Genomic DNA, 53,763 nt, shown 5'->3' on the forward strand with positions numbered 1-53,763 from the left:
TGGTCTTGAAGCGGTCGGGCTGATAGGCCTGCTTTCGGCTATTGAAAGCCTCGTCTTTATCCGTCTTGAAAAAAGCCGACAGTCCAGCGCCAAATTGGATCTGATGGCGCCTCGGCGACCTATAGCCTTTGCCCACCATCAAACTGACATCTTGAAAGCCTACGTTTTCTTGTGGTGGACCGCCATCGTAATAGTATTGCTGGTAGAGCTGCTTCTCGGCATCCGTATTGTAGCTGAAGGCACTTACCGACTTTATTTTGAGGTAAGAACCTTCTGCCTGCAGGTATACGCCACCCTGGAACAGGTGCTGGTAGCCTTTCGTTTGCCCATACTCTGCATAGAAGTAAAGGTTGTTAAAGGTTGTTTCCTCACCGGTTTTCTGTGCTATCGCCCCATGGCACGCAAACAGGCCGGCTATTAATAACAATTTGCTTTTCATGTGTTTTAAGTTTTAATGGTTTGATCGAAATTAACACATCCAAAACTGTCAGATTAACCTTAAAAGCACCTTTCAAATCAAAAACAAATCTTTAAAAGAAATACATAACATTAAAATTCAAAATATTAATCTTAAAAATTATTTAAATCATATCAAGAGAGCCAAAAAATTATTAAATTAGTGGAGATTAACTTTATACAGGATTTTTTATGCCAGATTTTCAGGTTTCATTTTTCGAAAGACTCAGGGCGGCCATCCCCGACTACCAAAATCTGGCCCAAAGCGTAGCCGACGCCTTAAATATCAGCATGAACGAAGCCTACAAAAAGATAAGAGGCGGCAGTGCGCTCAGCCTGCAGCAGGTGGTTCAACTGTCTGATACGTTTAATGTACCCTTCATTTATAACCCCAACCAATCATCTAGCGTAACCTTCAATTTTTTGAGCGTTAACGAAGACCTCAACATGGTCAATTACCTTGGCGATTTGCTGGCCAATCTCAAGCTCATCCAGCAAAGCAAAACCAAGCATATCACCATTACCACCGACGACATCCCAATTTTCCATTTTTTCAAATACCCTGAGTTAACGGCATTCAAGCTGTTTTTCTGGGCCAATAATGCCAATAACAGCGAGTTAAAATTCGACGGCTCTACCCTTACCGACGAAATTATCGCGCTTTCGCAGGAGTTGCATCAGCTTTACCTCGAAATACCGAGCACCGAAATCTGGGCCAAAGACACTGTTCATGGCACCATCGAGCAAATCAGATATGCTTACGACGCCGGCTACATCAGCAACAAGGCACTAGCCGAAAAAGTGGTAGAACAAGTGCGTTACTGCCTAACCGACATGAATATGTATGCCATCAGCAGCAAAAAAACCATCGATCCCGACCATACTTTTAACTGGTATAATTGCGATGTACTGGGCAGCATTGCCTACTTGGTCGATTTTAAGGAAAGCATGCTTTGCTTTAACCGGTTCAATACCTTTAACTACCTCAAAACCAACGACCAGTTTTATTGCGAGCAAACCAAGCGTTGGATGCAGGGCCTCATCAATAAATCGATTGCCTTTAGCGGTCAGGGCGAAAAGCACCGCAACAAATACCTCTACGAATCTTTTGCTGCCTGCGATGCCTTGATCGGCGAAATCAACGTATAGGCCAATGGCCATTAGCCTATGGACTATCAACTATGAACTAACATACCTATATTTGTACATGCTCAAAAAAGAACGCTACCAAGAATTTGTGGCCCACTTTGCCACCAAGCAGCCGAATGCCGAAACAGAGCTGCACTACAACAACCCGTATCAGCTTTTGGTGGCCGTTATTCTTTCTGCGCAATGTACCGACAAACGCATCAATCAGGTTACACCCGCACTTTTTCAGCGTTACCCTCATCCTAAATCGCTGGCTGAGGCTACACCAGACCAGGTTTTTGATTACATCAGGAGCGTGAGCTACCCCAACAACAAAGCCAAACACCTAGTGGGCATGGCTAACATGCTGGTCAACGATTTTAACAGCCAGGTGCCGTCCGACGTGAAAGAACTACAAAAAATGCCGGGCGTTGGTCGAAAAACGGCAAATGTAATCGCTTCGGTAGTTTTCGATGCGCCGGCCATGGCCGTTGATACGCATGTTTTCAGGGTAGCCAACAGAATTGGGCTTACCCGGGGCAAAACGCCTTTGGCCGTAGAAAAAGACCTGGTGAAACACTTGCCCGAGTATACGATTGCTACTGCCCACCACTGGCTTATCCTGCACGGCCGTTATGTTTGCGTGGCCCGAAACCCAAAATGCAGCATTTGCGAAATTACGCACTTCTGCAAGTATTTTGAGCAAAATTTCAAAGCTAAATAATTTAGCTATTCGGCAATGTTGAAAAAATAAATCGAATTTTATTTGTACATATTAAATTTAAATTGATATGTTTGCTAAAGTTATTAGCATTACCGCTTTTTATTAGCCGATATTTATTTTACATTTACTTTCAGATTTACAGACATGAACCCAAACACAGAAAAACTTAAAGCGTTACAGCTTACCTTAGATAAATTAGAAAAATCGTACGGCAAAGGCTCAATCATGAAATTGGGCGACCAAGCCGTAGAAACCATGGATGCCATCTCTACCGGCTCCATCAGTTTAGACATTGCCTTGGGCATTGGTGGCGTTCCTAAAGGCCGTGTTATAGAGATTTATGGCCCGGAATCTTCAGGTAAAACCACCTTGGCCACCCACATCATTGCCGAAGCCCAAAAGAAAGGTGGCATTGCCGCTATTATCGATGCCGAACATGCCTTCGATAAATTTTATGCCAAAAAACTAGGCGTAGACACCGACAATCTATTGATTTCGCAACCAGATAATGGCGAGCAGGCTTTGGAGATTGCCGATAACCTGATCCGTTCGGGCGCTATCGATGTGATCGTCATCGACTCGGTGGCAGCCTTGGTGCCAAAAGCCGAAATTGAAGGCGAAATGGGCGACAGCAAAATGGGCTTACAGGCCCGCTTAATGAGCCAGGCCTTGCGTAAGCTAACCGGAACCATTTCAAAAACCGGATGTTGCTGTATTTTCATCAACCAATTGCGCGAAAAAATCGGCGTGATGTTCGGTAATCCGGAAACCACAACCGGTGGTAACGCCCTTAAATTCTATGCTTCGGTACGTTTAGATATCCGTAGAACTTCTCAAATCAAAGATTCTGACGAAGTATCTGGAAATCGTGTTAAGGTAAAAATCGTTAAAAATAAAGTGGCTCCTCCTTTCCGTATTGCCGAATTCGACATCATGTTTGGTGAAGGTATTTCGAAAACCGGCGAAATCATCGACCTGGGCGTCGACTTCAACATCATCAAAAAAGCAGGTTCTTGGTTCTCTTATGGCGATACCAAACTGGGACAGGGAAGAGATGCCGTGAAGCAATTGCTATTAGACAATCCGGAATTAGCCGAAGAAATTGAAACTAAAATCCGTGAAGAGGTAACCGGAGATAAGCTGGAGGACAAAGAAGCTTAGGCTTAAAATAATTTACAACCGATGCCATCAGCTCGTATGAGCGAACGAAGGGAGATCAATCTACATGTTTGCCAAGACAAGATAACTCTTTGTTCGCTCAATCGATAAGATGGCTTTTTTGTTGCCCTTGCCTTGATTAATCTCCCCGATCAATCCATGGAAGATGAAAAGCAAATAACAAGATGGGCATGTTCAACCCTTCGCTATGGCCAAGCCACCATTCATGAAGTCATCTTTTTTCCGGCGAATTTTCAGTTTTTACCCATCAACCGCCCATTGGCCAATTCAACAATCAATCAGCGAATAAGCATTCTGGCCCAACCTATTTAAAACTTGAAGACTTAGGCGCTACTTGGCCATTGTTCTCCATAAAGTTTTTATCCAGTTTGATGATGGTATAAAGGGCGATAACGATGCCGAACAAAAGAAAAAACAATCCCAAATAGTTTTTCTTTTTGTCTTGCTTAATCATCCAAATCAAAAAGACAATCAATGGAATAAGCAGCAGACCAAAAAACACATAACTCGTCGTTCCCATAATTTTATTTTTTAAAAGTTCATTCTCGCCATCGGCGAAACTTCTTGCCCAACAAATTCACCAGCCAAAAACTTATGATAACCAGCAATAGCGATCATCCCTGCATTATCTGTGCAATACTGAAACGCGGGAATGTAAACGTTCCAGCCTAACTCCTTCTGCATGTCCTGAAGTGCATTTCTTAATCCAGAATTGGCCGAAACACCTCCAGCTATGGCAATATCCTTAATTCCGTACTCCTTAGCCGCTTTTTTTAATTTATTTAACAGAATGCCGACAATACTAAATTGAACCGACGCACAGATATCGGCTAGATTTTCCTCCACAAATTGGGGGTTCTCTTTTTGCCGATCTCTAACAAAATACAAAATAGCTGTTTTAAACCCGCTAAAACTATAGTTTAATCCGGGAATTTGCGGTTCAGGAAATTTAAAGGCTAAAGGATTGCCGTTTTGGGCGTATTTATCAATCAACGGGCCACCAGGATAAGGCAGATTGAGGATTTTTGCAGTCTTGTCAAAAGCCTCTCCTGCTGCATCATCCAGGGTTTCGCCCACGATTTCCATATCAAAATAATCTTTCACCAATACAATTTGGGTGTGTCCGCCAGACACAGTCAGGCACAAAAACGGAAACGGAGGCTTCGGATCATCGATAAAATGAGCCAAAATATGTGCCTGCATGTGGTTAACCGAAATAAGCGGTAGATTGAGCGCCAATGCAAACGATTTGGCAAAAGAAACACCTACCAGCAAAGCCCCCAACAAACCGGGCCCTTGTGTAAAAGCAACCCCATCCAACTCGTTTTTGTCAACTTGAGCAATGGCCAAGGCCTGCTGTACCGCTGGCACAATGTTCTGCTGATGAACCCTTGAAGCCAATTCTGGAATTACGCCACCATAATTTTCATGAATTGTTTGGTTTGCAATAACATTGGCAGTAATTTTGCCGTTGTTACAAACGGCAACTGAAGTTTCATCACATGAGGATTCTATGGCAAGTATGATAGGCACGGTTAAAGATTATTAAGCTACAAAATTATTAAAAAACTATTAAAAATACTGCTTTGGGTTGTCGCATCAATTATATTGTTGCTTGGCGTGTTGCTATTTTCGCTTCAGTTTAAGCCCGTACAGACCTATGTAGCCCAAAAAGCAGCCGCTTATTTATCCAAAGAACTTCATACCACCGTTTCGATCGGCGGACTCTATGTAAAGCCATTTAAATCGGTAGTGCTCGAAAAACTGGTCGTACTTGACCAACAAAAAGACACTTTGGCCAATTTCCCCAAGTTTTTGGTCGACATTAACAAATTTTCTTTAAAAGAGAGAATACTGGATGTCAACACGGTTCAGGTTAACAACGGCGCTTTCTTTTTAAAGGACTATCCAAACGGCACCTCTAACCTCGATTTCATTATCGATTACTTTGACACACCTAGCCAAAAGCCAAAGCCCAAAAAGAAGAAAAAGAAATTCCAGTTCTTGTTTAACCGGGTTATCCTCAATAATGTAGCTTTTAAGTACAAGAACCTTAAAATCAACACGGTTGTGAAAGGCGTAAACTTTGAGGACATCGACCTGAAACAGCTCAATGGCATTTTCGAAAAACTGAACACCAACAACCATATTATCCAGGCCAACATCAAGAACCTGACCTTCAGGGAAAAAAGTGGCTTTTATCTCAAAAACCTGAGTGCTTTTACCACCGTCGACACCAACCAGATCGAATTGCAGAAACTATTGCTGGTAACCAACCAAAGCCGCTTAACCGATTACTACCAAATGAAGTTCAGCCGGTTTAAAGACTTCAACGATTATGTAAACAAGGTAAGGATGAAGGCCAATTTTAGGGGAAGCCACATTTCTTCGAGAGACGTAGCCTACTTTGCTCCCGAGCTGGATAAAATGAAACTCGACCTTGATATTGACGGGCAGATTACCGGTTATGTAAGCGACTTAAAAGCCAAAAAGCTTGCCCTCAAAGCGGGCCAGGCCACTTATATTAAAGGCGATTTTACCATGAAGGGTTTGCCAGATTGGGAACAGACCTTTATGGACATGAAAATAGAACTGGCCGGCACCAACAAAAAGGACCTTGAAGCCATCCTCACCGATGTAACCGGCAAACCGATGCGTGCTATTCCGCAAATCGTCAGCAAGTTCGGCAACGTAAACTTCAATGGTTCGTTTACAGGTTTCCAGAACGATTTTATTGCTTACGGCGAATTCAAGACTAACCTCGGGCGCTTCAAGTCTGACGTGAACATGAAAATCGACAAGAAAGGCACCCCATCCTACACTGGAAACGTACAGACTTTTGATTTCAACCTCGGCGATCTGCTCAATGAAAAAAATCTTGGGCGCATTACCTCTGCACTTTACGTGAAAGGCAAAGGCGATAAAGTGAAAGAACTAACCGAACAGCTGAACGGCGATGTAACTTATATCGATTTTAATGGCTATCGCTATCGTAACATTAAAATTGACGGCACTTTCGACAAAAAATATTTCGACGGCAGCCTTAAGATCAACGACAAAAACATACAGCTGACTTTTGATGGCGGTGTGAACCTCAATCCGGCATTGCCTGTATTTAATTTCAAAGCCAATATCCGCAATGCCCGTTTAAAGACTTTAAAACTGTACAAGGATTCGCTAAAAGTAGATGCCGATTTCAGCACTAACTTTTCAGGCAATAACCTCGACAACATCCAAGGCAATCTGCTTGTGCAGCACATTACGCTGAACAACAAAAAGGGAATATACCATATCGATTCCGTACAGCTGAATGCCAAAGGCATTGGCCAGGAAAGAAGTTTGGCCATTAAATCCGATATTTTCGACGCGAGCATCAAAGGCCAGTACGACCTCAACACTATTGTGTCGTACTACAAGGCCATCGCCAAAACTTATATTCCTTCACTTAAGGCCGATATTATCAACTATAAAACGCAGATTTTCGATTTTAACCTTCGGGTGAAACGATTTGAACCGATTGCCGAACTGGTGGCGCCGGGCTTGACCATCGACGACCAGGCCATTTTGATTGGCTCTTTCGATTCGAGAAACAATACGGCAACGCTTAACGGCAGCATCAGGAAGCTCACTTACAAAGGCATTACGGCCAACAACATCATCCTGGAGGAAAACACTACAGCCAAGCAGCTACAAGCCATTATCACTTCCGACCGTGTTGACCTGAACGACAGCCTGTACATTAAAAACGTGAACATCGCCAATGTGTTGCGAAACGACAGCTTGGCGCTCAACTTAAAAATGTCTAATGCCGACGACGCCAATCAACTCGATTTGAACGGATTGGTAGAGTTTGTAAATGACAGCGCGAAAATCAGCATCTTGCCTTCCATCCTCAAAATCAACAGCGAAGATTGGAACATCCAGGAAAAGGTACGCATCAATTTCAACAAAGGCAAAACGGCCATCGACAATTTCTCGCTCAGCAATGGCGAGCAGATGCTTTCGGTTGACGGTGTACTCTCTGAAGACCCCAAAGACCTTTTGCTGGTAGGCTTCGAAAACTTCAACCTCAAAACGCTCAATCCATTTGTGAAAGCCATGGGCATCAAATTGGCCGGAAAGGTAAATGGCCGAACGCGATTGTACGACATTTTGAAAACGCCGCGAATTACGGATAGCCTGAGCATCGATTCTTTGAATTTTAACGACACCTACATTGGCCGCCTAACCGACACTTCGGCCTATGATCAAGCAAAAAATGCGGTAAACGTGTATACGCAGATCATGACCGACAATAGGGAAACCTTTAAGATAACCGGTGGCGTTGACCTGAAGGAGAAAAACATAGACCTAGCCATAAAGATGGACGGCAGCAAGCTTACCGTGCTCGAACCTTTTGTGAAAAAGCTGGTTTCTAACCTTAAGGGAAATATTTCTGCCGACCTTACGGTAAAAGGCCCGCTCAGCAAGCCCCGCATTAACGGCGATGTTTCTTTTGATCGTGGCGAAGTGACTGTAAACTACCTGAAAACTCCTTACACCCTCAACGATAAGATACAGATAGACAATAGTGTAATCCAAATTAACGATTTGGTGCTGGAAGATGCCGAAGGCAATGAAGCTAAAGCCAACGGAACGGTTGACCTGAACAACCTCGACGACCCTACGATCAGGGTTCAAATCAATGCCACCAACTTTATGGCACTCAATACTACTTCAAAAGACAATTCGCTTTACTACGGCAGGGCTTATGCCACGGGCGACTTTTCTTTTAATGGTCCAACCAGTAGCATGCTGATTAACATTGATGCCAAAACAGAAAAGGGGACTATCTTTAACCTGCCGCTAAACAGTTCTGAAACCATTTCGGATAAAGACTTTATCACTTTTGTAAGCAAAGACACCACCAAAACCGTGAAGAAGCAGACGAGTTTTGATGGCTTGAAAATGAATTTCAAACTTCGGGTAGACCCTAACTCGATAGCCAATATTTATACGGTGCTCGGCAAGCTGAGCGGCAAGGGAAATGCAGAACTGGAGCTGAACATTACCAGCGGCGGCGATTTTGAAATGAAAGGAGATTATATCATTGAAAGCGGTCTTTTCGATTTTACAGCCCAGGAAGTCATCAACAAGCGTTTTGAAATTCGACAGGGCGGAACGATCCGATGGACAGGCAATCCAGCCAATGCGCAAATCAACCTCAAAGCCATTTATGCCCTGAGGGCCAGCACTGCCGATTTGTATACCGCAGCCAACCAGGATCAATCGTCGAGCACGAATGAGAGGGTACAAACCGAGGTAGAAATGGGGCTCAGCGGCCTGCTTTTGCAACCCGACATCAAACTGGATATTTTCTTTCCGGCCAATCCTGCCATCAAAGAAAAGCTACAGTCGTATTTTAACGACGGCAATAACCTGAATACGCAGGCCTTGAGCTTGATTATCCAACGCAGGTTTGCACCGGGCACGGGAAAGGAAAACCTAGGCCAACAATTGGGTTCTGTGGGCACAAGCACTGCCAGCGAGCTGATTTTTAACCAGTTCAACAACCTCCTTTCGTCTTTAAACCTCAACTTTGTCGACATTAACATCCGTTCTTTTAACGAGGCCAGTGCTTCATTTAAATTCTTTAACGACCGTATTATTGTCAATGCAGGCATCGTAGACAACACCAAAAGCTCTACCGATTATTCGGTGGGCTTGTTTAAAGACAATGTGGGCAAAGAGGTGGAGATTTTAGGCTTGATTAAAAAAGACGGAACGCTAGTGGGCAAACTGGCCAACAAGCCGCCAACGCAACAAAGCATTTTTGCCAATCCTGGGGTCGATCCTAATGCCAACGTTACTTCTTTTGGCCTGATTTACAGTCAGCAGTTTGATTCGTTTAGGGAATTCCTGCAAAAAATAACCGGCAAATACCGTAAAGAACAGAAGAAAAAGCAAGAACAGGCTCAAAAAGAAAAGGTGAACAAGGAAGCCATTTTGAACGAGAGCAAGAAAAACAATCCGAAAAGATAGTTTACGGTTCGCGGTTTTCAATAACCAGTTGGCAGTTTACAGCTGCTACTTGGCCGACCAATGAGCATAAAAAAATCCGAAGCTTAGGCTTCGGATTTTTTGTTTTATTTCATGATTTGGTGACCCATTTTATCGCGTTTGGTCCTCAAATAGGTTTCGTTATGCTTATTGCTTTCTATTTCGATGGGCACATTTTCCATGATTTCCAAACCATAGCCAATTAAGCCCGCTCTTTTGGTAGGATTATTAGACATCAAGCGCATTTTGCTTACGCCCTGCGCCCTCAAGATCTGTGCGCCCACGCCATAATCGCGTTCATCGCCTTTAAAGCCCAATTTAATATTGGCCTCAACCGTATCAAAACCTGCATCTTGAAGGTTATACGAACGCAACTTGTTGATCAAGCCAATGCCCCGGCCTTCTTGGTTCATGTACACGATGATCCCTTTTCCTTCTTGTTCAATCATCTGGAAAGCTTTGTGCAATTGCGGACCGCAGTCGCAACGGCAAGAACCGAAGATATCGCCAGTAACACAAGAGCTATGGATGCGGGCCAAAATAGGTTCGTCTTCTTTCCATTCGCCTTTGGTAATGGCCAAGTGGGTAGCATTATTACTCAATTGGGTGTAAGCGGTCATTTTAAAATCGCCCCATTCGGTTGGCAAATTTACGGTAACTTCTTCCCTGATAAGGCTTTCGGCTGCCAAACGGTAGGCAATCAAATCTTTGATCGAGATGATTTTCAGTTCGTGCTGCGCGGCGATTTTCATCAAATCGGGCAAACGTGCCATCGTACCGTCTTCGTTCATGATTTCGACCAATACGCCAGCAGGCTCAAAACCTGCCAAACGGGCAATATCAATGGTGGCTTCGGTATGCCCTGTTCTTCTCAATACCCCTTCCCTACGCGCCTTAAGCGGAAAAATATGCCCTGGCCTACCCAAATCCTCAGGTTTGGTATCCGGATTAATCAAGGCCTGTACGGTTTTGGCCCTATCGTGAGTAGAAATGCCGGTTGTACAGCCGTGGCCAATTAAATCGACCGATACGGTGAATGGCGTTTGATGCAAAACGGTATTGTTCTGTACCATAAGGTCGAGCTTCAAATCATTGCATAAATCCTCGATTAAAGGTGCACAAATGAGTCCTCTTCCATATTTAGACATGAAGTTAATTACTTCTGGCGTTACGTTTCTGGCAGCTGTGATAAAATCGCCTTCGTTTTCGCGATCCTCGTCGTCTACCACAATAATGATTTTGCCAGCCCTGATTTCTGCTAGTGCTTCGTCTATGGTATTTAATTTTATTTCCATTTTATATTTGATCAAAAAATTGGCGGGGCAGAACATTTAACCGGCTCCCGTAATACAAAGTTACAACCTTTGCCGACAATAAATCGGCTTAAAATATCATTGATAAGTAAGGAATAGCGCTGGTTTAGTCTGATTTTTTGCTTTCTTTCTTTTTAAACAGGCCCACGATCAGCTGTTTGTAATAGTCTATATCGAACAAAGCCGAGTCTACCGTTGCCTTATAAGTTAGGAAAATGCCTAAAGGCGTTAAAATGATGATGGCCACCCACATGCCAAAATTTGGATCTAGCGAGCCTTCCTTAGCCGATTTTTCGGCCACGGTAGAAAGAATATGGTAAATGAGGAAGAAGACAATGGCTATAACTACTGGCAGGCCCAAGCCGCCTTTTCTGATGATGGCACCCAAAGGAGCACCAATAAAGAACAGCAACAAACAGGAAACGGCCAAGGTGTATTTACGCTGGTATTCGATCTGCGCCCGGATAATTTCTTTCGATTTGAAATCGAAATCCAAAATACGGTTAATCACAATCTGCTTGACGGTTTCGGCCTGATCGTAGCCACTTTGCACCGCTTGTATGCGCAGGTTTTTAGGAATAGCATTTAAGATAGAGCCTTTGATGACTTTAGCCGACACCTTAACCTTGGTATAGCCTTTGGCCATTTCGTTTTGCTTAAAATAGGCAGAGGCATTTATCTTGGTGGTTTTATTCAGGCTATCGAGGCTTTTCCTGATCGAATCTTCGCGATGCAGCAGCTCTCTCCTATTCAGCATCGGGGCATTGTTTTTGAAACTGGCCTCCTGGGTACGATTAAATCCGCCAAAGCTGCCCAGGTCAAACTTCACTTCTGTTTGCTTAAAGCGCATGCGGGTTAAGGTTTGGTGCGGATTAAAGGAACCGTTACCTGTATTTTCTTCGTAGCGTACGCCATTTACCAAGCTTAGCACCAAGTATTGGTCGTCGCTGGTTTTGGCCATCCTGCCTTTTTCGGCTAGGATAATTTTAGGAATGCCGTTGGTTCCGGTATGGTCGTAGATCATGATGCCATACAAAGAATCGATTGCGCCTTCGCCTTTACGCTCTACGCGCATGGCATAATTCTGTATGCTGTTGTTAAAAACGCCAGGCTTAATCAGAAACGAAAGTTTTTTATTGCGTATATCATACAGCAACGAACCATATTTGAGGTTGGCTTTAGGCAGCATGTAATCTGAAAACAGAAAAGAGGCAAAAGAAAGGCCGATGATAAAGACAAACAGGGGCCGCATGGCCTTTTGCAGCGAAACACCGGCCGATTTGATGGCCACGAGCTCATAGTTTTCGCCCAGGCTGCCAAAGGTCATGATAGAGGAAAGCAGCACGGCCAGTGGCAAAGCCATAGCCACATTGGCGGCTGAGGCATAAAGCATAACTTCGGCAATGGTATACCACTCGAAGCCCTTTCCGATCAAATCGTCGATATACTTGAACAGGAAGAACATCAACAGGATAAACATCACAATAAAAAATGTGACGAAAAATGGCCTGATAAATGCCTTGATCAGCAGTAGGTGTATCTTTTTCAATATACAAAGATAGGCAAAGCCGACGAAAAAATTAGCCTCCGATAACGCTAACTAGGTAAGTGATCTGGTTATCCCAGATTTGTTTTTTTTCGGCAAGGGTTTCGTCGGTAGCAAAATCGGTAATGGCAAGGGCAACATCGTTGGTCAGTTCATCCTGAACGATTTCCATTTCGAAATAGCAATGCGGATCATCGTCAACCCATTTAAACTTAACAAGTTTGTTTTCTTTTACGCTTAGCAGCTTGGCTTTTTGCACTTCTCCATCCCAGGTAAAGGTATAGGTTTGGTCTCTGAAAACTACATCGTCTGCAAACCATTGCGACAGCCCATTAGGCTCGCTGATAAAGCTGAACAGTATACGTGGAGAAGACCTCAATTCATATTCTAGATTAAATTTTTTCTTTTCTGACATCCTTAAACACCGCTATCTGTAAAAATAATGGACTATTTTTTTAATTTTTGTTTCTAAAGAAAAGTAATTTATTCTATATTTGCAACTCTTTAAAAAATAGTATTCAACATTTGATATTATTTTTCCCGGCGGGGTAGCTCAGATGGTTAGAGCGCAGGATTCATAACCCTGAGGTCGGCAGTTCGATCCTGCTCCCCGCTACCAAAGCTGCAAAAGAGGCAAAGCCCAGGTTTAATTCTGGCATGCCTCTTTTGTCGCTTAAAATAAGCAGCTACAAAACAGTAGCTTTATCCTAAAACTGCTACTCCCATCCATTTTCTTGTGGCAGGTAACTTTAGGGACACCCTCTTAGCAAGTCTTACCTAGTTTTTCTTAATGTTGCATATTTCAGTTGCTTATACATTAGTCTTGAGATGAGTGAAAGCCCTAACAGGTTGTTGAACCTGAATGCGTTTTTAAATTAGTTGGCGTACAGTTGAAGGTGCTTCGTCGGTCATCAGTATAAACCGTGTTCAACGTTCCTACGAACAAAGGGTGTATGCTGGTCGATTCCGCGTCCCTGACCACCTTAGCGAATGGTCTAGTACAGGGGTCTTGTCCTTGAACGATCGACATATTCTTTAAATGTTATGTTATAGCTTATCCACCATCTGTAATACGTTGAAATATTTATGACATCTAATCATGGCATATTGTACGTTTCATCATTGCTAACCATAAATTTTCCCACGCAAAATGAATAGGTCCGAAGTACATTTTGCCACTATGGCAATGATCATAAGCAATGCACTTCACCATATCAAAATGTGCATAACTATACTGGCATCAGCATGTCCTAAAACATCCCTGATTATTGATCAAATAAGATTCTTTAACCAGATGGCTCACTTTAGCCATTCCATTGGAATATCGTGTTGATAAATGAACCTATTGGAGATTTCTTTTTTACTTAGTTTTGCCGAAACGAAAACTTCTTTGTAAAAAAGAAACGACTGGAATTAAAGTTGTATTAGTCCAGCATATTAAAATATCGCATTTAAAAATTATGCAAATGGCGGGATCGATAAGATCAGTCCAAAAATGGATTTATATATCGTGCTTTTTTAACAATACGACAACTGTTTTATAGATTTATCAGATGCTCAATAACAGCAATGTCACAAGGGCAATAATTTATATAATTGAATAAATGCTGAACTTTTGTATATGTTGCGTCATATAGGCCATAAAAGAAGTTTTACCCATAACCTGCGTTTAGCTATATTGCTCTGCCTGAACGCAGGATTTATCAATGCTGCAGGCTTTATAGCATTTGCTGTCCTGACCACTAATGTAACCGGTCATGCAGCTTTATTGGCGGTTAACCTGGCAGAAGAACACTGGCGTTCGGCACGGATGGTTGTCCTTTGGTTGTTTCTTTTTCTGGCAGGTGCATTTTGCTCAGGATGGTATATAGGCCGGAATGGACGAAATCAAGCTGCTGCATATTCTGCACCGATCATTGTAATTATGCTCATCGTAGGCTTTGTTGGGCTCTATGGGCCACATTATCAACAAACCCTTCCTGAAACCGAGTACTTCGCAGGAAGCTTATTGTTCGCAATGGGCATGCAGAATGCATTAGTTTCGATGATCTCGGGTTCGGTTGTGCGTACTACGCACCTAACAGGGATGTTCACAGACCTTGGAATTGATCTTTCCGCTTTAGCCATTTCGGGATTTAAACCGGATGCCACACTCAAGCGTCGTATCCTGTTGCGTATTTCCATTATTATATCCTTCCTGGCCGGTGCTATCGCCGGTGCACTTTGCTTCAACAACATGTCTTTCAGCGCTTTTTGCATACCAACAGGGTTGTTATTCATCGCGCTGTTCTATGATTACCTGCGGGTCAAATTACGTCGGCTATTGAGTTCCCAGCACGATAAAAAACCGTAATTTCATATCTGGCAGCCTTTAAATTCTACAAACCACCATATCAAAGCAACAACAATTAGAGTTCATCATAAGGCATATTCTTTTCGCGAAACTGGTGGGTACTGCCATAAATGTGCTTGACCAATTTGTTGTCTTTCCATATGCCTAACACGTAATTTCCGAACTTGTCGGTAACCTTACCTTCACCGTTAAGTTTGCCATTTTTAATCCCGCCTCCATATTTACTTCCTTTGACAGTTGGGCGTGCGGCGTAAGATCTTCCATCTGGTCGGCGACATTGAAAGCCGCCTTATAGCTGGCAATAATTCTAAGCCCTTACCTGTTGCTTCGGCTGTTTTGAACGGATTTTTTCCCTGAACCGATCGATCCGCCTTTTATTGTCTTGCTGCAGCAGCAAAGGATAGAGGTTCATCAGGATATTCACTAACATCATGATCAAAGCGAATAGCCAATCGCCCTTGAAGAGCTTTGCCCCTACAAACGGCAGCACAAACAGAAACCCGCACAGGTGCCCAATTTCTGCCACTGTCATCTCCTGGCGCAAGGAATCCAATTCGCTTGGTCTGATCCTCTTTTTCATGGAAAGCTTCGGGTTGAAGTATTTGAAGAACGAATTTTGGACAATCCACCTGAATGCGTCAAGCCCGATCATCCTTCCCAGCCATTCGTTCCTGATCAAAAAGAGGTTCGTTAATCGTGTTTTGTAAAATTGGGTGCTGACCAAAAGCGCGTTGGCCATAATGCCGATAATCCAAGAGATGAAGGCGATGGATAGACTGAACGTAAAATACTTGAGAACCATAGCTTATTTTAATGGAGGCAAATGTAAGGAGATTGGTCCATTTTGTTTCTAAGCACGCTTCTGATTTTTAGGTCCTGCCCTGTTGTTTATAGAAACCCTACATGACAATGATCAAAAAGACCAACCTGGGTAAAGGTTGGTCTTTTTGATTTTCAGTGAACGTCCATTATTTGATGCCGGACGTGGTCGGGCTTAAATCAAGCTCCTAGCTTTGATGTTCAGGCATGCCGTCGGGATTCATCCATACAAATTCCCAATGGTGGCCATCGAGGTCTTCAAAACTGTGCTGGTACATAAAGCCATAATCGCTGGCCGGGTTAGGCACGGTAGCTCCGGCGGCCACGGCCTTGTCTACCATTTCGTTAACAGCTTCCTTGCTGTCGGCCGAAAGTGCGATGGAACATTCTATTGCTTTATGCGCATCAACAATTTCTTTTTTGGTAAAAGTCTGGAAGAAAGGCACGGTAAGCAACATCACGTAAATGGTATCGCTGATGACCATGCAGGTCGCTTTCTCGTCGGTAAATTGCGGATTAAAAGTATAGCCCAGTTTGGTAAAAAACTCCACGGATTTGTTGAGGTCTTTAACCGATAGGTTTACAAAAATTTGAGTTGCCATAATTGCTTTGATTTAGTTTATCCAAAACTACGGCAATACCGTCTACCTTCAAGCGTGCAAAAGGGACAAGTTAAGGGGCTAATTGCGACTCGTACAACCTTTCGATTGCCTCAAGCAATAGTTGCTTGATACATGAAAAGTGAATGCCCGTTATTTTCAGCCAAAAAAAGAGATATTGAGCTAAGCAGCTTTACAAAACAAGAGCCAACCTTACAGTTCGCCTCAAGCAACAACCACATCGACAGCATCGCCTACTCTAAGCTATTGCACACCTTCAACATGCCTGGGATATTTCCCAAAATTGCTATCTTTCCATATGCAGCACCAAGAGTTTGAAGCTCCAGCAACCTTACGCGACATCATCAAGTGCTTTTGGCACAATAAAAGAACATTTGAAACGGCCGAATCGAGTTTTGAAGTAGTTCCCGACGGCTATGCCGAAATTATCTTCTACTTTGGCAACCTCTACCAAGCTTATCCTAGAAATCTGCAGCGTTTACCCTCGCCATTCGTCATGGGCTTGCTCAATCAGCCTATTATCTTTTACACGGATGGTCCTTTGGAAATTATTGGCATCCGATGTTTTCCATGGACTGTATTCGACTTGCTCGGCTTGCCATCGCGCAAACAGGGCGTACACTTGTTTGAGCATCCGATAGCCGATATCCAAGCTACATTGGCCAAACAGGTAAAAACCGGCCAAATTGATGAAGCAATTTTTACGCTGATTCAATATTGCTTAGCTATGCGGCAACAGATTGCTGTTGACCATACGCTTGCAAAAGCCGGCATGGCCATAAGGAAAGCCAATGGCGCCATGTCTGTGGGTAAGGTAGCTGCCGAAGCCCATGCCACGGTGCGTACCTTGGAAAGAAAATTTAAGCAGGCTGCCGGTCACACGGTTAAAGATGTTTCGGCGCTCATCCGTTTCGAGCAGGTGCGAAACCGTTTGTGGCACCATCCAGATTCGAATCTTGCCGGCTTGGCCCATGAGCTGGGCTACACCGACCAATCCCACCTCAGCAGGGAATTCAAACGCTTTACGGGCACTACGCCAGCGGCATTCGCCAAAAAAGCCAAACAGGGCAAACAAGCCATAAGCGGCGATTTTGTCGCGTTTGTACAAGCCTAGCCCTTAAACATTGTCGAATTTTGTGTTTCAATCATTCAACATGAAAACAACACGACAAGACCATAAATCTATAAAAAACCAAGCCATTTACGATGTCATTATTGCCGGTGCGGGGCCTGTAGGTCTTTTTTTAGCCTGCGAACTGGCCCTGGCCAAATGCTCGGTCCTGATTCTCGAAAAAACCGCAAATAACCAGTCGCCTTTAAAGCAGCTCCCTTTTGGCATCCGCGGCCTTTCGGCTCCAACCATTGAAGCCTTTTACCGTCGTGGCCTTTTTAATGCCTTGGAACTCCACAAACAACTCAAAAATCCCCACCAAAACGCCAAAGGGGGCAAGCATAGACAGGTCGGACATTTTGCGGGCATTCCATTAGCCGAAGGCAACATCCATAGCTCAAGTTGGAAATACCGCCTGCCAAGCGCTACACCAACCAGTCTAATCACCGAGATGCAGGAAATCGAAACCGTGCTGGCAAAGCGTGCAACAACTTTGGGCGTAACAATTAAACACGGTCAGGCAATTACCGGTTTCGAACAAACCGACAACGCAGTAACAGTATGTAGCAACCAACGATCTTTTAAAGGCAAATGGCTGGTAGGCTGCGATGGTAGCCGAAGCGTGGTGCGTAAAGCTGGCGGCTTCGAATTTGAGGGTACCGAGCCCGAATTTACCGGTTATTCGACCAAAATAGATCTTGTTGACCCAGAAAAACTCCAAACGGGCCGCATCATGACTGCAAGAGGGATGTACATGCAATCGCAACCTGGCTATTTGCTACTCCAAGACTTTGATGGCGGCGCGTTCCACAATTCGGGGCAAGCCCCTACCTTAGCACACATACAAACAGCGCTACGCCGGATATCGGACACCGATGTAACCATTAGCGCTTTGCATACGGCCACTACATGGACAGACCGGGCCAGACAGGCTACAACCTATCGCAACGGACGGGTATTTTTAGCTGGCGACGCGGCCCATATCCACTCGCCCTTAGGTGGGCAAGGACTTAACCTTGGGCTTGGCGATGCCATGAACCTGGGCTGGAAACTGGCTGCCACCCTTCACAATAGAGCGCCTGAAGACTTATTAGATACTTATGAGGCCGAACGGCATCCAATAGGCGCACAGGTACTGGACTGGTCGCGGGCGCAGGTGGCCATCATGAACCCAAACCCGGCTTCGCGCGCGCTGCATGCCATTATGCGCGATCTCATTGCCACACCAGATGGCGCTACTTATTTTGCCAGCAGGATTTGGGGCATTTTTACGCACTATGAACTTAATGGCAACCACCCGCTTACGGGCTACAGTGTTCCGAATTTTGAATTTGAAGACGGCACCACTATTGGCGATTTTATGCACGATGGCCAAGGCATATTGCTCGACTTTGCAGACAACACTTCGCTAAAAGCCTTGGCACTTCCATACGGCAAACAATTAAAATATATTTCACATCAAGCAAAAAACCGGCTTGGTCTAAACGCCGTATTGGTTCGTCCAGATGGTTTTATTGCCTGGGCCTGCGAGGGCGAGCCAGATGGCAATGAGCTTAAAAAGGCCATTGCCAAGTGGTTTATGAGCCATTCGGGAACCGAGCAATAAATCATTCGCGAAGTTTTTTCAGAAAAAATTGCGTAGTCAAATAACTACATTTATATTTGTAGTCAAATAGCTACATAATGAATTTACGAAGAGATGTATTCCAAGCCATAGCCGATCCGACCAGAAGAGCCATCCTGCTCTTGGTAGCCTCGCAATCGATGACTGCAGGCGCCATAGCCGCCAATTTCGATACCGCCCGGCCAACGGTTTCCAAACACCTCCAAATCTTGACCGAATGCGCCTTGCTGCAACAAACACCAAACGGCAGGGAAATCCACTATCACATCAATGCCCAAAAAATGAAAGAAGTAGCCGATTTTATCGAACCCTTCCGCCAAATGTGGGACGATCGCTTCAACAAACTGGAAAGCATCATGAAAACCTATCAAGCCAACAAATAAAAACATGGAACTCAAAACGAAAATAGATGCCCAGGAAGGCAAACAAGAGCTTACCATTACCCGCGAGTTCGACCTTCCTCTTTACTTGCTCTTTAAAGCTTATGAAGAACCCGAAATTGTAGCACAGTGGATGGGTACCAAGGTACTGCAGCTCGACAATAAAAAACATGGCAGTTACCGTTTTGAAACCAGCGACAAAAATGGAAACGTGGTATTTAGGGCCAATGGCACCATCCACGATTTTGTGCCTGACCAAAAAATTACGCGAACCTTCGAAATGGAAAATACGCCCTTTGATGTACAGCTGGAGTTTTTGGAGTTTGAAAAACTGACTGAACAAACCAGCAAGCTTACCATGCATGTAGTTTACCGATCGGTTGAACTGAGAGACAACATGCTCAAGCTACCTTTTAAACAAGGCATTAACATGGCGCACAACCGATTACAGGAGGTTGTTGGTCAACTCAACTAACCGGCCATGAAGAAAAGAAACAAAATCATTTATTGGGTGGCCACGCTTTGGTTGGCTTTAGGCATGACCTCCACTGGCATCGTACAGCTGCTCAGATCGAAAGACGAGGTTGCCAACATTAGCCATTTGGGCTATCCGCTTTATTTGCTTACTTTATTGGGCATTTGGAAAATATGGGGTGTGGTGGCTATCCTTATTCCTAAATCCCCTTTGTTGAAAGAATGGGCCTATGCTGGTTTTTTCTTTGCGATGTCGGGAGCTATATTTTCACATATTGCGGCAGGCAATCCGCTTAGCAAAATATTTCCCGCCCTGCTTTTATTGATGCTCACTTTAGTGTCGTGGTATTTCAGGCCCGCCGATAGAAGACCAGCGTTGACCTAGCTTTTAATTTTAAATTCTGTTTCTTAATTTACATCAAATGGATGCTGTTGAATACTTGAACAAATTTAAAAAAGCCACCGAACAGCTTGACCCAAAAAGGATTCACGAAAAACAGCTGGAAGTAGCAGTTGGCGAGGTCTTGGATTCGGTTTTTTTAAAATTGTATAAAAAATCGTGGGCAAGTCCGTTTCAAGAGCCATTAACAGCCCAATCGAGAATTTTCTTTTCTGTGTGGATCAACAAAGAGGCCATTGAAGAACAAAAAATCCTGTACAATATCCATGCTTTTAAACTAAGGCATTTGCAGGGTTATAAGATCCAAAGCAGAAAATTTGCAGAACTTTTTAGGACTGGCTTTACAAATTTCGAACATAAATGGCCAAATGTAAGCGTTGATTTCGGACCGCTCACCTTAATGGAGGGCTGGTTAAAATTAGCTTTAGAAAACATGGAGGGTGATATCCTGGAATTAGCCAATGGCTTTTTAGAGATTGAATATTTGATTGATGATACCTTAGCCCACTTTAAAACGAATTGACATGAATCCTAAAGTTGACTTTTATTTCAATAAGAACAAAAATTGGCAGGAAGAAGTGGAACGTCTGAGATTAATCGCGCTCGACTGTGGCTTAGTTGAAGAATTGAAATGGGGCTGTCCTTGTTATACTCATCAAGAAAACAACATTGTACTGATCCATGATTTTAAGGAGTACTGTGCATTTCTCTTTTTTAAAGGTGCCTTGCTCAGCGACCCCAATCATATCTTGATCCAACAAACCGCTAACGTACAGGCGGCGCGTCAAATCCGCTTTACCAATATTATAGAGATATTAGATCAGGAAGCTACCTTGAAAGCCTATATCCACGAAGCCATTGAGGTGGAAAAAGCCGGCCTGAAAGTGGAGCTTAAAAAGACAACCGAATTTAAGGTTGCCGCAGAATTTCAGCATAAGCTGGATTCAATTCCTGCCTTAAAAAAGGCTTTTGAGGCTTTAACGCCTGGTCGACAAAGGGCGTACCTTTTGCATTTTTCTTCGCCCAAACAATCGCAAACCCGTACATCGCGGGTAGACAAATGCATTCCGCAAATTTTGAACGGTAAGGGCTTAAACGACTAGAATGAAAAACGACAAAAATCAACCGATTAATGATATGAAAAGCAATAAAAAGAGCCTATCTCCTCAACAAAACGAAGAATTGCTCAGCCTTTTAAAAGAGCGCTTCGAGAAAAATGCAAACCGCCATAAAGGCCTCGAATGGGCCAAGGTGCAAGCCAAATTAGAAGCTGATCCAACTAAACTTTGGGTACTCGACGAAATGGAAAGCACCGGCGGTGAGCCTGATGTAGTGGATTATGACCAGAAGACCGATGAATACATTTTTTTTGATTGTTCGGCAGAAAGCCCGAAGGGACGCAGGAGCATTTGCTACGACCACGAAGCCCTGGAAGCTCGGAAAGAACACAAACCGGCCAACAGTGCCATTGAAATGGCCAAAGACATGGGCATTGAAATTTTAACAGAAACACAGTACCGGGAACTGCAGCAATTGGGCAATTTCGACACCAAAACCTCAAGCTGGATATTAACCACTCCGGAAGTGAGAAGACTGGGAGGTGCGCTTTTTTGCGACCGACGCTACAATACTGTTTTTCTATACCACAACGGTGCCGAATCTTATTATGCCGCACGTGGTTTTAGGGGCTCGCTGAGGGTTTAGTTGAGCAAAAACATGATTTAGAGGGAACCTCAAATAGCAGATTTCTTGCCTATCTGACTAATGGCATGTGCATCAATTAAGATCGAGGGCACATCCTGAGCGTCTTAGCCCTGTAGCTGTTAAAGGGTTGGCGAAGCACATCCGCTGTTAATTGGGAAATGCCTGCTCAACTGCCCTAACTGCGGATTTTTAATCCACTTCCTATTGCAAAACCGATGCTCAAGATGAGGCATCCCGACCAATTTAAATTGAAACCTACTATTTTTTCAGGTAATCGATTACCACATTGTTGGCCAAATAACCTTTAGGGCTTCGCATTAACTTGGCACCGGCTGGTACTTCCACAAGCAGCACCGAATTTTGCGCAGTGATATTGATTCCAACCTTACCGCTTACATTTCTGGCCAAGAATTTTTGGCTCACGGCATCATAAAGATCTCTTTTGCCTTTTGAGCTGATCACATAATTTATACTCCGAGCCACATTAAAAGGATTGTACACCAAATAGCTTGGATAGGCTTTATTGCGATAAAAATCTGTAGCCAATACATCGAGTTTCAAAATCCCGGCCACATTTGTAGGCTGGATAATGCTTCCAAAAATGCCTACATGTCCGCTGCCGTAAACACTAAATTGCGATACATCCGGATTTTTTCCGGGCACCCATTTTGGCCCGTCGCCTTGGGCCACCGGGGCTTTCAATTGTGTATACAAGGTATCGAAGGTAGAAGCCTTGGCCATGCCTTCGTAGGCAATTACTCCTTTGGTTAACTGGGCATATTGAGGCAAGGTTTGGTGCTGGGCCGGCATGTATTGCGGATAAAACAGCCTCGAGGCATTGGCGGCATTGAGCATCCATTTGCCAATGGCATTGGCATATTGCGGATCGTAACGCACCAAAGGCACTATGGGCCAGGCCATATCGAAAGTATTCATCAAAAAGCCATAACCACCATGGTCAACCGTACTGCCAACAATACCCGAAATATCATAGCCATTCCAATTGCCGGTTAGTACGCCCCAGCCCTCACGGCAAACCGCAGTCCCATCAAACGTCCAGCTCAGCATTTTAGCTACATCAAAATGGGTACCTACCTCGGCATTCATGCGCGCTGCCAAATAAGCGCCAAAAGGCATCAGCAACTCATAGGTTGGATTGATGGGCTGGGCTTCTAAGGCTTTCATCGCACTGATGGCCCCTTTGAGGTATTTCTTATCGCCAAATTTTTTCCAGGCACTGTACAGCACATAGGCATGGCCTGCCGCAGCATCGGGTTGCGCACAAATTTGGTTTTTCATGGGCTTGAGCTGTCCATAATCGAAGAAGGAATAATCGTAATTGCCGTTCAGTATCGAATCGGCTTTGTAAAATTTATCGGCAATGCTTTTGGCCATCCAATCGAAATCCTTTTCATGCGGATATTTTTCTACAATGGCATAAAAAAGCACATTGGGCCAAACATCGTACCACCAATCGCGACCATAACCACCACCGAGCAAAGCTACTTCGGGTACCGTGTTATTCATCATGATATTCCATTTGGTATCGCGGTTGAAATAGTTTTTCAGCATCGCCACGTAATTGTACTCCTGTTTACTTTTGTCGATACCCACCAAACTGGCCCCCAATACAGCTCCCATGTTGGCTACCGCCTCATGAAACATGCCTTTGTTGTTGGTGCCCTGCCTTACATCGGCCATTGCAGTATACATACCCAAGGTGGGCTGGTCAAAATTTTTGCGTGTATTGTCTATCCAAACCATTGGCCAATATTGTTCCTTAGCTTTAAAATCGTAAACGGTTTGGTCAAATTTGGCAGCCATGGCCTTCCAATCTATTACCTGCAAAGGCTGGGGCACATTAGCCATTTTGTTAACTCGTTTCAGTTCAATTTGTTTCACCTGTGCCCCAGCGCCGACGGCCGTAAGCAAGAAAAGGACAATAAATAGCTTAAAAGAATGTTTCATGACAGTAAAAATAAAAATTGAACGGCTTTAATTGGCTAAGGGATTGGTAATGGTTGGTTCTTCGGTGCTCAATGGCGGGGCATCGTCTATATTTTCGATCTTGCCTTGCCTTACAATATCTTTGGCCACCCAGTAAGAGGCGAGCTGCACAATGGCCACAATAATAATGGCATAACGCAAGGCGGCTTCTACCGATACCCAATAAGCAATGAGCAAGAACATGCCGGCTCCGGCTAAACGGCCAACATACAAACCCGCTTCGTGGTTCAGGATATAGGCAAATTCGCTTCTCTTTTCTTTTTTAGTGAGGATATCGATTACGCTAAACTGGATTGGAAAATAAGCTAAATCGAGCAGCGGTTTGGCCAGCAGCAGGAAAAGCATAAACAAAATCACGCCCAAACTGCTAAACAATACCCCATTGATAACCGCAGCCAAAGCAAATAGGCCTAAACCTGCACCAAATACATATAAACGATGTTTTGGTGAAGTATTTCTGCCAATAATGTACATGGCAACCGCAGCAATAACAGCCCCTACCGACTGCGCCGTGCCCAAGGCTCCTTCCTTGCCTACCAAACGCATAATAAGCATGGCCGGAGCGGTGACCAAAAATCCTTGTACCAAGCCTTTTAGCGAGGCCAAGCGTAAAAGCTTGTACCAGTAGGGATCGAATTTGAAATACACGAATTTTTTATGGGTAGGGTTGTTAAAATTACCTCTAAAACACATCAAAGAAGCAAAGATGGTTACTACAAACACAGCACCGGTTACAATTTTGTAGGCCATATGCACATTGCCGTTGCCGGCATATAGCTCAATAAACCAGCCAATAAGCACCGGTACTACCACGGCAATAATGGTATAGAAAAAGGTTTCGAGGCCATAGTAATAATTACGGTTGCTATCGTTGGTAATGGCCAGGGCCAGAAAATCGCGGTTGGCCCAATAAAAACCGAAAGACATGCCCATAATCAGGCCGGCAATGCCAATGCCTGTGTTGTCGAGCGTGGTAAGCGACATCATCACCATCATCGATACGCCGCTGAGCATCATGCCCAAAGCGTATAGGGTTTTGATCGATACCCTGCTCAGCAAGAATCCATTCAGGAAAAAAGTTATGGGAATACCCGTATAAATGGTTAGCTGATAAATAACCACCTTGGTAGGGTCGTTAGAGCTCCGCATTACATATGCGGCTACAAAAATATCAATTACGGGCAGTACAATGCTATAAATGAGGTTGGTTAACGTAAGCACCCTAAAATTATACGACTGCTTGCCAAAATGCGAAAGTTCGGCCTTAAGTTTACTCAGCATGGTTATACGTTAAAGTGGATAAGATTTCTTGAATTGAAAATTGGGCAGCGCATACAAATTCGTCGGCCGCGCCATAATAAACCGTAAGCTCATCGTCTTTTACTATGTGGCCGTTGGTAAAAACCACATGCCCGAAAAAACCTTTCAGTTCGTATTCTTCCAAAGGCCTCATTATGGGTTCGGCACTTTGGGCAATAACTTGATAGGGATTATGAAGGTCCATTAAAAAGGCACCCAAACAGTATTGGTGTTTTTCATTGGCGCCGTGGTAGATTTCGAGCCAGCCTTTTTCGGTTTTGATCGGGGCAGCCCCTGCGCCGACCCTAGCGCTATCCCAACTGCCTTTGCGGGTTTTGATCAGGCATTTATGTTTACCCCAATGCGTACCGTTTTCAGATTCGGCAATCCAAATGTAATTGCCCCCCAGGTCAACGCTACTCGGACGGTGCAAAGCATAATATTTGCCATTGATTTTTTCTTCGAAAATGGCACAGTCTTTATTGTGCGGTGGCAAAATCAGTCCGTGCTTTTCGAAGGTTTTCCAATCTTTGGTAGTCCGCATGCCCACGGCCACCCCATGCCCCGATACGGAAGTAAAAGTGAGGTAATAGGTATCGCCAATTTTTGCCACCCGACAGTCTTCTATGCCGAAAACCTCATCTTCGCCTTCGCCCTGCAGCAAGGGATAGCCTTCGGGTTCGTAAAAATTAATACCATCGTCGCTGCAAAGCAGGCGCAGGTGCGAAAGCGTGGTTAAATAGTCGGCCAATTGGTAGTTGATTACCCTTGGATCGGTGGCAATGAGTTCGGGGTGGTTTTCTTCGATTTCTATGATTTCTATTCCCGTACCCGTAAGCACCGGAAAGGAAATCATTCCCGCTTGTTGCGCCGGTCTTTCGGCTACGCGCACAATGAGCCAGGTTTTGCCTTCGAAGGTAAATACACCCGGATTGAGCAAACAGGTAATTTCCAGGCCTGCTGTACTGGGCTTTAAATCGGCTGGTGCCAATAATGGATTTTGAGCAAAACGTTGGGCAAGATCTTTCATGATTTTGGGTTTTAGATTAACGATTTTTAGCCTGGAATGCTTAAAAGCCCCCAATGCCTTGACCGTTATTTTAGTGACGATTTAGATTGACGAGTTACGATTGAATGAATGCGCATCAATCTGAGACCGTAACCCGTCAATCGTCCATTTAATAGCCTGGGTTTTGCGTAATGGTGCCCCCCGACTTATCGATATCTCCCTGAGGAATTGGATAAACATAATTTTTATCCTGGAAATTCTTACCCAAGGCTGTCAGCACAGACTTAGCCAATTTCCATCGTTTCAAATCATTAAAACGATGGCCTTCCATACCCAATTCTACCCTGCGCTCCTGTACAATCCAATTCTTAATGGTAGCTTTGTCTGTAGAGGCCGGACGATCGGGCAAAGTACCCGCTGGTGCGTTTCCGCCCGAAATGGTGGTACTGGTTCTGGCCCTGGCTCTAATTTGATTAATAATGGCAATAGCGCCTGCATAATCGTTGGTTTCGTTCAGAGCTTCGGCTTTCCACAACAGCACATCGGCCATACGGATATAGATTTTGTTGCTGCCCGCATCGTCATTGCCTTTGTTGGCTCCGGTTTTATCGCCCAACAGCTTAAATATATTTTGGTTTGGCACATCAACGGTTAGCCCCAAGCGTGGGTCGTTGGCTTCGAAAGCGTTGATAAAGTTGGTTGTAGGCGCAAAGAAACCCCAACCTAGTGGTGCGCAGATGCCATTGCCATTTTGTGGGGTCTTGCCCGATTGATGATCGTAAACAAAAATGTCTTCGTTCTCGGCAAACTCCTTGGTTTGATCAAAAGCATCGAAATAGTTGGGGTTCAGGCTGTAAAAATTCAGCGTCTGCAAAGCATTGACGTGGGTAATAACATCGGTCCATTTTTGGTTGTACAGCGCCGACTTGGCTTGTAAGGCAATAACTGCGCCTAAAGAAACACGCCATTTGTCGGTGGTACTGCTAAACTTGGCACTTGGCAACAAGGTTCTGGCTTTGGCCAAATCGCTATTGATCTGGTCCCACACTTGCGCAGCAGGTACGCGCTTGGCCACTTCGTAAGCTTCAGCAAAGCTTTTTAAAGGTTTGAGCAATACAGGCACATCGCCAAAATTGGTTACCAGGTCGAAATAATAGAAGGCGCGCAAAAAATAAACCTCGCCCAAAGAGCGGTTGCGCAAATCGCTGGCCAGGCCAACTTTGGCAATCAGGGCATCGTCGGTAAGGTAGTTGATGGCCATGTTTGTTCTCGATATGCCTTCATAATCGTACACCCAAATTCCGTTGAAAGCCTGATTGGTGGCAATAAAGCTGAAATTGTCTATCTGATCCATCCAAGCTTGGTCGCCATCCGGGTTCCATTTCTTTTGGGCATCGTCAGAAGCAACATCTTGTACAATGAGGTCGTTTCTAAAAACTGTACCGCCATCCCAATTCCAAGTACCCATGATATTGAGCGTGTTTGACAACAATTGGTACGAAGTGGTAACCGACGAAGTTACGGTATTGGCCGTTGGATCGGTATTCACCTGATCGGGCGTAATCAATCCGATCGGGTCTTTGTATAATTCTTTTTTACATCCAGCAACAAGGATCAAGCCTGCCACTAAAGCTGATGCATATCTCTTTTTCATCTTTTTATTTTTTTAATGGTGATGAAGCCCGCCTACAGTAGGCAGGTTCCATAATTCAAGCAATTAAAACTTAACATTTACGCCAAACAAGAAGGCTTTCGATTGTGGATAGGTACCATAGTCGATTGCATCAACCGTTTCCGGATCCAGGCCGGTATATTTGGTTTTGGTCCACAGGTTTTGGCCCGAAACGTACAGGCGGATGTTTTGTACGCCGATGTTCCATTTTTTAACCAGCGCACCAAACGAGTAGCCCAACTCTACGTTTTTTAAGCGCAGGTAAGATGCATCTTCCACAAAAATGCTCGATACTTTGCTGCTGCCATTGTCTGATTGGCTTACACGAGGCATGGTATTGGTGCTGCCTGGGCCGCTCCAACTGCCCAGCGCGGCCGTAGTTTGGTTAAACGGACGGCTGTCGTAATCTATAATCTGTTTCAACTGGTTGTATTTATCAATTCCCTGTACGCCTTGAAACAATACCGAAAGGTCGAAACCTTTGTACGATCCGTTCAGGTTCAGGCCATAGGTCAACTTCGGAATGTTGCTGCCTATATAGGTCCTGTCGTTGTCGTTAATTACGCCATCGCCATTCAAATCGGCAAATTTGATGTCGCCAGGTTTTTCTGTAGGGCTGTTGGTGCCGTGCAGGTAGCTGTTAATTTCGGCCTGGGTTTGGTAAATGCCTACCATTTTGTAACCGTAAAACTCGTTTAGCGAATGGCCCACCTCCGTACGGCTTACCGAACCGATGATGCTAGGCAAATTCGGATGCAGTTTTTTCACTTCGTTGGTTAGCGTGGCCAGGTTGCCGTTAATGGCATATTTGAAGGCCTTGCTGTTGTTGGTGTAGTTAATGCCCAACTCAAAGCCCTTGTTCTGTACTTCGCCGGCATTTACATAGGTTGGTTTTACGTTGCCCACAAAACCCGGCAACGAAATCGGCAACAAGATGCCCGAGGTATTTTTGATAAAGTAATCGACCGAAACATACAAGCTGTTTTTAAGCATGCCCATATCCAATCCGATGTTGGTTTGCGTGGTGGTTTCCCATTTCAGGTCTGGGTTGCCATAACGGTCGGTTACATAACGGTCGCCGTTTTTACGAATGAGGGTGAGGTAGGCATAATTATCTATTTCCTGGTTGCCCAATTTACCGTAGCTGGCGCGAAGCTTCAAATCAGATAGCCATTTCACGTTTTGCATAAACTCTTCTGAAGTAATTTTCCAGCCTGCAGAAACTGATGGAAAATAACCCCAACGATTGTTTTCGGCAAAGCGCGACGAGGCATCGGCCCTTAAATTTCCGGTTACAAAATATTTATTGGCATAGTTGTAGGTGGCCGATCCAAACAGCGAAAACAGGCTCCACTCCGCTCCCGAACCGCCATTGTACAAATCGTTGGCTGTACCACCAAAATCGATGTATTGGAAGCTGCCCGAAGTATAGTCATATCTTCTGCGCGATGCAGAAATCGCATCGGCTTTATTGCTGATGAACTCTGAACCTACCAAGGCACTTAAATTATGCTGACCAAATGCCTTGTTGTAGTTTAGGGTATTGTTCCAGGTTACATTCAGTTCCTGTCCACGCTCTTCATTTAAGCCATTTGGCCTGTTGATACGCCCCTGACCTGCATCCAGTGCCGAACCGCCGCCGTCATCGTCGCCAAAATTTTGCAAGAAGGCTTTGTTGTGCCTGAACAATAAATCAACTCCTACATTGGTGCGGAACTTAAGCGATTGATCTTCCAAAAAGCCATACTCGGCAAAAACATTTCCAAATGTTCTGAATTGGTTACGCTTGTCGTTGCTGAAATAGGCCAGTGCAATGGGATTTTGCGAGCGCTCAAAGTTCATGTCCCAACCATTGGTGGTATTGTTGTTTTTATAGAATGGCAAATCGGTAAACGGATTTGACGGACCATAAGTTGGATCGCTTGGCGATTTATACACCGGAATAACAGGCGGCCTTAAAAAAGCATGGCGGATGATCCCCGGCGCATCGCCTTTGGAAGAAAGCGCATCCTGCAGTTCGTTAGACAATTGCAGGTTGGTGCCCACTTTTAGGCGCTCGGTTAAATTGGCGGTAATATTGGCCCTAAAATTCAGGCGCTTGTATTGGTCGTTGTTAAAAATAACGATACCGTTTTGTTGATAATAGCCTCCCGACAAAAGGTAAGAAACCTTGTCGCCACCACCACTGGCGGTTAGCTGGATGCTTTGCGAGTGGCCGGTTTCAAACAGCTCCTTCAGCCAGTCGGTATTGGCCAAATCGGTTCTGGCTTTTTCGGCCGTGTACGGATTGGTGCCACTATAGCCCGCGTTCTTCCAGGCTTCTTCCTCTTTGGCCAAGTATTGCTGGGTATTGAGCATGGTGGGCAAATTACTCACCTTTTGGATGCCGTTAAAATAATTGATATCGATGGCCGATTTGCCTTTGGTACCCTGCTTCGTGGTAATTACAACCACACCTGCCGAAGCCCTCGAGCCATAAATGGCAGCTGCCGAAGCATCTTTCAACACACTCATCGATTCGATATCGTTGGTATTGAGAAAGGAAATATCGCGAGAAGGTACACCATCTACAATAAACAGCGGACTGTTGTTGCCAATGGTTCCTTCGCCACGAATGCGGATATTGATCGGATCGCCTGGTGCGCCTGTGCTTTGGGTTACGGCCACACCCGCCACCTGACCTTGCAAAATCTGCGCTACATCGGGCACGCGGCGTTTTTCGGCATCGGCCATATTTACCGTACCTACCGCACCGGTAAGGCTCGATTTCCTTTGCGAGGTATAGCCCAACACCACTACTTGGTTTAGCGATTGCGCCGAAGGCTTAAGCGAAACATCTACCTTGCCCGAACCCGAATAATCGATGGTTTGCGTGGCGTAGCCGATAAAAGTAAAAGTTAAGGATTTGGGGCTGCCCTCTTGCAGGGTCAACACATAGGTTCCGTTTGCATCGGTAGCCGTTTTGTTCTGTGTATTGGCTTGCGTTACCACTACGCCCGGCAAAGGCAGGCTGGTTTCGTCGGTTACCCGGCCTGTAACCTTTGTTTGTGCATAGGCGCTTGCGCCAGCAAAGGTAAAGCCAAGACAAACCAATAGAAATTGTAAAAGTTTGCTCATTTTCATCAGATTAATATTTGGTTTTTCGGGAATTAACCAGGGCCACATTGCCATGGCCAGCATTAAAACCCTTTTTTGATTGATTTTGATTGTAACAAATATAGACGGGCCGGTAGCACAAAACAGTGCACTATAGTTTCATTTTAGTTCACTATAGTTGCAAAACACAGGTTTTTAAACCTGCTAGGCTATATTTTCAGGTGTGCCACTGGCGGTATGCTGCGCCGCCCTGTAATCATTAGGAGCTTGGCCATAGATCTTTTTAAACTCCCTAAAAAAGTAAGACCTGTTGTTGAAACCGGTTTGGTAAAAGATTTCGGAAACGGTAAGCTTTGAGTTCCGTAGCAATACCGCTGCATATTTTAGCCTGATGCGTTTGATAAACTCCGAAGGTGTCATACCAGCCAGTGATTTGAGTTTGCGGTACAGCTGCATTTTGGAAATGCAAAGGATATCTTCGAGCTTAGCTGCATCCAAATCGGGTTCGGCCAAGTTGTCTTCTACCGCTTTAACCAAAGCGTTTAAAAATTCGCGGTCGCCCTGCTCCATGTCTACTTCGCTAAACTGGTTGTTGATGTGCTTATCCTTGAGCAGTTCGTTCATGCGTTTTTGGTATTCGAGCAGTTTTCTTACACGCAGCAGCAGGTAATCGATGTGGAAGGGTTTGGGAATATAGGCATCGGCACCCAGCTCATAGCCTTCGGTTTTGTTTTCCTCTGTGCTTTTGGCCGAAAGCATGATCAAAGGAATATGCATGGTTGCCGGCGTGGTTTTTACCAATCGGCAAAGTTCGAGGCCATCCATATCGGGCATCATCACATCGCTGATAATGAGGTCGGGCTGTGCTTTTTCGAGCAGCTCCATTGCTACCTGGCCGTTTTCCGCTTCATAAACCACATAGGTATCGTCGAGCACGTTTTTAAGCAGGAACCGCAGCGAAACATCATCTTCCACAATCAGTATTTTATGTTGCTTTGGTCCTTGCAAGTCGTTCAATAATGCATTTTTATTGATTTCGGCCACCGGCTCGGCTACTTTTTTATCATAAGGCCTTAAAATCGATTCGTACAGGTAAGATGGCGCCGAGGTTACCACTTCGTCTTTTTTGCCCACTACATTGGTGTTCAGCTTGAACCTAACCTTAAAATAAATCCAATCGGCTTTGAGCTCGGCCGTAAGCTCTCCTGCTAAAAGCGCTACCAGTTCTTTGGTAAAAGCCAGGCCAATACCGGTGCTGAACCTTTCAAAATGGCGGTCGTGCGCCACATGGTACTTGCTAAAAATAAGATCCAGGTCATTAGCCGTTAAAGTACAGCCCGAATTGGCAATAGTGGTTTCCAAACTGTGGCTATCGGCATCATAACTAACCTGAAACGTAATTTCTGCATGGCGACCAGCGTGCTTAAAAGCATTAGACAAGAGGTTAAACAATATTTTTTCGTACTTGTCTTTATCTATAAAGCCCGCTATGTTTTCTTGGATGTAGCTGTTAAAATACTGTTGCCCTTCAACGGCTACCGGCTCGAACAGTTTTTTCAGGCTGTTCAGCATCTTGGAAATGTCTACGTAGTCGTCGTTTCTGGTTAAATAACCCGCCTCTGCCCTTCTAAATTCCAAAAGCTGCTGTACCAGATAGGTTAAACGCGCCGTATGTTGGTGGATGAGCGACAAAAAGTAATTTTTGCCCTGGTTTTTGTCCTCTTTTTGGATGGTATGCTCAACCGAACCCATAATCAGCGTGAGCGGGGTTTGGATTTCGTGGGCAATATTGGTAAAGAAATTAATGCGTTGCTGGTGTATTTCTTCATCTTTTTGCCTAAACAAGGTTTCTCTTTCCAATTTGAATTTCATCTCTACCTTGTTTTTACGATAGCGGTGAAAGGCATAAGCCGAGCCCGCCACAATGAGCAGATAAACCATGTAGGCCGGCCAAGTAAGCCACCAAAACTGCCTGATGGTAATGTGCAAAGCCTCTACGTCTTTGGTCCACACGCCCTCGCCGTTAGACCAGCGCACCATAAGCGTATATTTGCCTGCCGGAATATTGTAATAGGCAATTTTGCCATCGGTTCCGGTATAATGCCAGTCTTTTTCCAGTCCGTTTAGCTTATAGGCAAATTCGTTTTTAGAAGCATTGAAATAATTAAGGGCCGTTAACGCAAACTGGAAGAAATTGTTTTTCCTTTCTATTTCCAGCCCGCGAACATCGGTGTTGATGGGCTTTACGGTAAAAAACTGGTTATTGAGCAACGATTGCCCCCCAAACTGCAGATCTGAAATGAGCAGATTGGGCTGAATGGTGTTTTCGGCCACATTTTTAGGCAAGAAATAATTAAACCCGTAAATACCGCCGAAAAGCAACTGGCCGTTGCCTGCTTTGTATACGGCACCATCGCTAAACTCGTTGCTTTGCAAACCATCCGTTTCCTGATAATTGGCTATGGTTTTGGTACCGGTATTCAGTTTGGCCAATCCACGGTTGGTGCTGAGCCAAACATTGCCCTTGCCATCGGCGGCTATGCCATGGATGGTATTGTTGGGCAAGCCGTTATCGGTGGTTATTTTGGTAAAGGCCGGATCGTTTTTAAGCGATTCGGCATGTGTCAGGTAATTCAACCCATAGCTGGTTCCTATCCAAAGCGTTTGATCCTGGCCGAAATAAAGCGACAGCACATCGCTATGCGAGAGGCCGTTCTGGAGCCCCGATGCCTTATAGGTTTTGAAGGTTTTTTTTCTGAAATCGAAAACGCTCAGGCCGCCATAACGACAGGCCAGCCACAAACGCCCGTCGTTGTCTGGCGCCAGTGCATAAATAATATCGCTGGCCAAGTGCGGATAATTTTTGGTGGCGTATTGCTTAAACTCGCCTACTTCAAAACCGTTTGGGCTTCTGCTGATTTGCAATTCGATCAATCCATAGCCGCTGGTTCCGAGCCAAAGCCTGCCATCAGGCGCCTGCCAAATGGCGTAAACCGACTTAAAATCGGGCAGTTGCTCTGCTCCACGGATGGTTTTCCAGTTTACAATCCGGCTATTGCGATGGTCGTAAAGTGTAATACCCTTGCCATCAGAACCGATATAGGTAAGGTCATCTGCACCATGCTTAATTACGTAAACGGCATTGTTGTCCAAGCCAGAACGGCTATCCAGCTTCTCGATTTCGCTTTTTTGTGGCTGTTGCCAAAAATCCCTGTAAATGAGAATGCCATTGCCCTTGGTGCCCACCCACAAATCGTTTCCAGCCTCGGCAAAACTTCGAATGGGCTTGTTGATGGGCAAATTATCCATCTTGGCTACCAAACCAAAGTAACTTTCTTTCTGATAAACCTGTACCAATCCATTACCGTCGGTTCCGAACCACAGCATATTATTCTGGCCTCGGCTAATTGAGGTAATCCTTACGTTTTCCAATTTGCGGGTCTCGTTTTGCAGATAGCCCGAAGGCCTGAACTGCTGGTCGAAAACACTCAGCCCCTGATTTTCCCAAGCCACCAAATAATAGTTATGGTAAGCCGTAAGCACCTTGATTTTGCGTTTGCCTAATGGGATGGGTATTTTTTGCCGGTCTTTGGTTAAAAGAACCTGTTCGTCGGCATTGGTGGTGTAAACAAGCTGGCTGCCCAACAGAAAAAAATTGTTGATGCCGTTGGCGTCTGTAATGAGTTGCGTAGTCTTGCCGCCCTGCTTCAGGTCTATAACCCGTAGTTTTTCATTTTTATCGAGTACCCAAAGCCTACCCGAGCCATAACTGGCCTTCAATGGAATATCGCCGTTTTTGAAGGTGGCAACCTGAACAAATTGATCTTCGTTTGGCTGATATTTGGTTAACTGCCCGTTGGCTGCAAAGCAAAACACGCCTTGGCCGGGCACCACTACAATTTCATATTCCTTTTCGCTAACCTTGCTGCTGGTTGATTTATAAAAGTAACGGTAAAACTTGCCCGTTTTCTTTTCGTACCTCGAAATGCCGCCAATGGTACTGATCCAGATGTTGCCCACATCGTCTTCGTTTAGCGATTGGATGACATTACTGCCCACACTGGTTTCGGGACTGCTGATATTGTGGTTGTAAGTGGTAAACTTGGCGCCGTCAAAACGGTTCAACCCGTCCCAAGTGCCAATCCACAACAGCTGGTCCTTGTCTTGTAAAATGGCATTGATCGAACTATTTGACAGGCCATGCCTGTTGTCTAGCTGCCGGTATACAAAATTTCGAGGATCTGTACGGTCTGTTGCGTGCACGCCAAAAAACGGCACAAAAAGCAACAAAAGGAGATACATACTCGGGCATTTGATCATGAACAGGCAAAGTTGGCTGCCTAAATTTACGAAAACAGACCACAAATGAACCCAAGTAACGAATACTTTGCCTGTTAATTGACATTACTTTGTTTTGGCTCCTCCCTGCAACACCACGGATTAATGAATTAGCCCTTGCCGGTGCTGTCTGCCAGCAAGTATGCGTTTCTTGGTGTTGCTGAGACTTACCAATTATCAAACTAAGCCAGCATATCTTTCATACTTTGCTCGGCATAGCCTGCACTGGCCGTCATTCCTTTGCCTCCAATAGCTGTACGGATGTGTATTTTATCCTCCAAATCGAGGGTAACGATATGTTTATCGGGGTGTTGCGGATAATAGCCTGCCCAATAATGCTGGATGTTGCGTACCTCAAAATTCACAATCCGTGCGGCTTCCCGCAACATCAGTTCGTTGATGTATTGGTTAAGGTTAAAGCCCAAATCGTCTATATGGTTCACGGCTGCATATTCATGCGAATCGCCGATAATGAAGCTGCCATCACTGGCTTTTTTAAAGAGGATATGGATGCCCCACTTTTTCAGTTCTTCATAATGGGCCGGTGTTTGAATGGATTTAAACGAAGGACAATGATATTCGAAGCTTTCGTAGCGTCTGGTGGTTAATCCGGTTAGGATATTGCCTTCCAAAGCCACTTCTGGCATAGGCTGTGTTCGCATCATCTGCAATTTGCTGACCACAATGCCACTGTTGGCAAAATACTCGGGGAACAACAGCTTAAATTCATAACCATTACAGATGACCGCTTTGGCGGCCTTAAACATTTCGCCTGTGCTTAACCTGATTTCTACTCCGCCGTTTTTAGTTTCGCAAGCCACCACGGTGGCGTTGTATTGCAAGGTATAATGCTTAAAATCGGCTTTGAGGTATTGATGCAGCTTGCTGATCATTTGGTCGGGCTCTACACTCACCTCCTGTGCAAAAAATAAGCCTTCTAAAGCATAGGCAGGATTTAACGCTGGGTAGCTTTGTTGCAGTGCCGATTGCGACAACAGCTCGCAGGCATAGCCCAGCTTATCGTAATGCGCCTTTAATTCGTGGATCAGGATTTGCTCGTCTGGGTCAGAAGCGATGTATACGCTTCCGTTTTGGCGAACCGAAATATCAGCTTTAGCCTGGATGCCTTTATACAGTTCGGTACTCCTGCAACCATATTCGAACCAAACTCCTTCCATACCCGAAGGAACTACTTGCCCAAAATTTCGAACGGTTGATCCTACCGGAAAGTTATCTTTTTCAAAATGCAGTACTTTTTTGCCCGCCAGCAAGGCGTGGTAGGCATGAAAAGTCCCCAAAATGCCACCGCCCACGATGATGATATCATAAGAATTATCCATGGTGAATTATCTTTTTAAAATTACTTTTCGGAGCTAGCGCAAACGCTAGCTCTCGTTCGTTAATTGCCATTACAATTGTAAACAAAGTTTATTATTTATAAACAAAAACCAGGTTAAATTAACGTTAAGCTTTTAGGGCATGTAACATCGTATCGAACTATTCGAAGAAATAAACCACAAGCATAAGCGCCTTGGCAGTGCCCATATTTACAGGTGTATGCGAAATACGGCCGTCAAATAACATCGAATCGCCTTTTTCGAGTGTTACCTTTTTATTGGAAAACTGGTACTCTATCGTGCCTTCGATGATATATTTGAACTCAAAAGCTTCTGTCTGCACCATCGGCCTATGGGCACCTACTTCGAGTTCGAGCAATACAAAATCTATGGTAGACGACTTGATGCTCTTAGACAGGATACGTTGATAATTAAACCCTACGGCCTGCTCTTTCTCAAAAGCCTGGTATTGGTCTTTGCGCTTGACCAAGATGGGCGCATCTTTTTTGTTGAAATTGATGTCCTTAAAAAAAGTATTGAGGTCGATATCAAGATTTTTGATGATGTCTATCAGCACCATGAGGGAGGGAACGGTTCTGCTGTTTTCGATTTGGGAAATCAGCCCTTTGCTTACCGAAGCTTTATCTGCCAGCTCTTGAACAGTGATTCCTAGTGCTTTGCGTCTTTCTTTTATTTTCAGGCTAATTTGGAGGAGGGTATTCTCAGACATCTATGCTTCTTTCAATTTAAGGTTTTATCAAATTTAAAGAAAATACCCACATTTGTATAATAAAGATTATTCAGCACGACAAAGCCTCCCGAACCGAAATTCAGGAGGCTTTTATTTTTCACCGTTTAGGCATAACGGGGCATTTTCATCTTATCATTATATACGCTGAACATTTTTACCACTTAGTGCGCCTTAGTACAGTTTGCCTTAATTTTGTTCACCGCCTCAGACGCCTTAGACTATAGCAAATTAAATCTCGAACTGGTAAGGAAAATATTCGTTTTCTACCGTGCCATCGCTGTAAAGTTTGAGCAGCGCATAACCGGGTGGCGTTTCTTGGTAATAATAGGATGCTGCAGATTTGGCATCGCCTTTGCCCCACCAAAAACCGCTCATGGCTCCATTACAAAAATAGTTCACGCCATTGTACCAAGCTCTATCCAACAGATGCTGATGGCCACTTAAACAAACCTTTATTTTATCCTTATGCTTATAAAACAAGGCCTTTAGCTCTTTGTGGTCGCCATGCTGGCCACCTTCCCAGGTACCGGTTACGGTTAAAATGGGGTAATGCGACATGAGCAATACAGGAGTATTTGGTTTTAAACCTTCCAGTTCTTGATGTAGCCAGTCTGTTTGTTCCTTATCTAGCTTAATGCCGCTGTTATTACCATCGAGTATGATAAAATGCCATCCATTTTGGCTAAAGCTGTAGTAACGGTTCGGAATTTTAAGCCGTTTAACGACATAAGGAATACCGTACATCTCGTCGTTCTTATCTGGTGCCTTCCACCACGGATCGTGGTTGCCTATACAGCTGTACACCTTTGGCTTGGCACGGCCTATAAACTCGTCCCATACGGCCCACTGGTCGGTTACCTGCTGGCGCACCACATTGTCATAAGAGGCATCGTGTATCGAATCTCCTCCGTTTAATATAAAATCGAGTTGATGCTTTAGTACTTCGTCCAAGCATTTTTTTGCTCTTGCCGGCACATTGTCGTTGCCCCTGATATGAACATCGGTAATGTGTGCTATGGTAAGTGCCGGCCTTTGTTTTTCTTTGTTGGTGGCTGCCAAGCTTATACCGGTTGGCAACACCCCCAAGGCACCAATCAGGCCAGTACTTTTAAGGAAATTTCTTCTTTTCATTGTTTCATTTGGTTATTGGTCCCATCCAAATACCTGTTTCAATTTTGGATTGAGTGAGATTTGGCCAATCGGGATAGGACGATAGTAGTATTTAGGTTCAACAAAAATTCTTGGCTGATCGCGGTCGCGCGTAAAGGCAATAAAACCCGAAGTACCATTGGTGAGGTAAAAATTGGTATTGTTGCCCGAAGCATCTTTCAGGTAATACTTGCCTAAACCGGCTTTTACACTGGCCGGCAAATTGGCAATCGGCGATTCGTCTGATGGTGATGCCAAGATCGCAATATCCTCTACCCCATCGCCGGTTACATCCATCGCGCCCAACGCAGGCACATACATGCCCACCTGACTATTTTGCAACAGCATGCCCGATTTCCAGCGCATCAAATCGTCGTAACGCAGACCTTCACAAGCCAGCTCTACCCTACGTTCTCTTCTGATCTCCAACAAGACGGCTTTATTGGCCGCCGTGGCGTTGGGATACATAGCTGCCAAAGCAGGATCCTGTGCTACGCCCATATCTAAATTGGGCATATTTACGCGTTTTCGCAACAGGTTTATGGTTTTATCCAAGTCGGCCTGGGTCAGCTCGCCCAGTTCGGCTTTGGCTTCGGCATTAATCAACAATACTTCGGCCAGCCTAAAAATAGGTAAGTCGGTAAAATTAAGTTGCCATCCCTGAATTAATTCTGTAGCACGCGGATAAAACTTGATTTGGTTTAGCCCACCCAGGGTTGCCTTGATTTTGTAAGGCACTGTTGTACCTGTTTGCACAAAACCCGGATAGCCTATGGTTTCCATCATCCGTGGATCTCTGTTGGCAAACATTTGCGTAAACAGCAGGGTATTGTTAGCCGCTACAGGAGTTCCATCGGTTTTAAGGTAAGAATCGGCCAGGCTTTTGCTCAAGGCATAGGTATAGTCGAATACGGTATGCGAGTTGTTGCCTCTGCCTATTTTTTGGTCAAAATCGGCCCAGAGAATAATTTCCTTGTTGTTGGCCAAGGTATTTGAAGAAAACAGGTTTCTGTAATCTTCGCCACCTTTGCCGGTATTGTAAATGCTAAATCCGCCTTCGGTCATGATCTTGCTCGTCGCATCGGCAGCTATTTTCAAAAAGCGATTATAGTCGTTGCCTAAGCCCAATTCGTCGTGGTATTTTCTAAATGTACCTTCATGCAAGGCAAAACGGGCCAATAGCGTTAACGCGGCCCATTTGGTAATGCGGGTATTGCCTCCATTGGCCTGGATGTTATCGGCGGCAAACTGCAGGTCTTCCAGGATATGGTTTACCACATCGGCTCTTGGATCCTGGCCTTTATACAAAGCTTCATCTTCCGAGCTCAATACAGAGCCGTACCAAGGCACATTGCTGTATTTTTTAACTTTAGAAAAATAGAACCAGCCCCTAAAAAATCGAGCGATGCCGATGTAATGGTTAATTTCAGCCTGATTGCCCGTAACTGTTCCTACATGGTCTAACAGGTAATTGATGCTCCTGAGGCTACCCCAATCGCTTTTATCCCAGCCGCCATAGTTGTTCTGCGAGATGGTGCCCCGCACCAGATTATCTACTTCGCCACTGGCATTGTAGTTTGAAATGTTATCGGAATTCAGGTCGTCGTGCCCAAACTGCAGCTGCCCATAAAGTCCATTGGTATAGGTCTGTAAATCGGCAGGCGTTTTAAAGAACGAAGCCGCTGTTACATTGCTTTGCGGATCTCTTTGCAGGAAATCCTTTTCACAGCTGGTAAAGAAAGTGCCACCCAGCACCAACATGGCCATATATATTGATTGATTTAATTTCATGATTTCTGATTTTATAGCGTAAGGTTAAGCCCAAATGAATAGGTTTTTTGGAATGGATAAACATCGCCGCCCAAAGCCTCCGGATCGAGGTTGCCTTTGATATGCGAACGGTCGAGGATATTCTCGCCGCTGAAATAAATCCTCAGCCTGTTGATTCTCAATTTGCTGCTGATTGCTTTAGGAAAAGTGTAGCCAACCGTTAGGTTTTTGAGCCTTAAATAAGAAGCATCTTGCAAATATTTGGTTTGTGCCTGACCCAACTCGGTTGCATCTTCGGCAATATAGGCCTTTAAGCGCGGGAAATAAGCATTTGGTGTTTCGGTCGACCAATGGTCGAGGTTTTGAACCGTAACGTTTGTCCAAGGCTGCGCATAAACACCCCAGAAATAGATGTTGCTCGGATTGGGGTACCAGTCTTGCTTGCCCACCCCCTGAAAAAACGCCCTGAGGTCAAAGCCTTTCCAGCCCAGGTTAACATCAACACCATAGCGATAGCGGGCACTGCTATTGCCAATCCTAACCAGGTCGCCATGATCTGACAAGGTATTTTTTCCTTTATTGATTTTGTTGTCGCCATTTTGGTCCTTGAACTTCAAATCGCCCACGTAAAATTTATAGCCGGTATCATCGGCGCCTACCGCGGTTTGGTCGGCATGGCTTTTCAGTTCGGCTTCGCTCTGGAAAAAGCCTTCGGTTTCCAAGCCCCATATTTCGCCCAATTCCTTGCCTACATAATAATCGCTCAAGGTTCCGGTTGGGTTATCGTATTTGGTAATAAAGGTCCGGTTGTCGGAAAGGTTAAGGCCTACATTATAGGTTAACGGGCTACTGGCTATGTTAACTGCGTCTTTCCAACCCAGCCTCAGCTCCCAACCCTTGGTTTTTAAATTGGCGGCATTAATGGTGGGTTCGGCTGTACCGAATACACCAGGCAAGGTTTTTCCTTTGGTTAACATGCCTTTGGTGTAGCGGGTAAACTTATCAAAGTTAAGCTCGAGCCTGTTGCCAAACCAGCCCATATCAACGCCAAAGTTTACGGTCGATACCCTTTCCCAGGTAAGGCTTGGCGAAATGGCTCCCGGCGCATACACAGCAGTTGGCCTTGTTCCGTCTAAAATAGAAGCAATTTGGCCCGAGCCCATGGTGGCGATATACGAATAGGCGCCTACATCCTGGTTGCCCAGATTTCCGTAGGATGCCCTTAGCTTAAAGAGGTCGAGATGGATATTGTTGGCGAAAGTTTTGACAAATTTTTCATTGGTAAGTACCCACGAGGCCGATGCCGACGGGAAGAAGCCCCACCTGTCGCCGCTTGGAAAGCGCGAAGTACCATCGTAGCGGCCATTAAGTTCGAGGATATATTTATCGTCGTAAATATAATTGAGGCGGTAAAATAGGCCGCGCACTGCCCAATCGGTAATCGATTCGCTGGCTGTAACATCGCCCGTAGCCAACGAAATAGCGGGTAGATTATTGCTGATCAGGATTTTGCGGTTTACAGAAGTTGAGCCCGCATACCTGTATTCCTGGTTAAAACCGACCAAAGCCTGCACATCATGCTTGTTAAAGGTTTTGTGGAAATCGGCATAGACATTATAGAGGTTATTGCGGGTTTCGCCGTTGTCTACCTGCGCAAACGAGGGGTTAGAACCAACCAGCTTTGCCGCCGTATTTGGTCCGGTGTAATAGGAAACCGGAAAATCGTTGCTTTTGTTGATTTGTGCATTTCTTCTGAAAGTTGCATCGGCCTTCAGCTGCAATACGTTTTTGATGACGTTGGCGGTTGCGCTGAAAGTGGTTTGAAAATTATTGGTTCGGTACATCGAATGCCCTCCCTCTTTTAAACGGCCAATAACCGCGGCACCAGAGTTGGTATAGGTACCATCGGGATTATACACCGGATCTAGGGAAGGCTGACGGTTAACATTCCAGAAAAAATCGTTCGCAGCCACATAGGGCACCTGATAATATGACGAAACAAAAGCGGTGTTGTTTTCAACATTGAGCCAGTTGAGCACCTTTAAATCTGCCTTTGCCCTCAGGTTATAGCGGTCGTACGATTCTTTTGCGTCTTTCAAGGCGCCATCGGTACGCATATATTCGGTAGAGATATAATAATTCAGTTTTTCGGCACGCTTGCTCAAGCTAAAATTGGCGTTGTAGCTCGGCGAATTATTGTTGTAGGCTTCTTTTAGCCAATTGGTATTGCCTACGTTTTGCCAGGTGGTTGGACTTGCAGGATCGATATACACTGCAGGCAACGACAGGTCTGCCGAGCGTTTTTTAGCATAATCGAGGATGGCCCCTGTATAGAGATTGTACAAAGGATAAGCGGCATCGTGCTTATAAGTCATCACTGTAAACGGATCGGTAACAAGTTCGGGTAATCTCCCTACCGTTTTGAGGGCATAATAGCTGTTGGCACTCACATTTAGCTGATCGCCTTTGGCCGTTTTGGTGGTAATAAGGACAACCCCAAATGCAGCCCTTGCCCCGTAGATGGCTGCCGAAGCGGCATCTTTTAGTACGGTAACGCTTTCAATATCATTAGGGTTGATAAGGCTTAGTTCCGTTGAAGTATAGGGCACGTTATCCACCAATATATACGGACTGCCACCAGAAAGCGAGGTTACGCCCCTGATATTGAAACCAGGTGCATCGGTTGCCCGACCGCTACCAATTGATACATTGAGGTTGGGAATAAGGCCCTGCAAGCCTGCACCTAGGTTGGCAATAGGCCTGTTTTCGATTTCTTTGGCCGTAATGCCATCAACGGCGCCACTTAAATTGATTTTTTTCTGCTTGCCATAACCAACCACCACGAGTTCGTTAAGGGTTTGGCTGTCTTCTTTGAGCAAAACGCTGATTTCTTTTCGGCCATTGATGGCAATTTCTTGGGGCTGCGACCCGATGGAGCTTACCAAAAGTACATCGCCTGCATTGGCACTGATCTTAAAACGGCCATCGGCATCGGTAATGGCTACCACCGTAGTGCCTTTTACTTTTACCGAAGCGCCCGGAATTGGCGCACCATTTACATCGGTTACCTTCCCCGTAATCACATCGCGAACAAGAATGGCCACTTCCGTAGCCTCCTCGGCAGCAGTGGCCTGATTAGCCTGTCCTGCAAATGCCAAGGCAAATGCAAGTACAATCAAAAGCCCTTTTTGGATTGAAATATGTTCTTTCATAGTTTAATTTTTGTTTAGCTAAACTAAACTATGTTTATTAACAAAATAAGAATTAGTCGTTAACAAATAATAAATATTGTTTACAACAATTAACTTAAAATCAACCTGAAAGCTTTTGACCACATATTAAATAATTGCTACTTGCTAAGCAGATGTACCAATCATGGTGAATAACAGGCTTAACACATATTGCCAAATGGTGCTCGCCGGCACCAACTTTAACCATAGGTTGATTTTTTATCGCTAAATTTAAATCAAATCGTATTCGCTATGAGTAGACACAAACTGCTTTTGTTTATTATTGCAATCACCGCATGGGTATCACTAATTGCCCAACTGGTACTTTCTTTCGGCTACAGTACAACTGGCACCACAGAAACCCTTGTTCGGTTCTTCAGCTTTTTCACGGTACTGACCAATACCCTGGTTGCATTTTTTGCAAGCGTACAGTTTTTTTCGAAACCTCAGCAACACGGATTTTTTGCCAATGCCAATACACAAACCGCCATTACCATGTACATTACCATCGTAGGCCTGGTGTTTAACCTGGTGCTACGAAGCTTATGGAAAGAGGGTGGTCTGCAGGCCTTGCTTAACGACTTGTTGCATTCTGTTATTCCTGTATTGATGATTATTTATTGGTGGAGATATGTAGATGGCAAAAAGGCTACTTATAAAAGCATTCCTTTCTGGCTGGTCTATCCCGCAGTTTATGCCATTTATACCCTGTTAAGAGGGCCTTTTGCTACTTGGTACCCTTATCCGTTTATCAATGTCATTGAATTGGGCTATCCCGCCGTACTTCGCAACAGCGCAATATTGGTACTGGTATTTTTGTTTTTTTCGTTCTTCTTTGTATTTCTGGGCAAAAAGAAACCCGCCCAGTTAGATTAAAGTCCAAACCAATAGGCATAAAAAAAGAGCAACCTTAACGGTTGCTCTTTTTTGTTACCGGCGGGGCTTATTGGCCCGACCCCATTTTTACCCTCAGGAAAACTTCGAAGCCACCATTGGTGTAATTGTTGAGCTGCGAAGTGCTCGTGGTATACAAGCCGCTGATGAGATATTTCTTTTTGTAGTCCATCCCAAAGCCAAAAGTGGCGTTCTTGGTGCTGTGATACATCGCCGAAAGCAAGATCTGTTGGTTTACAAGGGCAAACTGTGCACCTGCATCCCAGATGTTATCGTAGCCTGAAACGGCCCTGTAAGCAACCAAAGGCTCCACAAATTCGCCATTAAGGTTAGTATTGAACGGGATTTTGTAGCTGATGGCCGAATAAAACCGGGCCACATCGGCATATTTGGTATCATCGCGCTTGAACAACTTATTCAGGTTTGGCAAGGCGGCATTAATGGTTAACCTGTTGCTGGTATAAGCCACACCAAAATCGCCATCGATATAGCTTTCACGGTCATTGTACTGGCCTACCAACACATCGTTCGGATTGCCTTTGATATCCGAATTGCTCAAACGCTGATTGGCAAAGCCCAACGAAACGCCAAAGTTCAGCTTATTGTTTTCATTGAGGGGGAGATGGTAAGCAAAGCTACCAACCACCCTGGTTTGGCGCTGAAGACCAGCCTTGTCGTTTACTACATTTAGGCCTACTCCTACCTTATTAAAACCATGATCAACGGTTATGGCTTGTGTAACCGGTGCCCCTGGAATGTTATTCCAGAGGCTACGATAGCCCAAGTTAAGATTGGTACCGTGCTCAAACCCGGCGAAGGCCGGATTGAGCTGGTAACGATTATTATAGTACTGCGACGACAATGGGTCGAGTTGTGCCTTAGCCGTTATTGATGAAGCAATAATGCCTACCAGAACTAAAATCTTATGTCTTTTCATTTTATACAATTTAGTTGTCCTAATTATTTATCCTGACGCACTATGGTGATGAAGCCTCTTTTCTTCAGCTTGCCAGGTCCGAAATCGATGATATAGAAATAAGTACCCTCGTTAAGTGGCGCACCATTTAAGGTAGCATCCCAGCTGTTATCGTAGCCTTTTTTGCTATACAATACGCGTCCTGCCTTGTCGAAGATCTTCACTTCGTTGTTCGGATACTGGTCTATGTTTTCTACCACCCACTTGTCGTTTACTCCATCGCCGTTCGGGGTCAGGATATTGGTAGCTTCAACCGCCTGGAAGTCGTCTCTTACTTCGATGGTGATGCTCTTCACATCGCTACAGCCTGTGGCGTTGGTTACGGTTACCGTATAGGTAGTGGTTACCGATGGACGAACGGTTAGACTGGCCGTATTTTGGCCACTTACTATACCATTTGCAGTTGCCCAGCTATAGCTTGCGCCGCCTACGGCAGTAAGTACCGTAGTTTCGCCCTTGCTCAACGATGTACCCTTGCTCGAGGTAATGTTTACAATTGGCAACGGATTGATGGTTAAGGTTCCATTTTGGTAAGTGAACACGTAATTGGTTGCCACACCGCCGGCAATATTGATTGGGTAGCTGTTGGCGATAGAATTGCCACTGGCCGCTGTGGTCAGCGTAGGTGCAGTGGTCAATACGCCAGCAGTTTCTCCGTTTACGAAACCGGTATAGCTTACCGTAAAGGCCGGGTTAGGCTGTCCGTAGCAACGCGCCTTGTCGTCGGCTTTGGCAGTCAGCGTTGCCTTGTTCACCGTCAGGGTACCACTTACATAGTTGAGTTGGTAGTTGGCCGAGGCATAGCCCGCAGGGGTGATTACATAGGTTCCTGCATTGATGGCGCCCTGGGCCGTGCCAGTGTAAGCCAATGTTCCGGTTAAGCTATTGGTGGCGTTGTCGGTGCCTACAAAACCGCTATAGGTTACGCCATTGCCTCCGTTAAAGGCCAGACCATTGTAGGTTTTGCTAGCATTGGTGGCAATCACATCCAAAGGTTTTTTGGTGATGGTCAAGTTGGCGCCAGTGTAAGTTAAAGCATAGTTGCTGCTTAAAGCCAAGGTATTCTGACCGATGGCATAAGTGCCTACGCTTTCGCCTGTTGCACGGCTTAATGAACCGCTAAAGCTGTCGCCGGCTACCAGAGCCGGGCTGAAAGTATAGGTAAGAGCCGGATCGGCACTGCCGTAAACCTTGCTTTTTGCATCGGCAGTTACGGTAATGGCTTTAACCCCAATTACAATATTTCCAGCTGTATAGGTAATGGCATAGTTGCTGGCCGTAAATGTACCTCCAACAGCTGCACTAGGCGTTACTTTTGCTGTATAAGTTCCTACTGCATCGTTAGCCGCAGCGCCAGTTCCGTAGGCTATGCTCACTGTACCTACTGTTTCACCGTTTTTCAATCCGCTTGAAACAAATGCGGTTGAACCGGCAGCACCTGTTAAGACATCGCCGTAGGTTTTGTTTACTTGGTTTGCCGTAATGGTTAATGGTGCCGCAGTTACTGTACTCGAAACCGTTGCTTTAGTTACATTAACAGCTCCCGCACTGGTTAACAGGATATTTCCACTATAAATGCCTACAGCGGTTGTGTTTTTCAGCCTTAGGTAAACCGGTGTACTGGAAATCATGCCCGAAGTACCTACGGTTACCGTATTGCTAAAGGTAGTGTTATCAGTACTTACTTCAAATCCTACTGGCGGTGTTACCAATATGCCAGCCGTCATGTTTACACCCGAAACTGCAAACTGAGTTGAAGCCGATGCTGTTCCGTACACAGTGTTCAGTGCACTTAGGGTACCTGTAGCGGTAATGGTTGGCACCGTAATTACGGTAAATGTATTTGTTGCACTGTATACGCTTGCATTTCCGGCTACATCAGTTGCCAATGCTTTTAAGGTATGCGTGCCATCCAATAAGGCCGTACCTAAAGTATAGCTCCAGTTGCCGCTGGCATCTACAGGGATACTTGTACTTACCGTCGTTGCGTCTAGCTGTAAAGTTACGGTAGAGCCTGCTTCGGCAGTACCGCTAATTGCAGGAAGACCCGTGTAAACAGTTGCGCCATTGGCCACGGCAACCACTACTGGAGCAATAGGTGGGGTAACATCTATGGTCCAGGTATAGCTTGCAGGAGTTGCATCTACATTGCCAGCGGCATCAATTGCCCTTACCCTAAAGGTATGGGTACCTTCAGCCAATCCGGTGTACGTTAATGGCGAAGTTGCACTTACGTAAGCTCCGGCATCAAGCTGTGCTTCGAAAGTACCTGCTTCAGTACTTGTAAAAGTGAAGGTTGCATCGATTGCATTTGTAATGGCTAGCGGATTGCTGGCAATGGTTGTATTAGGTGCTGTATTATCAACAGTTACAGCAGTTGAAGTGGCACTTGCCGCTTTGTTGCCTGCTACATCGGTAGCGGTATTGGCCGCAATGCTGATGGTAATTGTTCCATCTCCAGTAATTCCGTTAAGCGTTACGGTTCTGGCTAAGCCGGTGCCACTTACGGTAGCTGTTCCTGTTGCGGTTCCTGTTGTAATCAAAGCGACATCGCTATTGGTTAATGAAACCGTACCATCAGAATAGGTCAAAGCAAAAGTTACCGGACCGTTTCTGGTCAATGCGACTGATGGACTACCAATGGTTAGCGTTGGCGCGGTTTGATCAATGGTATATACCTGTCCGCTTGTAAAGCCAGCGCTTGTAGGATTTCCAGCCATGTCGGCTACGCCTGTAGCACTTACTTTAAGATCAAGGCGCAAGGTTCCGTCGCCGGCAATCGTATTCACATTAATGGTATAAACCGTGGTACTTACAGGGGTAACACTTGCTACCGCAGCCGATAAGGTACCAGTGGTTGTTAAAGCAAATGCATTAGCGGTTACACCGGTAACTGGTTCAGAGAAAGTTACGGTATAATCAACATTTGTGGCATTGCTTGGGGTTGTACCTACGCGGTTAATCGAAACCACAGTTGGCGCAATACCATCGATAACGATATTTTTGTTTGCGCCAAGAGAACCCGCCGCGCCAGGCGCAGGCAAAGTTAGCGTAGCATTGTTATTCAAGGCGTCTTTAATTGTTCCGCCTGCCAAAGTAAGTGATGTGGTAGAGGCATAATCCAAGTCGGCCGTTTGGTTACCTGATGCTACCGTATAATTGAATACTAAAGAAGAAGTTCCGGAGCCCGAATTGTACAATGCGTTGGCACCTGTATTCAAGGCCAACTGAGGTGTTCCAGTTACGGTTACAGGCATATGGAAATTAACCTGAACAGCTATTACATCGCCTATTTTATAGGTACCATTAGCCGTGCTGGCCGTTACGCCTGCAACACCCGCTGGCTGGGTAATGGTAAAGCTGCGCGTAATACTGCAGCCATTTGCATCAGTTATCGTTACTGTGTAGTTTCCTGCAACTAAGCCCGTAGCTGTAGCAGCGGTTCCGCCACTTGGAGCCCATGAATAGCTATAAGCTGGTGTTCCGCCAGATACCGATACAGTAGCCGAACCATTGGCGGCTCCAAATGCAGTTGCATCTGTTTGGCTTTGTGTTGCCGTTAGTGCCGTTGGCTGCGTAAGGGTAAAGCTTTTGGTCAATGTACAACCATTGTTATCGGTAATGGTTACCGAGTAGGTTCCAATGGCCAAGCCTGTAATAGCCGATGTAGTAGCTCCTGTGGTCCATAAATAGGTATAAGGGGCCGTACCACCAACTGGGCTTACACTAGCTACACCTGTTGAACTGCCATTGCAGGCAATATTGGTCTGACTGGTCGTAGCCGCCAATACGCTTGGCTGGGCAATGGTAAACGATTGAGTGGTTTGACAAAGATTGGCATCTTTAACCGTTACCGTATAGGTTCCGGCAGCAAGCCCAGTGGCCGTTGCACCTGTGCCTCCGCTTGGCGACCACGAATAGGTATATGGTCCGGTTCCGCCGACAACATTAACTGTGGCCGAACCATTTGAACCGCCATTGCATGAAACATTGATTTGCGATCCAGCCGAAGCCACTAAAGCTGCTGGCTGGGCAATGGTAAACGATTGAGTGGTTTGACAAAGATTGGCATCTTTAACCGTTACCGTATAGGTTCCGGCAGCAAGCCCAGTGGCCGTTGCACCTGTGCCTCCGCTTGGCGACCACGAATAGGTATATGGTCCGGTTCCGCCGACAACATTAACTGTGGCCGAACCATTTGAACCGCCATTGCATGAAACATTGATTTGCGATCCAGCCGAAGCCACTAAAGCTGTTGGCTGCGTAATATTAAAAATTTGGGTTTTTGTACAAGCATTGGCATCGGTTACGGTTACCGTATAAGTTCCGGCAGCCAAGCCAGTGGCCGTTGCACCCGTGCCTCCGCTTGGCGACCACGAATAGGTATAACCTGGTGTTCCTCCCGTAACGCTAACCGTAGCTGAGCCATTAGCACCTCCATTACATGAAACATTGATTTGCGCACCAGGCGAAACCGCCAATGCGGTAGGTTGGCTAATGCTGAAATTTTTAGTTAAAGTACAGTTATTGGCATCCGTAATGGTTACCGAATAGCTTCCAGCTAAGAGGCCAGTTACGGCAGAAGTTGTAGCTCCGGTTGACCATAGATAAGTATACGGGGCCGTTCCACCGCTTGGACTTACACTTGCCATACCCGTTGCACTGCCATTGCAGGCAACATTGGTTTGGGTAGTAGTTGATGCCAATACCGTAGGCTGTCCGATGGTAAAGGTACGGGTGGCCTGACAAGCGTTCGCATCGGTCACCGTTACCGTATAAGTTCCGGCAGCCAGGCCAGTAGCCGTTGCCGCAGTGCCACCGCTAGGTGCCCATGAATAGGTATAGCCTGGCGTACCGCCGGTTGGCGATACCGTAGCCGTTCCGTTAGATCCGCCGTTGCAGCTCACATCGGTTTTGCCTCCTGTGGCCAAAGATAAGGCCGTAGGCTGGGTGATGGTAAAAGATTTTGTACCTGTACAACCATTGGCATCGGTTACTGTTACCGTATAGGTTCCGGCAGCCAGGCCAGTAGCCGTTGCCGCAGTGCCACCGCTAGGTGCCCAAGAATAAGTATAAGGCGCCGTGCCCCCTGTTGGCGAAACTGTCGCCGTTCCGTTAGATCCGCCATTGCAGCTCACGTCGGTTTTGCTACCTGCTGTTGTATTTAAAGCTGTTGGTTGAATAATGGTAAAGCTACGGGTAGCCGTACAAGCATTGGCATCGGTCACCGTTACCGTATAGGTTCCTGGAGCCAGGCCTGTTGCTGTGGCCGCCGTGCCGCCACTAGGTGCCCAAGAGTAGGTATACGCTGGCGTGCCACCGGTTGGCGAAACTGTTGCCGTTCCGTTAGATCCACCATTGCAGCTCACATCGGTTTTGCCTCCTGTGGCCAAAGATAAGGCCGTAGGCTGGGTGATGGTAAAAGATTTTGTACCTGTACAACCATTGGCATCGGTTACTGTTACCGTGTAGGTTCCGGCAGCCAGGCCAGTAGCCGTTGCCGCGGTGCCACCGCTAGGTGCCCATGAATAGGTATAGCCAGGCGTGCCACCGGTTGGCGAAACTGTCGCTGTTCCGTTAGATCCACCATTGCAGCTCACGTCGGTTTTGCTACCTGCTGTCGTATTTAAAGCCGTGGGTTGCGTAATGGTAAAACTACGCGTAGCTGTACAGCCATTCGCATCGGTCACCGTTACCGTATAGGTTCCTGCAACTAAGCCAGTAGCCGTTGCCGCCGTGCCACCACTAGGTGCCCAAGAGTAGGTATATGCTGGCGTACCACCGGTTGGCGAAACTGTCGCCGTTCCGTTCGTACCACCATTGCAGCTCACATCGGTTTTGCTGCCTGTGGTTAGAGACAATGGTGCACTAGGTTGCGTAATTGTGGCGTTTACCGTACCCGTACAACCATTGGCGTCGGTTATCATTACTGAATAGGTGCCCGCAACAAGGCTGGTCCGGTCTTCGGTGGTAACACCCCCTACCCAGCTAAAGGTATATGGAGGTACTCCTCCAGTTGGTGTGAGGTTGATTGCACCGGTATTGCCGCCAAAACAGGCTATGTTGGTGACTACGGTAGTGCCCGAAACAGGCGCTGTTGGTTGTGTTACCGTAGCATTTACCGTACCCGTGCAGCCATTGGCATCGGTTATCATTACCGTATAGGTACCAGCAACAAGGCTGGTCCGGTCTTCGGTGGTAACACCCCCTACCCAGCTAAAGGTATATGGAGGTACTCCCCCGGTTGGCGTTAGGTTAATTGCACCGGTATTGCCGCCAAAGCAGGCTATATTGGTGACTACAGTAGTACCGGAAACAGGCGCAGTTGGCTGTGTTACCGTAATACCAGATATCGTTTTGGTACAGCCATTGGCATCGGTTATTATTACTGAATAGGTGCCCGCAACAAGGTTGGTGCGGTCTTCGGTAGTAATACCCCCTCCCCAGTTAAAGGTATACGGAGCAAGCCCGCCGGTTGGGGTCAGGTTGATTGCACCGGTATTGCCGCCAAAGCAGGCTATGTTGGTCACTACAGTACTGGCGGAAATGGCCACAGGCTGAGTGATGGTGAAAGATTTTGTACCTGTACAACCATTGGCATCGGTTACCGTTACCGTATAGGTTCCAACCGACAAGCCGGTTGCCGTGGCTGCCGTGCCCCCGCTTGGAGCCCACGAATACGTATAGCCGGGCGTACCGCCAGTTGGCGATACCGTAGCCGTTCCGTTTGATCCACCAAAGCAGCTCACGTCGGTTTTGCTGCCAGTGGCTACATTTAAAGCCGTTGGCTGGGTAATGGTAAAGCTTTTAGTCGCCTGGCAGTTGTTGGCATCGGTTACCGTTACCGTATAAGTACCTGGTGCTAAGCCGGTGGCTGTTGCAGCCGTACCGCCACTAGGTGCCCACGAGTAGGTATAGCTTGGCGTACCGCCGGTTGGCGATACCGTAGCCGTTCCGTTCGATCCACCAAAGCAGCTCACATCGGTTTTGCTACCTGCGGCTACATTTAAAGCCGTTGGCTGGGTAATGGTAAAGCTTTTAGTCGCCTGGCAGTTGTTGGCATCGGTTACCGTTACGGTATAGGTGCCAACGGCCAAACCAGTTGCCGTGGCGGCCGTACCGCCGCTTGGTGCCCACGAGTAGGTATAGCCTGGCGTACCGCCGGTTGGCGATACCGTAGCTGTTCCGTTAGATCCACCAAAGCAGCTCACATCGGTTTTGCTGCCAGCGGCTACATTTAAAGCCGGTGGCTGGGTAATGGTAAAGCTTTTAGTCGCCTGGCAGTTGTTGGCGTCGGTTACCGTTACCGTGTAAACGCCAACGCTTAAGCCGGTTGCCGTGGCTGCCGTGCCCCCGCTTGGAGCCCACGAATACGTGTAGCCGGGCGTACCGCCAGTTGGCGATACCGTAGCCGTTCCGTTAGATCCGCCGTTGCAGCTCACATCGGTTTTACTGCCTGTACTTACATTTAGCGCAGCTGCAGGTTGATTGATGGTAATAGTTTTTGTAATCTGACAACCAATGTTATCTGTAATGGTAACGGTGTAGGTTCCAGCAGCGAGGCCAGTAGCAATACTAGCTGTACCTCCACTAGGTGACCAGGAATAAGTATAAGGAGCTACCCCTCCAGTTGGAGAAACGGCCGCAGAGCCTGTGTTGGTGCCGTAGCACAATACATCATTTTTAGCGGTTGAACTTGTGATGTTGCTCACCGATAATGTTGCAGAGTTAGAGTTGGTACTACCGCCAACATTGCCAGCTACGCAACGGTACTGGTAACCATTCATTCCTGCACTCGCCCCAATAATTGTTAGGCTGCTGGTTGTAGCATTACTATACACACCGCCATTGTTGATATTGGTAAATCCGCTACCCGTATTTACCTGCCATTGATAACTTGTAGCACCTGTGGCTGTAATCGGAAAGGTCGTATTGCCATTTACACATATAGACCTATTGGGCGGATTTGAATTAATAACTGGTAAAGAGCTAACGTCCCATTTAAATGCATCTAAAGCAAAATATTCAAAAGAGCCTGTAGTTGTAAAGGTCAATTTATCTATGTTTACTGAAGTATTATTTGAGCCTCCATAAGTCGTAAGGTCTATGAATGTATAACCGTTGTTAACACCAACATTGGTATTGAAGCCAGTGCTGGAGGTTGCAGTAAACTGGGTAACTCCATTTAAGCTTCCGGTTATTGTTAATGAACCCGTGTTATAAGACAAATTTGCACGGGATATAAAAACCCAAAAGCTTTTAGCCTGAAATGCTGAGGCACTAGCTATGCTCTGTCTCTTATACACATCTAAAAAGGGGGGGGGGGGGGGGGGGGGGGGGGGGGGGGGGGGGGGGGGGGGGGGGG

The 53,763-nt window shown here is 45.6% G+C and carries 36 protein-coding genes and 1 tRNA gene; 16 read left to right on the top strand and 21 right to left on the bottom strand.

Features of this window, described 5'->3' with window-relative positions; translation table 11 throughout:
- A partial coding sequence (locus tag JHD69_RS07660; RefSeq protein ID WP_199138984.1) for a hypothetical protein occupies positions 1-439 on the bottom strand: 439 nt, incomplete at its 3' end.
- A 209-nt stretch (positions 440-648) separates the two neighbouring features.
- On the opposite strand from JHD69_RS07660, the gene JHD69_RS07665 reads away from it, so the two are divergent.
- The 4 genes from JHD69_RS07665 (at position 649) to JHD69_RS20950 (ending at position 3,799) form a co-directional block, all read left to right on the top strand.
- Entirely contained in the window at positions 649-1,605 is a 957-nt protein-coding gene (locus JHD69_RS07665) for a hypothetical protein (RefSeq protein WP_199138986.1), read from the top strand.
- Positions 1,606-1,663: 58 nt separating this feature from the next.
- A complete protein-coding gene (gene nth, locus JHD69_RS07670; RefSeq protein ID WP_199138988.1) occupies positions 1,664-2,308 on the top strand; it encodes an endonuclease III in 645 nt (214 codons plus the stop codon).
- Between the two features lie 144 nt (positions 2,309-2,452).
- Positions 2,453-3,469 carry a recombinase RecA gene (gene recA, locus JHD69_RS07675; protein ID WP_199138990.1) on the top strand — a complete coding sequence of 339 codons (1,017 nt, stop codon included), beginning with the start codon at positions 2,453-2,455 and terminating at the stop codon, positions 3,467-3,469.
- A gap of 156 nt (positions 3,470-3,625) precedes the next feature.
- Positions 3,626-3,799, top strand: a complete 174-nt coding sequence (locus JHD69_RS20950; RefSeq protein ID WP_233165772.1) for a hypothetical protein — start codon at positions 3,626-3,628, stop codon at positions 3,797-3,799.
- On the opposite strand, the gene JHD69_RS07680 is transcribed toward JHD69_RS20950, so the two are convergent.
- Together JHD69_RS07680 and tsaD are read right to left on the bottom strand one after the other, a co-directional pair.
- Positions 3,792-4,007, bottom strand: coding sequence for a hypothetical protein (locus tag JHD69_RS07680; RefSeq protein ID WP_199138992.1), 216 nt, complete (start codon positions 4,005-4,007; stop codon positions 3,792-3,794). The two genes, JHD69_RS20950 and JHD69_RS07680, sit on opposite strands and share 8 nt — an antisense overlap.
- An 11-nt stretch (positions 4,008-4,018) precedes the next feature.
- Positions 4,019-5,020, bottom strand: a complete 1,002-nt coding sequence (gene tsaD / locus JHD69_RS07685; RefSeq protein WP_199138994.1) for a tRNA (adenosine(37)-N6)-threonylcarbamoyltransferase complex transferase subunit TsaD — start codon at positions 5,018-5,020, stop codon at positions 4,019-4,021.
- An 87-nt stretch (positions 5,021-5,107) separates the two neighbouring features.
- Between tsaD and JHD69_RS07690 the strand changes: the two genes are divergently transcribed.
- The gene (locus JHD69_RS07690) at positions 5,108-9,508 is read left to right on the top strand and encodes a translocation/assembly module TamB domain-containing protein (RefSeq protein ID WP_370583458.1); all 4,401 of its coding nucleotides are present in this window, start codon (positions 5,108-5,110) and stop codon (positions 9,506-9,508) included.
- A 104-nt stretch (positions 9,509-9,612) separates the two neighbouring features.
- Here the strand turns inward: JHD69_RS07690 and JHD69_RS07695 are convergent, their stop codons facing one another.
- The 3 genes from JHD69_RS07695 to JHD69_RS07705 all read right to left on the bottom strand — a co-directional run bounded on the left by JHD69_RS07695 (position 9,613) and on the right by JHD69_RS07705 (position 12,800).
- Positions 9,613-10,821: a bifunctional 3,4-dihydroxy-2-butanone-4-phosphate synthase/GTP cyclohydrolase II gene (locus tag JHD69_RS07695; RefSeq protein ID WP_199138996.1), complete on the bottom strand. Its 1,209-nt coding sequence runs from the start codon at positions 10,819-10,821 to the stop codon at positions 9,613-9,615.
- 124 nt (positions 10,822-10,945) lie between these two features.
- Positions 10,946-12,388 carry an LptF/LptG family permease gene (locus tag JHD69_RS07700; protein WP_199138997.1) on the bottom strand — a complete coding sequence of 481 codons (1,443 nt, stop codon included), beginning with the start codon at positions 12,386-12,388 and terminating at the stop codon, positions 10,946-10,948.
- 31 nt (positions 12,389-12,419) lie between these two features.
- On the bottom strand, positions 12,420-12,800 hold the full coding sequence (locus tag JHD69_RS07705; protein ID WP_199138998.1) for an START-like domain-containing protein: 381 nt from the start codon (positions 12,798-12,800) through the stop codon (positions 12,420-12,422).
- A gap of 127 nt (positions 12,801-12,927) precedes the next feature.
- Between JHD69_RS07705 and JHD69_RS07710 the strand changes: the two genes are divergently transcribed.
- Positions 12,928-13,004: transfer RNA gene (locus tag JHD69_RS07710), tRNA-Met, on the top strand.
- A gap of 1,002 nt (positions 13,005-14,006) precedes the next feature.
- Complete coding sequence (locus tag JHD69_RS07715) at positions 14,007-14,738, top strand: YoaK family protein (protein WP_199138999.1); 732 nt, start codon at positions 14,007-14,009, stop codon at positions 14,736-14,738.
- A 307-nt stretch (positions 14,739-15,045) separates the two neighbouring features.
- Here the strand turns inward: JHD69_RS07715 and JHD69_RS07720 are convergent, their stop codons facing one another.
- Positions 15,046-15,540, bottom strand: a complete 495-nt coding sequence (locus tag JHD69_RS07720) for a hypothetical protein (protein ID WP_199139000.1) — start codon at positions 15,538-15,540, stop codon at positions 15,046-15,048.
- Between the two features lie 205 nt (positions 15,541-15,745).
- Positions 15,746-16,159, bottom strand: a complete 414-nt coding sequence (locus JHD69_RS07725) for a VOC family protein (protein ID WP_199139001.1) — start codon at positions 16,157-16,159, stop codon at positions 15,746-15,748.
- A gap of 316 nt (positions 16,160-16,475) precedes the next feature.
- Here JHD69_RS07725 and JHD69_RS07730 point away from each other — a divergent pair, with 316 nt between their 5' ends.
- The 8 genes from JHD69_RS07730 (at position 16,476) to JHD69_RS07765 (ending at position 21,870) form a co-directional block, all read left to right on the top strand.
- Entirely contained in the window at positions 16,476-17,291 is an 816-nt protein-coding gene (locus tag JHD69_RS07730) for a helix-turn-helix domain-containing protein (RefSeq protein WP_199139002.1), read from the top strand.
- 40 nt (positions 17,292-17,331) lie between these two features.
- The gene (locus JHD69_RS07735) at positions 17,332-18,894 is read left to right on the top strand and encodes an FAD-dependent monooxygenase (protein WP_199139004.1); all 1,563 of its coding nucleotides are present in this window, start codon (positions 17,332-17,334) and stop codon (positions 18,892-18,894) included.
- Between the two features lie 77 nt (positions 18,895-18,971).
- Complete coding sequence (locus JHD69_RS07740; protein WP_199139006.1) at positions 18,972-19,295, top strand: ArsR/SmtB family transcription factor; 324 nt, start codon at positions 18,972-18,974, stop codon at positions 19,293-19,295.
- Positions 19,296-19,299: 4 nt separating this feature from the next.
- On the top strand, positions 19,300-19,767 hold the full coding sequence (locus JHD69_RS07745; RefSeq protein ID WP_199139008.1) for an SRPBCC domain-containing protein: 468 nt from the start codon (positions 19,300-19,302) through the stop codon (positions 19,765-19,767).
- A gap of 6 nt (positions 19,768-19,773) precedes the next feature.
- The gene (locus tag JHD69_RS07750) at positions 19,774-20,151 is read left to right on the top strand and encodes a DoxX family protein (RefSeq protein ID WP_199139010.1); all 378 of its coding nucleotides are present in this window, start codon (positions 19,774-19,776) and stop codon (positions 20,149-20,151) included.
- 37 nt (positions 20,152-20,188) lie between these two features.
- The gene (locus JHD69_RS07755) at positions 20,189-20,689 is read left to right on the top strand and encodes a hypothetical protein (RefSeq protein ID WP_199139012.1); all 501 of its coding nucleotides are present in this window, start codon (positions 20,189-20,191) and stop codon (positions 20,687-20,689) included.
- A gap of 1 nt (position 20,690) precedes the next feature.
- Positions 20,691-21,269, top strand: coding sequence for a YdeI/OmpD-associated family protein (locus JHD69_RS07760; RefSeq protein ID WP_199139014.1), 579 nt, complete (start codon positions 20,691-20,693; stop codon positions 21,267-21,269).
- A 34-nt stretch (positions 21,270-21,303) separates the two neighbouring features.
- The gene (locus JHD69_RS07765; RefSeq protein WP_199139016.1) at positions 21,304-21,870 is read left to right on the top strand and encodes a DUF4256 domain-containing protein; all 567 of its coding nucleotides are present in this window, start codon (positions 21,304-21,306) and stop codon (positions 21,868-21,870) included.
- A 258-nt stretch (positions 21,871-22,128) separates the two neighbouring features.
- On the opposite strand, the gene JHD69_RS07770 is transcribed toward JHD69_RS07765, so the two are convergent.
- From JHD69_RS07770 to JHD69_RS07820, 11 genes are all read right to left on the bottom strand, one after another.
- Positions 22,129-23,838, bottom strand: coding sequence for a hypothetical protein (locus tag JHD69_RS07770; protein ID WP_233165774.1), 1,710 nt, complete (start codon positions 23,836-23,838; stop codon positions 22,129-22,131).
- 27 nt (positions 23,839-23,865) lie between these two features.
- Complete coding sequence (locus tag JHD69_RS07775; protein WP_199139018.1) at positions 23,866-25,158, bottom strand: MFS transporter; 1,293 nt, start codon at positions 25,156-25,158, stop codon at positions 23,866-23,868.
- A complete protein-coding gene (locus JHD69_RS07780) occupies positions 25,148-26,206 on the bottom strand; it encodes a glycoside hydrolase family 130 protein (RefSeq protein ID WP_199139020.1) in 1,059 nt (352 codons plus the stop codon). The genes JHD69_RS07775 and JHD69_RS07780 overlap by 11 nt, the downstream gene beginning before the upstream one ends.
- Before the next feature lie 148 nt (positions 26,207-26,354).
- Complete coding sequence (locus JHD69_RS07785; RefSeq protein ID WP_199139022.1) at positions 26,355-27,839, bottom strand: RagB/SusD family nutrient uptake outer membrane protein; 1,485 nt, start codon at positions 27,837-27,839, stop codon at positions 26,355-26,357.
- A 63-nt stretch (positions 27,840-27,902) separates the two neighbouring features.
- Positions 27,903-30,974: a SusC/RagA family TonB-linked outer membrane protein gene (locus JHD69_RS07790; protein ID WP_199139024.1), complete on the bottom strand. Its 3,072-nt coding sequence runs from the start codon at positions 30,972-30,974 to the stop codon at positions 27,903-27,905.
- Positions 30,975-31,157: 183 nt separating this feature from the next.
- Complete coding sequence (locus JHD69_RS07795; protein ID WP_199139026.1) at positions 31,158-35,255, bottom strand: hybrid sensor histidine kinase/response regulator transcription factor; 4,098 nt, start codon at positions 35,253-35,255, stop codon at positions 31,158-31,160.
- A gap of 218 nt (positions 35,256-35,473) precedes the next feature.
- The gene (locus JHD69_RS07800) at positions 35,474-36,631 is read right to left on the bottom strand and encodes a TIGR03364 family FAD-dependent oxidoreductase (RefSeq protein WP_199139028.1); all 1,158 of its coding nucleotides are present in this window, start codon (positions 36,629-36,631) and stop codon (positions 35,474-35,476) included.
- 157 nt (positions 36,632-36,788) lie between these two features.
- Positions 36,789-37,358 (bottom strand): helix-turn-helix domain-containing protein, encoded by a 570-nt coding sequence (locus tag JHD69_RS07805; protein WP_199139030.1) that lies wholly within the window; start codon positions 37,356-37,358, stop codon positions 36,789-36,791.
- Positions 37,359-37,607: 249 nt separating this feature from the next.
- Positions 37,608-38,510 carry a metallophosphoesterase family protein gene (locus tag JHD69_RS07810; protein WP_199139032.1) on the bottom strand — a complete coding sequence of 301 codons (903 nt, stop codon included), beginning with the start codon at positions 38,508-38,510 and terminating at the stop codon, positions 37,608-37,610.
- Between the two features lie 12 nt (positions 38,511-38,522).
- Entirely contained in the window at positions 38,523-40,319 is a 1,797-nt protein-coding gene (locus JHD69_RS07815) for a RagB/SusD family nutrient uptake outer membrane protein (protein WP_199139034.1), read from the bottom strand.
- An 11-nt stretch (positions 40,320-40,330) separates the two neighbouring features.
- Positions 40,331-43,510: a SusC/RagA family TonB-linked outer membrane protein gene (locus JHD69_RS07820; RefSeq protein ID WP_199139036.1), complete on the bottom strand. Its 3,180-nt coding sequence runs from the start codon at positions 43,508-43,510 to the stop codon at positions 40,331-40,333.
- A gap of 270 nt (positions 43,511-43,780) precedes the next feature.
- On the opposite strand from JHD69_RS07820, the gene JHD69_RS07825 reads away from it, so the two are divergent.
- Positions 43,781-44,404, top strand: coding sequence for a Pr6Pr family membrane protein (locus JHD69_RS07825; protein WP_199139038.1), 624 nt, complete (start codon positions 43,781-43,783; stop codon positions 44,402-44,404).
- 67 nt (positions 44,405-44,471) lie between these two features.
- Here the strand turns inward: JHD69_RS07825 and JHD69_RS07830 are convergent, their stop codons facing one another.
- Entirely contained in the window at positions 44,472-45,359 is an 888-nt protein-coding gene (locus JHD69_RS07830) for a PorP/SprF family type IX secretion system membrane protein (protein ID WP_199139041.1), read from the bottom strand.
- Positions 45,360-45,382: 23 nt separating this feature from the next.
- Positions 45,383-53,763 (bottom strand): MBG domain-containing protein (locus JHD69_RS07835; RefSeq protein ID WP_199139043.1); only part of this gene is annotated, 8,381 nt, incomplete at its 5' end.

Origin of the sequence: Pedobacter sp. ASV12 (genome assembly GCF_016429155.1) — a bacterium.
Lineage (GTDB): Bacteria > Bacteroidota > Bacteroidia > Sphingobacteriales > Sphingobacteriaceae > Pedobacter.

Excerpts from the sequence above, each read along its gene's own strand:
- JHD69_RS07730 (WP_199139002.1), top strand. The coding sequence starts at position 16,476 with ATGCAGCACCAAGAGTTTGAAGCTCCAGCAACCTTACGCGACATCATC.
- JHD69_RS07755 (WP_199139012.1), top strand. The coding sequence starts at position 20,189 with ATGGATGCTGTTGAATACTTGAACAAATTTAAAAAAGCCACCGAACAG.
- JHD69_RS07825 (WP_199139038.1), top strand. The coding sequence starts at position 43,781 with ATGAGTAGACACAAACTGCTTTTGTTTATTATTGCAATCACCGCATGG.
- JHD69_RS20950 (WP_233165772.1), top strand. The coding sequence starts at position 3,626 with ATGGAAGATGAAAAGCAAATAACAAGATGGGCATGTTCAACCCTTCGC.
- JHD69_RS07800 (WP_199139028.1), bottom strand. The coding sequence starts at position 36,631 with ATGGATAATTCTTATGATATCATCATCGTGGGCGGTGGCATTTTGGGG.
- JHD69_RS07765 (WP_199139016.1), top strand. The coding sequence starts at position 21,304 with ATGAAAAGCAATAAAAAGAGCCTATCTCCTCAACAAAACGAAGAATTG.
- JHD69_RS07680 (WP_199138992.1), bottom strand. The coding sequence starts at position 4,007 with ATGGGAACGACGAGTTATGTGTTTTTTGGTCTGCTGCTTATTCCATTG.
- JHD69_RS07740 (WP_199139006.1), top strand. The coding sequence starts at position 18,972 with ATGAATTTACGAAGAGATGTATTCCAAGCCATAGCCGATCCGACCAGA.
- JHD69_RS07775 (WP_199139018.1), bottom strand. The coding sequence starts at position 25,158 with ATGCTGAGTAAACTTAAGGCCGAACTTTCGCATTTTGGCAAGCAGTCG.
- JHD69_RS07820 (WP_199139036.1), bottom strand. The coding sequence starts at position 43,510 with ATGAAAGAACATATTTCAATCCAAAAAGGGCTTTTGATTGTACTTGCA.
- JHD69_RS07780 (WP_199139020.1), bottom strand. The coding sequence starts at position 26,206 with ATGAAAGATCTTGCCCAACGTTTTGCTCAAAATCCATTATTGGCACCA.
- JHD69_RS07725 (WP_199139001.1), bottom strand. The coding sequence starts at position 16,159 with ATGGCAACTCAAATTTTTGTAAACCTATCGGTTAAAGACCTCAACAAA.
- JHD69_RS07705 (WP_199138998.1), bottom strand. The coding sequence starts at position 12,800 with ATGTCAGAAAAGAAAAAATTTAATCTAGAATATGAATTGAGGTCTTCT.
- JHD69_RS07795 (WP_199139026.1), bottom strand. The coding sequence starts at position 35,255 with ATGTATCTCCTTTTGTTGCTTTTTGTGCCGTTTTTTGGCGTGCACGCA.
- JHD69_RS07830 (WP_199139041.1), bottom strand. The coding sequence starts at position 45,359 with ATGAAAAGACATAAGATTTTAGTTCTGGTAGGCATTATTGCTTCATCA.
- JHD69_RS07715 (WP_199138999.1), top strand. The coding sequence starts at position 14,007 with ATGTTGCGTCATATAGGCCATAAAAGAAGTTTTACCCATAACCTGCGT.
- JHD69_RS07770 (WP_233165774.1), bottom strand. The coding sequence starts at position 23,838 with ATGAAACATTCTTTTAAGCTATTTATTGTCCTTTTCTTGCTTACGGCC.
- JHD69_RS07735 (WP_199139004.1), top strand. The coding sequence starts at position 17,332 with ATGAAAACAACACGACAAGACCATAAATCTATAAAAAACCAAGCCATT.
- nth (WP_199138988.1), top strand. The coding sequence starts at position 1,664 with ATGCTCAAAAAAGAACGCTACCAAGAATTTGTGGCCCACTTTGCCACC.
- JHD69_RS07750 (WP_199139010.1), top strand. The coding sequence starts at position 19,774 with ATGAAGAAAAGAAACAAAATCATTTATTGGGTGGCCACGCTTTGGTTG.
- JHD69_RS07745 (WP_199139008.1), top strand. The coding sequence starts at position 19,300 with ATGGAACTCAAAACGAAAATAGATGCCCAGGAAGGCAAACAAGAGCTT.
- JHD69_RS07805 (WP_199139030.1), bottom strand. The coding sequence starts at position 37,358 with ATGTCTGAGAATACCCTCCTCCAAATTAGCCTGAAAATAAAAGAAAGA.
- JHD69_RS07760 (WP_199139014.1), top strand. The coding sequence starts at position 20,691 with ATGAATCCTAAAGTTGACTTTTATTTCAATAAGAACAAAAATTGGCAG.
- JHD69_RS07810 (WP_199139032.1), bottom strand. The coding sequence starts at position 38,510 with ATGAAAAGAAGAAATTTCCTTAAAAGTACTGGCCTGATTGGTGCCTTG.
- JHD69_RS07785 (WP_199139022.1), bottom strand. The coding sequence starts at position 27,839 with ATGAAAAAGAGATATGCATCAGCTTTAGTGGCAGGCTTGATCCTTGTT.
- JHD69_RS07815 (WP_199139034.1), bottom strand. The coding sequence starts at position 40,319 with ATGAAATTAAATCAATCAATATATATGGCCATGTTGGTGCTGGGTGGC.
- recA (WP_199138990.1), top strand. The coding sequence starts at position 2,453 with ATGAACCCAAACACAGAAAAACTTAAAGCGTTACAGCTTACCTTAGAT.
- JHD69_RS07695 (WP_199138996.1), bottom strand. The coding sequence starts at position 10,821 with ATGGAAATAAAATTAAATACCATAGACGAAGCACTAGCAGAAATCAGG.
- JHD69_RS07790 (WP_199139024.1), bottom strand. The coding sequence starts at position 30,974 with ATGAGCAAACTTTTACAATTTCTATTGGTTTGTCTTGGCTTTACCTTT.
- JHD69_RS07665 (WP_199138986.1), top strand. The coding sequence starts at position 649 with ATGCCAGATTTTCAGGTTTCATTTTTCGAAAGACTCAGGGCGGCCATC.
- JHD69_RS07720 (WP_199139000.1), bottom strand. The coding sequence starts at position 15,540 with ATGGTTCTCAAGTATTTTACGTTCAGTCTATCCATCGCCTTCATCTCT.